This window comes from Xanthomonas sp. PPL134 (assembly GCF_040595915.1).
Taxonomy (GTDB): Bacteria; Pseudomonadota; Gammaproteobacteria; order Xanthomonadales; family Xanthomonadaceae; genus Xanthomonas_A; species Xanthomonas_A indica.
This window is the reverse complement of the sequence record NZ_JAMDLL010000011.1, coordinates 55,852-104,972: the sequence shown is the minus strand read 5'-3', so window position 1 is coordinate 104,972 and position 49,121 is coordinate 55,852. Positions and strand designations below refer to the sequence as shown.

Here is a 49,121-nt window from a genome sequence, read left to right as displayed (position 1 = left end):
TGCGCGCTCCGGGTCCGCGGATGCACCGGGGATTCGCGGAAGGGGCATCCTGCCCCTGCCGCGAACGGCGCACATCCCTGTGCGCCGCCCTTCGGGTGTTTCCCCGGTCCATCCGCCGCTGCGGAAGGGAACCCGGTAAGTCAAAAGCAAGAGCAACGGCAACGGCGGTGAAGCAACAGCAGAAGCAACAGCAACGGCGTCACTCGGGTACTCGTTTCCCCATGGCAATTGCGCCGCGGGGATCGGGAAAGCAGAAACAAGCACTGCAACAGCAACTGCAAGAACTGGAGCTTGAGCGATTCGACTGCGGCAGGCTCAGCGGAAACTGACTACATCAGACAGCTGCGACGTCGAGGCGCTGGTGCAGTGCGTAGCGCGCCCTTGTGCGTAGCGCTACTGCGCCGCGGCCTCCACCGTCTTCACCTGCATCCCGGCATGCAAGGCCTCCGGCGGATCCAGCACCACCGTGTCGCCGGCGGCCAGGCCGGACAGCACCTGGCGGTCGTCGCCCAGGGCGATACCGGTCTTCAGCGCACGCTGCTCGACCGTGTTGTCCTCCTTCACCGCGAACGCCACGTCCTGGCCGGCACGCTTGACGATCGCCGCGCCCGGTACCCGCACGCCCTGCGGCGTGTGTTGCGCCTGCGGCTGCGGTGCCTCCAGGAAGCTGACCCGCACGCCCATCTCCGGCACGATCCGCGCGTCCTTCTGCTTCAGCGCCACCCGCACCTTCACCGTGGCCTTGCCGCGGTCGGCGGAGGGGATGATCGCGATCACCTCGGCCGGGATCTTCCAGTCCGGATACGCGTTGAGCACCGCTTCCACCGGCATGCCCGGCTTGACCCGGCCGATGTAGGACTCGCCCACCTCGACCTCGATTTCCAGCGAATCCATGTCGACGATGGTGCCGATGCCGGTGCGGGTGAAGCCGCCGCCGGCCGACAGCGGCGAGACGATCTCGCCCGGCTGCGCCGCCTTGGCGGTGACCACGCCGGAGAACGGCGCGCGCACGATGGTGTTGTCGACGTTGAGATCGGAGATCGACAGCTGGTTGCCGGCCACCGCCACGTTGCGCTGCGCATTCTGCAACTGCGCACGCAGGGCATCGCGCTGCGCCACCGCCTGCTCGTACTGCGACCGCGAAACCAGTTGCTGGCCGGCAAGGGTCTGCAGCCGCTGCGCGTCGGCATCCGCCTGGCGCACCTGCGCCTGCATGTTGGCCACCAGACTGCGCGCCGCGTCCAGTTGCGAGGCCGACAGCACCCGTTGCGCGTTGGCGTCGATCGGGTCCAGCGTCGCCATCACCTGGCCTTGCTCCACGCGCATGCCTTCCTCGATGCGCACCTCGCGGACCTTGCCGGTGATCTTGGCCGACACCGTGGCCATGCGCCGCGCCACCACGTAGCCGCTGGCGTCCAGCACCGAGGCACTGCTGCTGCCGGGGGCGATCGCCACCACCGCGGCGGTGCGCACCTCCAGCGGCTTGCTGCGGCCGAACAGCAGCCAGGCGCCGGCGCCGATGGCGAGCAGCACCACCAGCAGCACCACGGCGATCCACAGTCCGCGCCGCGACGGCGGCTCGCTCGGCGGCGCCTTGCGGTCGATACGGAGTTCCTTGAGCAGGTCGGAGGAAGTACTCATCGTGTCCTTGAACGAAACGGTCGGCGCGCTGCAGTGTGCGAGTCCCGGGCCGCCGTTGGCATGGCCGGAAGTCACTTTCTGCGATGCGCTGTAGCGGGAGAACGCCGCCCCTCGGCGTGGATCGCAGCATGCGGCAATCGTGCCGGGGCTGCCAGTGACAGATGTCATTCGATGCAGTTGACGCGCCGCACTGGGCGGCGTCCCCGCCGCGGCGCAGCCTAGACACTCCCTGCCACCGGAGTGTCCCATGCCCGACCACGATGCGTTGCCGCTGGCGCAGCTCAGCGGCGTCCACAAGCGCTACGGCGCGCTGCTCGCGCTCGATGGCGTCGACCTGCAGTTGCACCGCGGCCAGCTGCTGGCGTTGCTGGGCGCCAACGGCGCCGGCAAGAGCACCGCGGTGGGCCTGCTGCTCGGGCTGCAGACGCCCGATGCCGGCAGCGTGCGCCTGTGCGGGCAGGACCCGCGCTCGCTGGCGGCACGCCGCCAGGCCGGGGCGATGCTGCAGACCGCCGGGCTGCCGGAGACGCTACGCGTGGGCGAACTGCTGCTGCAGGCGCGGGGTTACTACCCGCGCCCGCGCAGCGTCGCCGATTGCGTGGCGCTGGCCGGGTTGGAAGGACTGATGGCGCGCCGCTACGGCCAGTTGTCCGGCGGCCAGCAGCGGCGCGTGCAGTTCGCGATGGCGATCTGCGGGCGGCCGCAGGTGCTGTTCCTGGACGAGCCCAGCACCGGCCTGGACATCGAGGCGCGGCAAGGCCTGTGGCGGGCGATCCGCGAACTGGTCGCCGACGGCTGCGCGGTGCTGCTGACCACGCACTATCTGGAAGAAGCCGAGGCGCTGGCCGATCGGGTGGCGGTGCTGCAGCGCGGCACGCTGATCGCCGAGGGCAGTGTCGCCGACCTGCGGGCGCGCTTCGAGCAATGCACCATCCGCTGCCGCAGCGCGTTGCCGGCGGCGCAGGTGGCGCAGTGGCCGCAGGTGCGCCGCGCCGACACCCGCGACGGCGTGCTCGAGGTGGTCGCCGAACCGGCCGAACCGGTGGTGGCGCGGTTGCTCGCCAGCGATCCGGCGCTGACGGCGCTGGAAGTTCGCCGCGCCGGCCTCGCCGACGCCTTTCTCGCCATCACCCGTGCGGAGGCCGCATGAACCCGATCGATCTTTCCGTTGTCCCTCCGGCGGCCGCCTGGTCGTTGCGCGACCAGTTCGCGCTGCTGCTGCGCGAGATCCGCTACGAAGTGCTGCGCTGGCTGCGCACGCCGTCGTTCGCCTTGCCGACGCTGCTGTTCCCGCCGCTGTTCTACCTGCTGTTCGGCGTGCTGCTCAATCATGGGCGCCACGACGCGGCGGTGTACCTGATGGCCAGCTACAGCGTGTTCGGGGTGATGGCGCCGGCGTTGTTCGGGTTCGGTGTCGGCCTGGCGCTGGACCGCGAGCGCGGCCTGCTGGCGCTGAAGCGGGCGATGCCGGTGCCGCCGATGGCGCTGCTGCTGGCACGGACCGCGCTGGCGATGGCGTTCGCGCTGGCGATCGGGATATTGCTGCAGGTGCTGGCCGGGTTGCTCGGCGGGGTCATGCTGAGCCCGGGCCAACGACTCTGGCTGCTGCTGGTCGACGTGCTGGGCACGTTGCCGTTCTGCGCGATCGGGCTGGCGCTGGGCGCCTACGCCGGCGGCAGCGGTGCGCCGGCGCTGGTCAACCTGATCTATCTGCCGATGGCGTTCCTGTCGGGGCTGTGGATCCCGCTGCAGTTGCTGCCGGCGTGGCTGACCACGCTGGCGCCGCTGTGGCCGTCCTACCACCTGGGCCAACTGGCGCTGCGCGTGGTCGGGCAGGGCGATGGCCATGGCAGTGCCGGCCACGTCGCCGCGCTGCTGGCGGTGACGGTGGTGTTCTACGCGCTGGCGCAGCGGCGCCTGGGCCGCGGCTGATGGCACGCCGCGTCCATCCCGGCGTCGCCGCGCGGTTCCGCGCGCCGGCGCCTTCGCTAAGCTATGCGCCGCGGCGGCCGTGCCGCCCTGGGAGCCCGACGTGATCGCCTTGCTGCACGCCTCGCCCGACTCGCTGATCGCCCGCCGCATCGGCTGGAGCTCGGCCAAGCCCAGCACCCACTGGTTCGTGTGGCTGTCGCTGGTGTGGTCGATCTGGCTGTTCGTCACTCCGCTGTACGAGCCGTACTACTTCCGCAACTGGTTCCCGCCGACGCTGGCCAGCTACCTGGTGTTCCTGGCCTTGTACTACGTGGCCTACTACCGCCATCGGCGCTACCTGCCCTGGTGCGTGGCGGGCATGGCGGCGCTGGCGTTCGTGGTGCTGCCGTACAACCCCGGTGCGCAGTGCTACATCATCTATGCCTGCGCCTTCCTGGCGTTCTGCTTCGAGCCGAAGCGGGCGGTGGCGGCGATGCTGCTGGTGCTGGCCTCGTTCGCATTGGCCTGGACGCTGCGCGGCTGGTCGCCGCTGTACATGGTCAGCGCGATGGTGGTCGGCCTGTCGGTAGGACTGATGAACATCAGTTTCGAACGCCGTGCGCGCGGCGAGGCGCAACTGCGCCTGAGCCACGAGGAAGTGCGGCGCCTGGCGGCGGTGGCCGAGCGCGAGCGCATCGGCCGCGACCTGCACGACCTGCTCGGCCATACCCTGTCGCTGGTCGCGCTGAAGTCGGACCTGGCCACGCGCCTGCTCGCCCATGACGCGGCCGCGGCGCAGCGCGAGATGGAGGAGGTGGGGCAGGTCGCGCGCGAGGCGCTGGGCCAGGTGCGGCGCGCGGTCAGCGGCATCCGCGCCGCGCAACTGGCGGCGGAGATCGCCGCGGCCAAGCTGCTGCTGGAATCGTCGGGGGTGACCTTCCGCTACCAGGTCGAGGCCTTGCCGCCATGCCCGCAGCTGGAGACGGTGTTCGCGCTGGTGCTGCGCGAGGCCGCCACCAACATCCAGCGCCATGCCCGCGCCAATCACGCGCAGTTGCGGCTGTGGTGCGAGCGCGGCCAGGCCCTGCTGGAACTGCGCGACGACGGCCGCGGCGGCGCGCTGCAGCCGGGCACCGGGCTGAGCAGCATGCGCGAGCGGCTGGAGGCGGTGGGCGGCAGCCTGCGCATCGCCTCCGAGCGTGGCCTGGGCACCTGCCTGGTCGCCGCGGCGCTGTTGCCGCGGGCCGAGGCGGCCGTCGTGCCGGAGGCCGCAACGGCGGCGCGGATGCCCGCCCCGGCCGACCAGGACGCCGCGCTCGGCTGAGCGCCGGCCCGGCCCGGGCACTACAATGGGCCGACAAGGACCGGGGGGTGCCGTGATTCGTTTAGTGCTGGCGGAGGATCAGGCGATGGTGCGCGGTGCGCTGGGCGCACTGCTGGGCCTGGAAGCGGATCTGGACGTGGTCGCCAGCGCGGCCGACGGCGAGGCCGCCTGGCGCGCACTGCAGGCGCAGTCCCCCGACCTGCTGGTCACCGATATCGAGATGCCCGGCCTCAGCGGCCTGGAACTGGCCCAGCGCATCCAGCGCCAGCAGCTGCCGGTACGCGTCATCATCGTCACCACCTTCGCCCGCCCCGGCTTCCTGCGGCGCGCGCTGGACGCCGGGGTCGGCGGCTACCTGCTCAAGGACGCGCCGCCGCAGCGGCTGATCGAGGCGATCCGCCAGGTCCACCGCGGCGGCCGCGCGATCGATCCGGAGCTGGCGCTGGAAGCCTGGTCCGAGGCCGATCCGCTCAACGACCGCGAGCGCCAGGTGCTGCGCCTGGCCGGCGAGGGCGCTTCGGCCGGCGACATTGCCACGCAACTGGGGCTGTCGTCGGGCACGGTGCGCAACTACCTGTCCGAGGCGATCGGCAAGCTCGGGGTCGGCAACCGCATCGAGGCGGCGCGGCTGGCGCGGCAGAAGGGCTGGCTGTGATCCGGCACGTTGTTCGGCCTGGAACTTGCATGGCTCCCTGCGCTTGACTGCGCAGCGCAGTGCAGGGCGCGCGCGGCCTCCCACCCACCCATTGGCCGACGCCATGCCCTCCACCACGATCAACCGCTATGGCGTGCCGCTGGCCTTGCTGCTGCTGTTGGGCATCAGCGGCGGCGTGCTGGTGGGCAGCCAGCGCTTCCTCGCCGATACCGCGGCGGTGCAACGCAGCCACCGGGTGATCGCCGAGATCGACGGCCTGCAGCTCAACCTCGCCGACTGCGACGCCTCCCTGCGCGGTTTCCTGCTGCTGGAAACCCACGAACACCTGGTCGATTTCCAGCAGTGCCAGCGCGCACTGCCGCCGCGGCTGCAACAGCTGGCCACGCTGTTGCAGGACAACCCGGCCCAGCAGCAGCGGCTACAGGAGGTCCGCGCCCAGATCGAGGCACGCATGCGCGACAGCGCGCGCGCCGTGGCCCGCTTCCAGGGCAAGGCGGCGGGCACGCTCAAGCCCGACCCCGAGCGCGCGCGCCGTGGCCGCGCGCTGTCGCAGGCGATCCGCCGCAACACCGACACCATGGTGCGCAGCGAGCGCGCGGCGCTGGCCGGCAGTGCCCGCTCCACCGCCGCCAACGCCGACCTGCTGCGCCGGCTGGCAGTGGTCGGCATCCCGGCGGTGTGTGTGCTGACCCTGGTGCTGTACCTGCTGCTGCGCCGCGAGATCGGCCGCCGCAGCCAGGCCGAGCAGCGCGGCCACCAGGCCAACGCGCTGCTGGTGGGCACGGTGCAGCAGATGCAGCGCACCGAACAGGATCTGCGCACGCTCAACCGCTGCAGCCGCGGACTGCAGAGTTGCATGCAGCCGGACGAGGCGGTAGAGGTCGCACGGCAGGCGCTGGAACGCCTGCTCGGCGACGCCGGCTGCAGCGTGTACTGCACCGACGCGACGGGCGAGCAGGCGGTCTGCGTCGCACAGTGGGGCGAGGATGCGGTGTGCGCGCCGACGCTGTCGCTCAACGGCTGCGAAGGCCTGCGCAGCCGCGCCACCCAGATCCAGCGGCCTGGCGCCGCGCCGGCCTGTGCCCACGCCGCCGGCGCGGTGCGGCATGGCACCTGCGTGCCGATGGTGGTGCAGGGCGAGCCGCTGGGCCTGATCCATCTGTCCAGCCGCGACCCGGCCGTGCTCGAGCGCCTGCCGCTGGTCGAGGTGGTGGCCGAACAACTGGCGATGGCGCTGCACAACCTGCAGTTGCGCCAGCGCCTGCGCATGCAGTCGATCCGCGATCCGCTGACTGGGCTGTACAACCGCCGCTACCTGGAAGAATCGCTGCTGCGCGAGCTGGCCCGCTGCGAGCGCCGCGAGCAGCCGCTGGCGCTGATGATGCTGGACCTGGACCACTTCAAGGCGCTCAACGACCGCCTCGGCCATGCCGGCGGCGATGCCTTGCTGGCGGCGTTCGGCCAATTGCTGGCCGGGTTGGTGCGGCCGGAGGACATCGCCTGCCGCTACGGTGGCGAAGAGTTCACGGTGATCCTGCCCGGCGCCGCCGCCGACGTGGCGCAGCGCCGCGCCGAGCAGATCCGCGCCGCGGTGGCGGACCTGCGGGTGCAGCACCAGGGCCAGGCGCTGCCGCCGGTGACCGTGTCGATCGGCGTGGCCGCCTACCCGGACCACGGCCGCAGCACTGAGGACCTGCTGCGCTGCGCGGACGCGGCGCTGTACCGCGGCAAGCGCAGCGGCCGCAACCGCGTCGCCGCCGCTGGCGACGCGCCGCTGCGCGCCGTCGAGGCCTAAGCGCCTCCTCCATCGCCACGCATGCCGCGCCGCGGCATGCGTGGGCGTCGGCGGTCGGCTCAGAACGACCAGCTGAAGCTCAGCGTCCCGCTGCGCGGCTCGCCCCAGGCGCCGTAGCCGTAGATCTGCGCGTAGTAGCGCTTGTCCAGCAGGTTGTTGAGGTTGAGCTGCACCGAGAACGCCGGCGACAGGCGGTAGCGCGCGAAGGCGCTGACCAGCGCGTAGCCGCTCTGCTCGAAGCGGCCGTAGGTGGCGTCGACGTAGTAGATGCGGTTCTGCCAGTTGACGCCGCCGCCGAAGGTCAGTTCGCTCAGGCTGCGCGGGGTGTAGCTGCTGTAGAGCTTGAGCGTGGTCTGCGGCAGCTGGCTGTTGATGTCGGCACCGGCGGCATCCTTGGCGACATAGCGCGAGGCGCCGAAGGTGGCGTTCCAGCCCGGCGCCAGTTCGCCGTTCAATTCGAACTCCACGCCGCGGCTGACCGTGCCCTGCGCGGCGATGTAGGCGGTCTCGGTGGTGCCCTGCACGAATCCGCTGGTGGCCTGGGCGACGTTGTCCTGCTCGATGCGGAACACCGACAGCGCGGCGTTGAGGCGGTCGTCGAACCAGGCGCCCTTGACTCCGGCCTCGTAGCTCTTGCCGATCACCGGATCCAGGTAGGCGCCGCTGGCGGTGCGCGCGGTCTGCGGCTGGAAGATGTCGGTGTAGCTGGCATAGACCGACCAGACGTCGTCGAGCGTGTACACCAGGCCGGCATAGGGCGTGGTCTTCTCCTGGTGCAGGACGTAGCCCACCCCGCCCTCGCTGCCGTCTACCTTCCAGTCGGTGTAGCGCGCGCCCACGATCAGCTTCAGCGGATCGGCCAGCGACAGCCGTGCCGCCGCATAGCCGGCCTTCTGGGTGACGGTGCCGCGGCTGAACTCGCTGATCGGCGACCAGGCCGGCTCCGGATACGCGCCGGTCCAGCCCAGGTAGCTGGGCAGCGGCCCGGGGAAGTCGAAGGCGCCGGTGTTTACGTAGCGGCGGCGGTTGTAGCTGACCCCGGCCATCAGTTCGTGCGCGCGCCCGCCCAACTGGAACGGGCCTTCGGCGTAGGCATCCAGGCCGTCGACCTTGCGCCCGATGATGTAGTAGCCCGAGTACGGCACCACGCCGGCGCCGGTCTGCCGGTCGAAGCCGTAGATGGTGTAGTACGGGTAGAACAGCTTGTCGGTGACGTCGGTCTGGTCGTGGGTGGCGTTGAGCTTGAGCTGCCAGCCGTTGCCGAAGCCGTGTTGCAGGGTGGCGAAGGCGCGCTTGCTGGTGGTGTCCCAGAACGTCCAGTCGGCGGCCGGATTGAACCAGCGCGGGTAGTCGGTGCGGCTGCCGTCGGCATACCACAGCGGGAAGCCGCCCCAGGTGACCCCGTCGGAGTGCTTGTTCTGGTAGTCGTAGCCCACGCTCAGCTGCGTGTCCGGGGTCAGGTCGGCATCGATCACCGCATAGCCCAGCGACTTGCGCTGGCTGTAGCGCTGCACGTACGAATCGGTGTCCAGGTAGCTGCCGATCACCCGTGCGCGCACGGTGCCGCTGGCGTTGAGCGGGGTGGTGACGTCGACCGTGGAGCGGGTGCGGCCCCAGCTGCCGGCGCTGACGGTGACGCTGCCGGTCAGTTCGGCGCTGTCGGCGTGCTTGCGGATCAGGTTGACCGAGGCCGAAGGATTGCCGGCGCCGGTGAGCAGGCCGGTGGCGCCGCGCACCACCTCCACGCGGTCGTACAGGGCCAGGTCCAGCGCCGAATCGCCGTAGCTCCAGTTCTGCACCATCGTGGTCGGGATGCCGTCGAACTGGTAGTTGTCGATATAGAAACCGCGCGCGTAGAACTCGAAGCGCTCGCTGTCCGAGCGCGTGCTGGACACGCCGGTGGTGTTCTCCAGCACGTCGATGATGTCGTCCAGGCCCTGATCCTCGATGCGCTGGTGGCTGATGATGCTCACCGATTGCGGGATCTCCCGCGGCGCCAGGGTGAAGCGGGTGCCGGCACTGGTCTTGCGCACGCTGTAGCCCTCGGCGCGCTCGCCCTTGACGCTGATCTTGTCCAGGGTGGTGACGTCGCGCTCGGCATCGTCCGCGCCGTCGTCGGCGGACGCGCTCGGGGTCGCGGCGAACGCCGGCACGGCGGCCAGCAGGCAGGCCACGGCCAGGGCCGAACGGCGCGGAAAACGGCAGGTGGGGGTAACACGTGACATCGCGGACTCCAAGGCAGCAGGCAGGGCCATCGCCGGCGCGGATGCGGCGCCGGGCGACGATCGAGGGTGAGCTGGCTTGGCGTGCGGGCCCGCCCGCCGAGGTGGCGGGCTGCGGGACAACGGCGCTGGCTGGCGCGGCCGCGGCGCCGGATTCCCAGGGGGATACCCGGTGCGCGGGAAGAACAGGGGCGGACGAACGCGCCCGTCCGCCGACAAGTGTACTGGCCGCCCGCAGCCGCGACCATGTCGGCGCCGACACAAACGCTGGGCGCGGCTCGCGCATGGCGCCACCGCGCCAGCCGCTGTGCGCTCAGCTGGCCAGCGTGCGCGGCGCGTGGATGTCGTCGGGTGGACTACCCCTGCTCGCGCCGCGCGTCCGCCGCCGGGCCGCGCGCCATGCTCGAGAACACGCCATCGCGGCGCACCCAGGCATGGAACAGCGCCGCGCACAGGTGCGCCAGCACCGTGGCGAACAGCAGGTAGGCCAGCCAGCCGTGCGCGCTGCGCAGCCCGGCGTACAGCGCCGGGCTGTGCGGGACGATCGGCGGCAACTGCACGCCCGGCCACAGCACGATCGGGTAGCCGCCGGCCGAGAGCATCGACCAGCCCAGCAGCGGCATCGCCAGCATCAGCGCGTACAGCAGCCAGTGCGAGGCGTGCGCGGCCACCTGCTGCCAGCGCGGCAGGTCGGCCGGCAGCGGCGGCGGCCGGTGCCGCAGGCGGTTGCCCAGGCGCACCAGCACCAGCAGCAGGATGGCGATGCCGAGCGGGCGGTGCAGGTCCAGCAGCCAGGGCCGCTGCGACACCGAGGCGACCATGCCCACGCCGACGAACAGCATGGTCAGGATCATCGCCGCCATCAGCCAGTGCAGTACGCGCGCGAGCAGATTGAAGTGCGCGGCGCGATCGTCGCGGTTCATTGCGCACCTCCGTGCGGCGTGCCGGTGGCGTCGGGCGCCTGGCCACGGGCGATCTCGCGCTCGCGGCGGTTGAAGGACTGCGAATACACCGCCGAGCGCGCGGCCAGGATCGGGTCGCCGGAGCCGGCGATGCCGCGCGGCAGGATCAGCGGATCGTAGTTGAGGTCGCGGCACGGCCCGGTGGCCTGCGGCTCGGCATGGTCCAGCACCAGGGTGCCGGCGACCACCTGTTGGCGGTCCTGCGGCCAGGGCTGCGAGGGGTCGTCGACCGGATCGCCGGGTGCGGCCACGGTCAGCACCAGGTCCCAGCGCAGCGGGCCGCGCGCCAGCCGCGCCTGCAGGTCTTCGCTGAGGAAGTCGGCATCGGCCTTGGCGCGTTGCTCGGCCGACAGCGGTGCGAACGGGGTCTGCGGGTGCATCGACCAGCGCACCGCGTGCGTGCTGCCGTCGGCGGCGGTGAAGCGGAACGCGTTGACGCCGTTGTACTGGGTGTTGGCCCAGCTATTCGACCATGGCGCGGTCTTGGCCCATTCCTGGAACTTCTTCGCTTCCGGGTAGCGCTGCAGGAACGCCGCCATCTTCGCCGGGTCCGGCTTGCCGGTGGCCGGGTCCGGGCGCGCGGCCAGGGTCTGCGCCATGAAGCCCTCGGGGCTGGCGACCACGAAGAACGGGAAGCTGTTCATCGCCGTGCGCCACTCCTGGCCGTCGTCGCTGCGCAACTGCAGCGCCATGCTGCGCACGCGGGCGGCGCCGTCGGCGCCATGCGGGTCGCCACCGCCGATCGACAGGCGGCCCAGCACCGGCACCGAGGCCTGTGCGAACACCCGCGCCGAGGACAGCGCGCTGCCCTGGCCGTTGCCCTCGAAATAGCCGCTGACGCACACGCCCTTGCTGTGCGCGCGGCGGAAGCCCGGATGCGGCGGGCCGCCGGCTTCGATGGCGTCGGTCATGCGCTGCGCGGTCAGCCGCTGCGGGCCGCCCAGCCAGCCGGCGCTCCAGGCGAAGGCGGCGGCGAGCACCGCGGCGATCGTGGCGATGGCGGCCAGTGCCGGCCAGGGCCGCCGGCGCGGCGGCGTGGAATCGGGACGGGACATGGGGCGGCTCCTGTGGCGAAGGCGAAGGGAGGGACGCGGTCGGGCGCGCGACAGGCGCTAGCAGACACGGTCGGGCATGAACGCGGTGCAGTCGTGGCGGGCCGCGCGCGGCCGGCGGCCGCAGCGTGCCATGAGCGGCGGCGGCACGACCACGGCGGCATCATCGACCCTGCGCATAGAATCGCCGCATCTTGCGGGTAGGGAGTCGGCGATGGCCGGTGCGATCGGGTGGGTGCTGGTGGGGCTGGCGTTCCTCGCGCTGGGCGGGGATTCGATCGTGAAGGCCGCCTCCGGCCTGGCGCAGCGCTGCGGCGCCTCGCCGTTCGTGGCCGGGTTGCTGCTGGTGGCCTTCGGCACCTCGTTGCCGGAACTGGCGGTCAATGCGAGCGCCTACGCAGCCGGCGCGCAGGACCTGGCGCTGGGCAACGCGGTCGGCAGCAACCTGGCCAATCTCGGCCTGACCCTGGGCCTGGCCGCGCTGGCGGCGCCGCTGCTGCTGCGCACGCGCCTGCTGCCGCCGCTGCTGGTGCTGCTGACCCTGGCGACGCTGGCGCTGATCGGCTTCGGCCTGGATGGCGCGATCTCGCGCGCCGAAGGCGTGGCGCTGCTGCTGGCCTTCGTCGGCGTGGTCGCCTTCCTGCTGCTGCGCGCGCGCCACGAGCCGGCCGCGCGCCAGCTCGGCGTGTCCGGCTACGCGGTGACCCGGACCGGACTGGTGCTGAACCTGCTGCGCCTGCTGATCGCCCTGGTGCTGTTGAACGCCGGCGCCAATCTGGTGGTGGAGCACGCGCCGCGGCTGGGCGCGGCCTGGGGCCTGTCGCCGTTGCTGGTCGGCCTGCTGCCGGTGGCCATCGGTACCGCGCTGCCGGAAGCGGCCGCCGCGGTGGCCGCCGCGCGCCGTGGCCAGGGCGACATGGTGGTCGGCCACGTGCTGGGCTCGAGCCTGTTCAACCTGCTGGTGGTGATCGGCGGCATGGCGGCGCTGCGGCCGCTGCCGTTGCCGGCCTCGTTCGTGCGGCTGGAACTGCCGGCGGCGATCGCGCTGGCGGTGGTGCTGTACCCGATGCTGCGCGGCGACATGCGGCTGAGCCGCGGCGAGGGTGCGGTGCTGCTGGTGGCGTTCCTGGCGTGGGTGGGGCTGGAGCTGGCGTTGGTGGCGTGAGTGCCGAGAGTGGGGAATCGGGAATCGGGAATCGGGAATCGGAAAAGCCGCTCCTACGCAGACCCGCGCGCTCAGCGCTCGTCCGGCTGTTCCGGCGGCGGCAGCCCTTCCTGCTCGGCATGGTCGCTGCCCGGCACCTGCGGGCGTTGCTCCAGCATCAGCGACAGCGCCGCCTTGGCCATCATGTGCGCGCTGATCGGCGCGGTGATGAACAGGAACGCGGTGATCAGCAGCTCGCGCGGCTGCGGGTCCTGGCCCAGGAACAGGTGGTAGCCGACCGAGGCCAGCAGCACGCAGCCCACGCCCAACGTACTGGCCTTGGTCGGCGCGTGCAGGCGCTTGAAGAAGTCCGACAGCTTCACCAGCCCCAGCGCGCCGATCAGGATGAAGAAGCAGCCGACGATCAGCAGCAGCGACAGCCCCACCTGCAACACGCCGATCATTCGACGATGTCCCGGCGCAGCACGTACTTGCTCAGCACCACGGTGCTGCCGAAGCCGAGCATGGCGATGATCAGCGCGGCCTCGAAGTACACCGGCGAATCCAGGTACATGCCGAACAGCATCAGCTCGGCGATCGCGGTCACCGACAGCGTGTCCAGCGCCAGGATGCGGTCGGGCACGGTCGGCCCGCGCAGCAGCCGCCACAGCGCCAGCAGCATCGCCAGCGCCACCACGTGCATGCACACCACGATCGTGGTCTCGATGAACATGTGGCTGTTCATGGGAAGATCTCCATCAATGGCGCCTCGTAGCGCGTCTTGATCTGCCGGATCACGGTCTCGGCATCGTCCAGGTGCAGCACGTGCACCAGCAGGTACTTGCGGTCGTCCGACAGCGCCGCCGACACCGTGCCCGGGGTCAGGGTGATCATGCTGGTCAGCGCGGCGATGCCGTGGATGTTGGCGATGTCCAGCGGCACCCAGATGAAGCCGGGGTGGATGCGCTTCTCCGGGCCGAGCACCTGCAGCGCCACCACCACGTTGGAGCGCACGATGTCCCACGCCGCCACGCACAGCATCTTCGGTACCGAGCGCAGCGAGCCGATGCGGGCGAACTCGCGGTCCAGGCGCGCGGCGAACAGCGGCACCGCCACGCCCAGCACCGCCCCCAGCAGCAGCTGGCCGAGGCTGAAGCTGTCGCTCATCAGCAGCCAGAACGCGATGACGGTCAGACTCAGCGGCCAGGACGGGAACAGGCGGCGCGGCCAGGGACGGGCGGACATGTCAGGGCTCCCGCAGGATCGGCGCGGTGGCGCGCAGTTGGGTGGTGTAGTCGGCCGGGCGCAGCAGTTGCGCGGCGGCGGCTTCGCTGTAGCGCAGCAGCGGCCCGGCGGCCACGGTCATCGCCACGCCGTAGCCGAGCAGCAGCACGGTGGCGGCGGTTTCCAGCGGCCGCGCCGGCGCCTTGCGCGGCGCCGGGCGCGGCAGCTCGACGGTGCCGTCCTCGGCTGCCTCCTGGTCGCCGGGCACGCGCCAGAACAGGCGCACGCCGCCGCGGGTCAGGCCCATGATCACCATCAGGCTGCTGAGCAGCACGGCGGCCCACACCGGCGCGGTCAGCCCGCCCGGGGTCGCGCTGAGGATCGCCACCTTGGCCAGGAAGCCGGACAGCGGCGGCAGCCCGGCCACCGAGATCGCCGCGATCAGGAACAGCACGCCGGGCACGGTCTTGCCCGGCAGCGGCGCGATGATCTCCTTGCGGTCGCTGGCGCCGCCGCGGCGACGCCGGATCAGGTCGGCGATCATGAACAGTGCCGCGGCGACGAAGCTGCTGTGCGCCAGGTAGTACAGCCCGGCGCCGAGCGTGCCCGGCGCGTCCAGGGCGAAGGCCACGAACAGCGTCGCCGCCGACACGATCACCAGGTAGCCGATCAGCACCCGCAGGCGCACCGCCGCCAGCACCCCCAGCGCGGCCAGCAGCAACGTCGCCAGGCCCAGCCACAGCAGCCAGTCGCGGCCGTAGCCGTCCAGCGCCTGCGCCTGGCTACCGAGGATCAGCGTGCTCACCCGCAGCACCGCATACAGGCCGACCTTGGTCATGATCACGAACAGCGCCGCCACTGGCGCCGGCGCGCGCGCATAGGTCTCCGGCAGCCACAGGTAGAGTGGCAGCAGCGCGGCCTTGGCGCAGAACACCAGCAGCAACAGGCCGAACGCGGCCTTGATCAGCGCCACGTTCTGCGGTGGCGCCTGCGCCACGCGCTGCGACAGCTCGGCCATGTTCAGCGAGCCGAGCAGCGCGTACAGCAGGCCCAGCGCGATCAGGAACACGGTGGAGGAGGTGACGTTGAACACCACGTAGTGGAAGCCCACGCGCAGGCGCAGGCTGCGCCCGCCGCTGAGCAGCAGGCCGTAGGAGGCGATCAGCATCACCTCGAAGAACACGAACAGGTTGAACACGTCGCCGGTCAGGAACGCGCCGTTGAGGCCGACCAGCTGGAACTGGAACAGCGCATGGAAATGCGGCGCGCGGCGGTCCCAACCGGCGCAGGCGTGCAGCAGGCAGGCGCCGGCGAGCAGGGTGGTGGTCGCCAGCATCCACGCCGACAGGCGATCGGCCATCAGCACGATGCCCAGCCGCGAGGGCCAGTCGCCGAGCAGGTAGGCGTGGACCTGCCCATCGCTCACCTGCACGCACAGCGCCAGCACCGCCGCGGCCAGCGCCGCCATCGCGGTCCAGGCGACCACGCGGCGCACCTTGCGGCCATAGCGGCGGTGCTCCACGAACAGCGACAGCGCCGCGCCGAGCAAGGGGATCAGGATCGGCAGGATCAGCAGATGGGTCATGGCGCGTCCCCGTCGGCGGGATCGGGGTCCGGGCGCGCATCGACGTGGTCACTGTGGTTGTCGCCGCGGCTGCGCATCGCCAGCACGATGCTGACCGCGGTCATCGCGAAGGCGATCACGATCGCGGTCAGCACCAGCGCCTGCGGCAGCGGATCGGCGTGCTCGGCCAGGGTCGGGGCGATGCCGTCGCGCAGTACCGGCGCCTTGCCCTGCACCAGCCGGCCGCCGGCGAAGATCAGCAGGTTGGTGGCGTAGGACAGCACGGTCATGCCCAGGATCACGTCGAAGCTGCGCGCGCGCAGCAGCAGGTACACGCCGACCGCCGTCAGCACTCCGATCGCGCTCGCCAGTGCCAGTTCCATCAGGGCATCTCCCCGGTGATGGCCGACCGCCGCGTCGGATCGATCTGCCCGCGCTGCGAATCGCGGGTGCGCGAAGGCTTGATCGTGCCCATCATCGACAGGGTCAGCATGGTGCCGCCGAACACCACCAGGTACACGCCGGTATCGAAGATCAGCGCGCTGGCCAGCGGCACGCTGCCGATCAGCGGCACGTCCAGGTCGAGATGGCCGCTGGTCAGGAACGGCACGCCGAACAGCATCGAGGCCATGCCGCCGAGCGTGGCCAGCAGCAGGCCCAGGCCGATGCAGCGGATGTAGTCGAAGCCGAAGCGCGACTCCACCGAGGCCGCGCCCTGGATCACGTACTGCATCAGCAGCGGCACCGCCAGCACCAGCCCGGCGATGAAGCCGCCGCCGGGCGCGTTGTGGCCGCGCAGGAACAGGAAGATCGACACGGTCATGGTCAGCGGGAACATCAGCTGCGCCAGGTCGGCCGGTACCGGCAGTTTGATCGGCGGCCCGGGCATGACCTTCTCCGGCGCCATCCGCGCGCGCCGCAGCAGCGCGTGCACCACCAGCGCGGCGATGCCGAACACGGTGATCTCACCGAAGGTATCGAAGCCGCGGAAGTCCACCAGGATCACGTTGACCACGTTGCGGCCATAGGCCTCCGGCAGCGCGCGCTGCAGCAGTTCGTCGGCCATGGTCGTCGCCGGCCGGGTCATCACCGAATACGCCAACAGCGCCATGCCGCCGCCGGCGGCGATCGCCAGGGCCGCATCGCGCCAACGCCGCCAGCGCCGGGGCTCCGGTGGCGAGGCCTTGGGCAGGTAGTTCATGCCCAGCAGCATCAGCACCAGGGTGACCATCTCCACCAGCAACTGGGTCAGCGCCAGGTCCGGCGCCGACAGGAACACGAACACCAGGCTCACGCCCAGCCCGCTGCCACCCAGCACCAGCACCGCCAGCAGCCGTTGCCGATACAGGAACAGCGTGGACAGCGCGCAACTGAGGATCAGCAGCCACAGGCCCCAGCCCAGCAGCGGCATCCCCTGCGGCGCCGGCCACTGCTGCCACAGCGGCGCCGCGCGTAGCAGCGGCGCGGCGGCCACCACCACCGCGGCCAGCACCAGCCAGCGCAGGCTGCGCTGCAGGCTGCCGTTGGCGAGCACGCGGGTGAAGCGCGCAGCCAGACCGAACAGGGTCTGCACGTGCCAGTGGAACACGCGCTTGCCCAGCGAGCGGCGCACTTCGGTATACAGCGCGGTCAGCCGGCGCAGGCCGAAATACAGCGCCACGCCGCCGACCACGCCGGCGATGCTCATCGCCAGCGGCGCGTTCCAGCCGTGCCACACCGCCAGGCTGTAGTCGGGCAGGGCATCGCCGAGGATCGCGCCGGCGGCGGCGCGCAGCACCGGCGCCACGGTCAGCGCCGGCACGATGCCGACCGCCACGCACACCAGCACCAGGATCTCCACCGGAATCTTCATCCAGCGCGGTGGCTCGTGCGGCATCGTGTCCAGGTCGCGCGGGCCGCGGCCGAAGAAGGTCTCGTAGACGAAGCGCAGGCTGTAGGCCACGCCGAACACGCCGGCCAGCAGTGCCGAAGTTGCCGTGAACACGCGCATCGCCGCCGGGCCGTCGGCGCCCAGCGCCTCGGCGAAGAACATCTCCTTGGACAGGAAGCCGTTGAGCAGCGGGATGCCGGCCATCGACAGCGAGGCGGTGATCGCCAGCGCGCTGGTGATCGGCATCCAGCGGCGCAGGTTGCCGAGCCGGCGCATGTCGCGGGTGTGGGTCTCGTGGTCGATGATGCCGGCGGCCATGAACAGCGAGGCCTTGAACACCGCGTGGTTGAGGATGTGGAACACGCCGGCCACCACCGCCATCGGCGTGGACAGCCCGAACAGCATGGTGATCAGGCCCAGGTGCGAGATCGTCGAATACGCCAGCAGGCCCTTGAGATCGTGCTGGAAGATCGCGAACCAGGCGCCGGTGAGCAGGGTGATCGCGCCGATGCCGCTGACCGTGTAGAAGAACAGGTCGCTGCCGGCCAGCGCCGGATGCAGCCGCGCCAGCAGGAACACGCCGGCCTTCACCATCGTCGCCGAGTGCAGGTACGCCGACACCGGGGTGGGCGCGGCCATCGCGTGCGGCAACCAGAAGTGGAACGGGAACTGCGCGCTCTTGGTGAAGATGCCGAGCAGGATCAGCCCCAGCGCCCACGGATACAGCGCACTGGCGCGGATCACGTCGCCGGCGGCGAGCACCGCGTCGAGTTGGTAGCTGCCGACGATGCGCCCGAGCAGCAGCACGCCGCCCAGCAACGCCAGGCCGCCGCCGCCGGTGATCACCAGCGCCATGCGCGCGCCGTCGCGCGCGTCCTGGCGGTGCGACCAGAAGCCGATCAGCAGGAACGAACTGATGCTGGTGAGTTCCCAGAACACCATCAGCAGCAACAGATTGCCGGCGATCACCATGCCCAGCATCGCGCCCATGAACAGCAGCAGGCAGCCATAGAAGCGCGCCGCGTTCTCGCGCGCGCTCAGGTAATAGTGCGCGTACATCACCACCAGCGCGCCGATCGCCAGGACCAGGCCGGCGAACATCCAGGCCAGCCCGTCCAGGCGCAGCGAGAACTGCAGGCCGATCTGCGGCAGCCAGGCGTGGTCGGCGCGAACGATGCCGCCTTCGAGCACCGTGGGCGTCAGCGCGCCGAGCACCGCCAGTCCCGCCAACGGCGCCAGCGCCGCGGCCCAGGCCAGGGTGGCGCGCGAGCGGTGGCGCAGGGCAACCACGGCCACTGCCATCAGAAACGGCAAGGCCAGCAGGAGGTCGAGGGCTGGGATCATGCAGGGAATACGAGATTCGCGAGCAGGAGCCCGAGTGTAACAGGCGCATCACGGCGGTGGCCGGCGCGGGAACGGAAGGCGTGCACGGGCATGTCGACAGCGTAGCTGCGGGCAAGTGACGCGCTTGCGAGTGCGCGTGACGTGGGTAATGTCGCAGGTCGGCGCTGCACGCGTGCGCCTGGCATGTGGCGCGTGCGTGCCAGGTTGGGGTGCGTTCTGCAGTACAGCGGCGTCGCCTTCGATGCGGGCGACGCTGCGCGCGGCACGGGCCAGGTCGGCGGTCGGCATGGCGATCGGCGGCGGCTGCACATGTCTGCGCCGCGCCTTGCCGTCGCCACCGGCCGTAGCGTGCCGATCGGTGCGCGGTCCGGACGCAAATGGCGGGACACGCACTATCCTGTGTCGATGACCGATTCGCCTGCCGCCGCATCCGCTTCCTCTTCGTTCCTTGCGTCGCCGCGCATTGCGCTGGTGTTCGGCGGCAGCGGCCAGATCGGCGAGCGTCTGCTGCATCGCCTGCTGGCCGCCGGCTGGGAGGTGCATGCCTATTCCCGCCAGGCGCGCGCGGCGCAGCCGGGCCTGCACTGGCATGCCGGCGAACTCAGCGCGCTGCAGGCGCCGCCGGTGGCCGCCGAGGTGGTGTTCAGTTGCGGGCCGCTGGACGCCTTCGCCGACTGGTACCGGCGCGCGCCGGTCGCGGCCGCGCGCGTGGTCGCCTTCGGCTCCACCAGCCTGGAGGTCAAGCGCGACTCGCTGGATGCGGCCGAGCGCGACGTCGCCCGGCGCCTGCGCGAGGCCGAAGCCATCGTGTTCGCGGTCGCGGCCGAGCGCGGTGCGGCGGCGACCGTGCTGCGGCCGACCCTGGTCTATGGCGCCGGCCGCGACCGCACCCTCAGCGCGATCGCGGCGCTGGCGCGGCGCACGGGTTGGTTCGTGCTGCCACGCAGCGCCAGCGGCCTGCGCCAGCCGGTGCACGTGCAGGATCTGGCCGACGCGGCGCTGGCGGTGCTGGCGCATCCGGCCACGCACGGGCGCAGCTATGCCCTTGGTGGCGGCGAGACGCTCAGCTATCGCGAGATGGTGCGGCGGGTCCTGGCCGTCCTAAGGCCACCGGCGCGGCTGCTGTCGCTGCCGCACGCGCTGTTCGCACTGGCGCTGACGCTGGCCCACGCCTGCGGCCGCCTGCAGGGCATGAACCGCGCCGCGTTGCAGCGCATGCGCGAGGACCTGGCGTTCGATCTGCAACCGGCGCGGCAGGATTTCGGCTATGCGCCGCGCGCCTTCGCGCCGGATGCGGCGATGCTGGGGGTGGAGACCGGGGACACGGCGCAGCAGGGTTGACGCAGCGTCGCGCCGCGCAGCCGTCAGCCCGATGCGGACGGGCGTCCTCGCCTACTTGACGGTGTCGGGCAGCGTTCTCGGCCGCGCTCAGTAGCGCCAGTGCATGCGCCGGTATAGCTTGGCCAGCACCCACGCCGGGCCGATCAGCAGGTAGGTCAGGTCGGTAAGGAAGCTGGGACGATGGCCTTCCAGCGCGTGGCCGATGAACTGCGCGATCCAGGCCACCACGAACACGCCGATCGCCAGCCACAACAGCCCCTGCAGCCCCAGGTGCGCTTCCAGCAGCCGGCACAGGCAGCCGCAGAAGAAGAACGCCGCCAGCATGCCGTAGCCCAACGGGCGTGACAGGCGGTTGTAGTACATCCACGCCGCGAACATGCCCAGCGCCGCCCACAGCCCGCTCTGGAACCAGGTGCCGCCCACCGGGATGCACCACAGCAGCGCCACCACCGACCACAGGATCGCCGGTACCGTGACCACATGGATGCGCTGGTTGGCGACATTGCGGTGATCGTCGGAATAACTGGCGAAATAACGGTCGATCGGGCGCGCGTAGGCGGTGGTATCCATCTTCCCTCCCAGGAACCGGCCCAGCATAGCGCCATCGCTGGCGCGATGCGGAGACACCGGGCCGCGAAAGGCGAGGACCGCGGCGACGGGATCGTCTGCGGTGATCCGGCGGAGCGGACAGCCATTGCCTGCTGCACGGACGCCCTTCCCGTTTGCCGGTTGGACCCGACTCCGCAACGTTCCCCGCCCGCGCAGCCCGCATGCAGGCTGCCCGGCCAGCGGAGCGACCTTTCGAGGGGCTCTAGAATCTCTGGGACGTATCCCGTAGGAGCGGCTTCAGCCGCGACGGGTTTGAGCGGGAACGTGCCCGTCGCGGCTGAAGCCGCTCCTACAGGGGGACCTTGCAGGCGGCTTGATCGTGCCCGAAGCAGGTATGGAAGGTGCTTTTCCGTTTCGACGAACGACGTCCGAGATGCGTCGGACGCCGCCTGGCCGGTCATCGCCGGCAAGCGGTGGCGTCGCCGATCAGGGCCGATCGCGCTGTCGGCACGATCGCCCCACACCGTTTGGCGGCTCAGGCGCGCGCCACGCTCCTGTTGGCGTCCTGCTGCTGCTCGCGCTGCACCGACTCGTGCTGCTGCGCGGACTGGCGGGCCAACTGCGCGCTGGTCTGCTCCAGCGGCGGTGCCGGCTGCTGCAGGTCCACCACCGCACGGAAGCCCGGCGTGGTCCCGGCGACGAAGGCCTTGTCGTTCGCCACGCTGACCTCCTTCAGCTTGTCGGGACTGTCGATCCCGGCCTGCTTGGCCTGCAGGGTGAGGTTGGCCACCGCCTCGTTCGACAGCTTGGCATGCGGCGGATTGGCCTTCTCGGCACCGCGATCGGCCTCCGTGCGCATCCTGTCGTACAGCGGCGTATCCGGATGCCCCGGCTCGCCGAGCTGCGGGCCTTTCGCCGGCTTGGCCTGGGCCTGCTCGGCCGCCGCCAGCCCGGCCCGGGTGTCGCGGCCGACGATGCCGTCCTGGGTGAGGCCGCGCTGTTTCTGGAAGGCAACGACCGCCTCGCGGGTATGCTCGCCAAAGCGCCCATCCTCGGCCAACACTCTACCCTGTGCGTCGCGCACGCCCATGCGGTTGAGCTGGCGCTGCAACGCTTCGACGTCATTGCCGCGCTCGCCCTGCTTGAGCAGGCCATCGGCCATGGCCGCACTCTTGGCGCCGTGGGTTTCTGCAGGTGCGGCGGATGCCTGCCGTGCAGGAACGTCGCCATTGCCATGCAATGGTGCGCGAACCTGGAACTCCGGCTTGGGGGTCAACGCGCCCACGATGCGGGTGCCGCCGCCATCCCAGTAGCCGCCTGGGCGAATCGTGACCTCCGCCGGCCCGGTCCTGCCTTGCGAGCCGATGAACTGGATGTTTCCCGCCTCGTCGTACCCCTTGAAGATGCCGATGTGTTGCCCCTTCGACGAAGAAAACAGCAGCAGATCGCCCTGGTGCAACGAGCCGTTGGGTTTGCGTGCTTCCGCCGCGGAGGTGACATCGAAATGCTCGCGCGCATACGACGTGACCTGCGAGCCATTGAAGAGCTTGGCGGTGGTGAATCCTGCGGCGTTCTCGCCCGGCACGTCGTAGCCGGCGTTCTTGAGTCCGCGCCACACGAAGGCCGAACAATCCACGCCAAGGCGACCGTCGCCATCGCCATCGCGCTCCAGGCGGCTGCTGTCGCGCCCGGGCCTGGGGTGGTCCGGACGACCGTATTCGTAGTGCCGGCCCTCGTTGAAGAAGTGCTGGTACGCCTCGTTGTAGACCGTCTCGCTGGGTCTGCCGGATGCAGCAGGAGCCGGGGTGGGGCTCGATGCAGCGGGCGCAGCCGCGGGCTGCGGCTGCGCCGCGGCTTGTGCCGCAGTCCGAGCGGGTGTCTGTACCGTGACCTCGCCTGCTCGCCAACCCTCGAAGCGCCTGATGCCGTCGGCCAGCGCTTCGCGTTCGCGCTCGCTCATCTGCGCGACAGTTTTATTGCGCAGGTCCACGCCTTGGCGGTCGCCTTCCGCGAAGATGGTGGCGGCCTGTTCGCGATGATGCGTGGTGCCGCTGTAATCGGTTTTCGAGTAGCGCGGCAGCATCTGTTCGACGGTGTCGTTGCCGAAGCGTCGCTCCAGTAGCTGGATCTTGGCAGCGCGACCTGCCTCGTAGCTTTCGAAAACGGCATTGCCCCACTGGTCGAGACCCACGACGCCGCGATAGGTGCTCTGCGCTGACTGCAATGCCTCTTCGCGTGTACGCTGGCTGTTGGCTGTTTTGTCTGCGCTGCCAGCGAACTCGAACTTGAGGTTGCCGGGGTTGTTGTTGCGCCACGAAACCGATCCACCTGATCGGCTGGCGGTACTTCCATCGTCCATCTCTACCGTGCGCGTGGTGTTGACGCTGCTGACGAGTCGAGTGATCTTGGGGTCCGACATACCTTGCTCTCCTTGCGAGTGGACAAGCACGCGTGCTTGTGGGGACGGTCGCTACATTCCGTTTGAAAACACGTCCAGCGCGCTGGCGCTGACCCAGCCTTGCGCGCAGTTGCCGGCATAGCGACCCGGCGCAGCGACATGGCAGGCATCGCCGCTTGCGGGGGAGGCCCACTGGATCGGGCGGTCCCCGTACTTCTGGCATAACGAATTGCCCTTGCATTGCGCCACGCTGTCCGCCGGAGTCGCGACGACGTAGTAGTACATGGGGTTTTGGCCGGCGCGGGCGATGCCCTGGACACAGACGAGTTGCCCTTGCGAGAAAGTGGCCCGCGGTGTGGCATGGCTCCCCGTGGTCGGCACGACATTCAGTGCGGGCGTGCCCTTGGCGTCGGCAACGCCTGCGAAGAATCCCTGCGCGCCACAGTCTGGGGTCAGTTCGACGTCGTAGTAATCGCCCGCGTCCAGATTGCCCGCCGTACAGTTCCGTGCCGTCTTGCGGCCTTCGCACTGCACGCCGCTCGACAGCAGCAGTTGCTGTGCTGCGTCGTTCGACGTGGCGTCTGCGCCTGGGGCTGCGGCGGGAGGCGCTTGCTTGGCAGGCGCGGGGCTGGTTGCGGCCACGGCGGCAGGGGCAGCGGATTGGCCGTTGCTGCACGCGCTCAGCGCGAGGAGCAACACCGAAACGGCTGGCCACGCAACGCGATTGCCGAGCCGGCGGGAAGGACGGGACGAGCGCATCTTTACCTCACGTGCGAGCAGGTCGCGGAAATGTAGCGCGGGCGGGATACAGCTTGGTGAAGGGAAAAGGGCTGAAGAAACGCCCGTGCCGTGCGGCCAGCGCGCGTTGGTTACAGGGTCTGATCGTCCACTTTCACCAGTGTCCAGCACGGCTTCTGCGCGAACTGGTAGACCTGCTGGTCGCCGGTATCGGGGGTGCGGACCATAACCTGCCGACCCTCGCCGTTCTGCGTCACCACGACCTCGCGCCCGCCCCTGCGGGCCGCGTCCAGGTTCGGGATCACCGGCCATTCGACTTCGGCCAGCGGCACGTTGCGGGTGACTGGCGCCGGCTCCGGCTGCGCGTCCGGATCGATGTGGATCATCGTCAATGGATCGGCAGTGGCCTTTTCCTGGACCGCGATATCGGCGCTGAAGCGCTTGAGGAAGGTATCGAACTCGGCATCCTGGCAGCGTGGGGCGGCCGCGGCTGCAGGGGCCGACGGAGCCGCTGGCGTCGTTGCAGGGGCGGAGCCGGCAGAGTGCGCCTTGCAGGCGACCAGGGCGGCTGCCAGGGTCAGTGAAGTCAGAATGGGGCGTGCAGTAGCCAACGGATCCTCCTGATCAGGTCGGACGCACGAGCGCTCGCGCGCGTGCCGAGTCTAGTTGGCCAGGATTATCGGGCGGTGAAGCAGGGGGGATAGCAGCGGGGCAGCAAGGTGGCCGCTTCAGCGACCACCCTTGCGCGCCGGCACACCGGCGCATGTCAGCCCCCACTCAGTCGATCGAAATCCCCGCCAGCCGCTGCAGCGCCTCGGCATACTTGGCGCGGGTGCGGTCGATCACGTCCTGCGGCAGGCGCGGGCCGGGCGCGGTCTTGCCCCAGTCCAGCGTCTCCAGGTAGTCGCGCACGAACTGCTTGTCGTAGCTCGGCGGGCTGGTTCCGACCTCGTATTGGTCGGCTGGCCAGTAGCGCGAGGAGTCCGGGGTCAGCATCTCGTCCATGATGTACAGGCGGCCGTCGGCGTCGGTGCCGAACTCGAACTTGGTGTCGGCCAGCAGGATGCCGCGCTCGGCGGCGAAGTCAGCGGCGAAGCGGTAGATGCGCAGGGTGGCGTCGCGCACGCGCTCGGCCAGTTCGGCGCCCACGGTCTTGACCATGGCGTCGAAGTCGATGTTCTCGTCGTGGTCGCCGACGGCGGCCTTGGTCGACGGGGTGAAGATCGGTTCGGCCAGCTTCTCGGCCTGGCGCAGGCCGTCGGGCAGCTCGATGCCGCTGACCTTGCCGGTGCGCTGGTAGTCCTTCCAGCCGCTGCCGATCAGGTAGCCGCGGGCGATGGCTTCCACCGGCACCGGCTTGAGCTTGCGGGTCACCACTGCGCGCTTGGCGTACAGCGCGGTGTCCACGCCCTCGGGCAGCACTGCGGCCACGTCGATGCCGGTGAGGTGGTTGGGCATGAGGTGTTCGGTCTTCTTGAACCAGAAGTTGGAGACCTGGCACAGCATCTCGCCCTTGCCGGGGATCGGGTCCGGCAGCACCACGTCGAAGGCGGAGAGGCGGTCGGTGGCCACCATCAGCAGGTAGTCGCCGGGCGGCGCGTCGGCCGGCAGGCGCTCGCGGGGGAGATCGAACACGTCGCGGACTTTGCCGCGGTGGCGCAAGGGCAGGCCGGGCAGATCGGATTGCAACAGCGTGGTGGACACAGGCACTCCTACGGACTTCGCAATGGCGACCGTCCCGGGACCCGGCGGGCCCGCGGCGGACGGCGGGCCGCGTAGTGTACGGCCGGAATGCCCCGCTGTGCCGTAAAATGGACGGCCCTGACGCCGCGCCCGCCCTTGCCCCATGCCCTGGTACGGAAAACTGCTCGGCGCCATCGCCGGGGCCCTGCTGCTGCGGCCCACGCCGGTGCTGGGCGCGCTGATCGGGCTGCTGATCGGGCATGCCTTCGACGCTGACTGGTTCAAGCTGTCCCAGCGCGAGGATCCGTACCGGGAGCTGGGCCTGACCCGTGACGCCACCGACGCCGAGATCGAACTGGCCTACCGCCGGCTGATGTCCCAGTACCACCCCGACAAGGTCGCCAGCGCCAGCCCCGAGTTGCGTGCCCGCGCCGAGAAGAAGGCCAGCCAGCTCAACACCGCCTACGACCGTATCCGCACCCTGCGCAAGCGCTGAGACCCCGCCATGTCCGACTGCATCATCTCCCCGTCCATCCTGTCCGCCGATTTCGCCCGCCTCGGCGAGGAAGTGGATACCGTGCTGCGTGCCGGCGCCGACTGGATCCATTTCGACGTGATGGACAACCATTACGTGCCGAACCTGACCATCGGCCCGATGGTCTGCCATGCGTTGCGCAAGCACGGCGTCACCGCGCCGATCGACGTGCACCTGATGGTGGAACCGGTGGACCGGCTGATCCCGGATTTCGCCGAGGCCGGCGCCAGCATCATCAGCTTCCACCCCGAGGCCAGCCGCCACGTGCACCGCAGCATCCAGCTGATCAAGTCGCACGGCTGCAAGGCCGGCCTGGTGCTCAACCCGGCCACCCCGGTGGACATCCTCGACTGGGTGCTGGACGACCTGGACCTGGTGCTGGTGATGTCGGTCAACCCGGGCTTCGGCGGCCAGGCCTTCATTCCCTCGGCGCTGGACAAGCTGCGCGCGATCCGCGCCCGCATCGACGCCAGCGGCAAGCCGATCCGGCTGGAGATCGATGGCGGCGTCAAGCCGGACAACATCGCCGCGATCGCCGCCGCCGGCGCCGACACCTTCGTCGCCGGCTCGGCCATCTTCAACGCACCGGACTACGCCGAGGTGATCAAGCAGATGCGCGCCGCGGTGGCGGGGCGCTGAGATGGCGGTGCTGCACATCCGCCCGGCGGTGGCCGACGATGCGGCGCTGATCCTGCGCCTGATCCGCGACCTGGCGCGCTACGAGCGCGCCGAGGACGCGGTGCAGACCGACGAGGCCGGCCTGCGCGCCAGCCTGTTCGGCGCCGACGCCCGCGCGCAGGCACTGATCTGCGAGGCCGACGGCCAGCCGATCGGCTACGCCGTGTACTTCTACAACTACTCCACCTGGCTGGGCCGCAACGGCCTGTACCTGGAAGACCTGTACGTGGACCCGGCGCACCGCGGCGTCGGCGCCGGCAAGGCGCTGCTGCAGCATCTGGCGCGGCAGGCGGTGGCCGAGGGCTGCGGCCGCTTCGAATGGTCGGTGCTGGACTGGAACCAGCCGGCGATCGATTTCTACGAAGCGGTCGGCGCCCGCGCGCAGGACGAGTGGACCGTCTACCGGCTGCAGGGCGAGGCGCTGGCCAGGTTCGCCGCCGGTTGAGCGGCGCCGGGCGGCCAAAAGAAAAGAACCGCACCGTCGCCGGTGCGGCCCCTGGGAGATAAATCGGAGGCTGATCCTGCCTCCATCCGTCTTCCTTGCTATGGCCTTCCATGTTCCGGACGCACGGTGACGTGCGTATGACAACGGCCGCGCCGGGATTCACGCATCGCCCATGCCGCGCCCGTTAGCGTGGGCGCCTCACCCCGGGATGGTTGGCATGGCTGCAGCGCACTGGCGTTTGATCCTCAACGGCAAGTCGGCCGGCGACGAGACGCTGCGCGAGGCGGTCATGGACATGCGTGCACGCGGCGTGGCGCTGCAGGTGCGGGTCACCTGGGAGCAGGGCGATGCCGAGCGCTACGTGGCCGAGGCGGTGGCCGATGGCGCCGCCTGCATCGTCGCCGCCGGTGGCGACGGCACCCTGAGCGAAGTTGCCAGCGCGCTGGCGCATCGCCAGGAGCCGGCCGCGGCATTGCCGGCCCTGGGCCTGGTGGCCCTGGGCACGGCCAACGATTTCGCCACGGCCACCGGCATCCCGTTGCCGCCGCTGGAGGCGCTGGAACTGATCGCCCGCACCACGGCGCAGCCGATCGATCTGCTGCGCATCGAGGCCGAGCATGGCCCGCACTGGTGCGCCAATGTCGCCAGTGGCGGCTTCGGTACCCAGGTCACGGTGGAGACCGACGAAGGCCTGAAGAAGATGCTGGGCGGGCTGGCCTACCTGGTCACGGGCATGAGCCGGCTGGGCCGGATCGATCCGATCCGGGCCCGTTTCGAGGGGCCGGAGTTTTCCTGGGAAGGCGATTTCATCGCGCTCGGCCTGGGCAACGGCCGCCAGGCCGGTGGCGGCCAGGTGCTGTGCCCGGACGCGCTGCTCGACGATGGCCTGCTCGACCTGACCCTGGTGCCGGAACTGACCGGCGAAGTCGCCGCGACCCTGGGCACCCTGGTCACGTCCGGCAAACAGGCCGCGCTGGAGCGGGTGGCGGTGCGCGCGCGCCTGCCGTGGCTGCGGATCGAAGCGGCGCAACCGCTGACCCTGAACCTGGATGGCGAACCGGAAACCTCGCGCCATTTCCGCATCGACTGCGTGCCCGGCCGCCTGCGCATGCACCTGCCGCCGGCGTCGCCGCTGCTGCAGGCGCGCGGGCGCTAGCGAACCCCGCAGCGCACGCCTTCCACCTGCGATCGTGTCGCTCGCGTGTTGCTCTCGTAGGAGCGGCTTCAGCCGCGACCGGCATTCCCGGTAACGCCCGTCGCGGCTGAGGCCGCTCCTACGGAGATGTACCCAGGCAATGGATCCCCTGTGGGAGGGACTTCAGTCCCGACGCGACATCCTCACCGACCACCTCCGCGCCGCGATCGATTGGTGGCGTCTGCAACCGTTGCCAGTCGCCGCAGTTGCGGTAAAGTAGCCGCCGTGTCCAGCCTGACGACCCCGCGTTCCTTCACTTCCGCTCGCCGTGCGTGGCGATGGTGGCCTGCAGCCGTCGTCCGCCCTGTCACCGAGTCCCGGAAGGAAAGCCGTCTTGATTACCCGCGAGCAGTTCCAGCGCTACGCCGCTGAAGGTCACACCCGCATCCCCGTCGTCCGCGAAGTGCTGTCCGACCTGGACACGCCGCTGTCGGTCTATCTCAAGCTCGCCGACGCCCCGCACACCTATCTGTTCGAATCGGTCGAAGGCGGCGAACGCTTCGGTCGCTACTCGATCATCGGCCTGCCGGTGCGCCGCGTGTACACCTTCCGCGGCCATACCCTGGACGTGCGCGACCATGGCGAGCTGATCGAGCGCCGCGAGGTCGCCGATCCCTTTGCCGAAGTGGAGGCGCTGCGCGCGCAGCATGTCGTGCCCAAGCTCGCAGGCGTGCCCGGCTTCACCGGCGGCCTGGTCGGCTGGTTCGGCTTCGAATGCATCGGCTATATCGAGCCGCGGTTGGCCGGTGGTGTCGCACGCGACGAGCTCGATACCCCGGACATCCTGCTGATGCTGTCCGAGGAAGTGGCGGTCTTCGACAACCTCAAGGGCCGCCTGTACCTGATCGTGCATGCCGACCCGGCCGAGGCCGACGCCTGGGAGCGCGCGCAGGCGCGCCTCGATGCGCTCACCACCACGCTGCGCCAGCCCGGCGCCGGCTACCCCGCGCCGCTGGCGCGCGACGTGCTGGACGAGAGCGACTTCGTCTCCGGCTTCACCCGCGAGGGCTTCATCGCCGCGGTGGAGAAATCCAAGGACTACATCCGCGCCGGCGACATCTTCCAGGTGGTGCTGAGCCAGCGCCTGAGCGTGCCGTTCACCGCACGCCCAGTGGACGTGTACCGCGCGCTGCGTGCGCTGAATCCGTCGCCGTACATGTATTTCCTCGACGTCGGCGACACCCAGGTGGTCGGCTCTTCGCCGGAGATCCTGGTGCGGCTGGAGAACGGCCAGGTCACCGTGCGTCCGATCGCCGGCACCCGGCCGCGCGGCAAGACCCCGGAAGAGGACCAGGCGCTGGAAGCGGAGTTGCTCGCCGATCCGAAGGAACGCGCCGAACACCTGATGCTGATCGACCTGGGCCGCAACGATGCCGGCCGGGTCTCGCAGGCCGGCAGCGTCGCCGTCGGCGAGCGCTTCGTGATCGAGCGCTACAGCCACGTCATGCACATCGTCAGCGAGGTCACCGGGACCCTGCTGCCCGGGCTCAGCTACGCCGACGTGCTGCGCGCCACCTTCCCCGCCGGCACCGTCAGCGGCGCGCCGAAGATCCGCGCGCTGGAAGTCATCCGCGAGCTGGAGCCGATCAAGCGCAACGTCTACGCCGGCAGCATCGGCTACCTCGGCTGGCACGGCGACGCCGATACCGCCATCGCCATCCGCACCGCGGTGATCAAGCACGGCCGCCTGCATGTGCAGGCCGGCGCCGGCATCGTCTACGACTCCGACCCGCAGACCGAATGGGACGAGACGATGAACAAGGGCCGCGCGCTGTTCCGCGCGGTCGCCGAAGCGGCGAAGGGGCTGTGAGCGCCGCCGCGCCGCGGATCGGCTTCCGCAACGACTACAGCGAAGGCGCGCATCCGCGCCTGCTCGCCGCCCTGGCTGCGGCCAGCGCCGAGCAGAATGCCGGCTATGGGTTGGACCGGCACAGCGCGCGCGCCGCCGAGCTGATCCGTGCCGAGATCGGCTGCGCCGACGCCGACGTGCACCTGCTGGTCGGCGGCACCCAGACCAACCTCACCGCGATCGCCGCGTTCCTGCGTCCGCACCAGGCGGTGATCGCTGCGGCCTGCGGCCATATCGCCACCCACGAGACCGGCGCGATCGAGGCCACCGGGCACAAGGTGCTCACCGTGGACGCGGCCGACGGCCGGCTCACGCCGGAGCGGATCGCGCCGCTGCTGGCCGAGCACGGCAACGAGCACCTGGTGCAGCCGCGGCTGGTCTACGTGTCCAACACCACCGAGGTCGGCACGCTGTACCGCAAGCACGAACTGCAGGCGCTGCGCGCGTTCTGCGACGCGCACGGCCTGCTGTTGTTCCTGGACGGCGCGCGCATCGGCAGCGCGCTCACCGCCGAGGGCAACGATCTACGCATGGCCGACATCGCCGCGCTGACCGATGCGTTCTACATCGGCGGCACCAAGAACGGTGCCTTGCTCGGTGAGGCGCTGGTGATCCTCGACCCGGCCTTGAAAGCGGATTTCCGCTACCTGCTCAAGCAGCGCGGCGCGCTGCTGGCCAAGGGCATGGTGCTGGGCACCCAGTTCGCCGCGCTGTTCGAGGACGGCCTGTTCTACGAACTGGCCACGCACGCCAACCGCATGGCCGCACGGCTGCGCGACGGGCTCGCCGCGGCCGGCGCGCAGTTCGCCTCGGACTCGCCGACCAATCAGCTGTTCGTGATCCTGCCGGCCGCCGCGGTCGACCTGCTGGCGCAGCGCTACGACTTCGAGCGCTGGCAACGGCTGGGCGACGGTCGCTGGGTGATCCGCTTCGTGACCTCGTGGGCCACGCAGGACGCGGCGGTCGATACGTTGATCGCGGATTTCGCTGCGCTGACCCGGTCCGGCACGCAGCGTGCGGCCGGCTGACATTCCGCCAGGGAGAGGAAGATGAACATTCGCACGTTTGGTGCCTGGGCCCTTGCCGCGGTGCTGGCCTTGCCGGCCGTCGCCAGCGCGCAGGTCAACAGCCTGCCGTCGCAGCCGCACTTGTTGGTGAAGGGTGAGGCCGAGCGCGAGGTGATTCCTGATCGGTTCAACATCAAATTGACGTTGGAAGCCGTCGATGTCGCGCCAGAAGCGGCGCGTGCGCGGGTACAGGAGGATGCGACCAGTGTCCTAGCCGCCTTCAAGCAACACCATGCCCTGAGCAACAGCGTACAGGCGTCCACCTTGTCGATCGCGCCGGAACGGCGCTACGAGAACGACCGCCAGGTGTTCAAGGGAACCAAGGTGCAACGCACCTTGTCCGCCGACTTTTCCACACTCGACGATGTGCGCCAGTTCCTGGCCGGGTTGAAGACCAGCCAGTCTCTGCAGGTCTCTGCGATCACTCCCGCCTACAGCAAGGAAGCGGAGGTGCGCGCCGAACTCAAGCGCCAGGCAGTTGAGCAGACGCGCGTCTCGGCGCAAGAACTGGCACGCGCTTACGGGGTAGCGCTGGGTGGGCTGTACACGATTTCCACGGTCGCCCCCAACTTCGCCTATGGAATTCAGGCAGGCACCTGGCAAGGAGGCCGAAGCCAGGTTGGTGACGGCTACGGATACAGCTTGGACGCCATCCAGGTGACGGGCAACCGCGCGGCCGCGGCGCCGTTGGCCGAATCCCTCGAAGCCGGCACCCTCACCCTTTCCGAAAACGTCTATGCGGTCTTCCTGATCGCGCAATGAGTCCTTCGCCATGCTGCTGATGCTGGATAACTACGACAGCTTTACCTACAACCTCGTGCAGTACCTGCAGGCGCTCGGTGCCGAGGTCAAGGTGGTGCGCAACGACGCGCTCAGCGTGGACGAGATCGAGCGCCTGGCGCCCGAGCGCATCGTCATCTCGCCGGGGCCGTGCACGCCGAACGAGGCGGGGGTGTCGCTGCAGCTGATCGAGCGGCTGGGGCAGCGCACGCCGATCCTGGGTGTGTGCCTGGGCCACCAGAGCATCGGCCAGGTCTACGGCGGGCAGGTGGTGCGCGCCGGCACCATCATGCACGGCAAGACCTCGCGCATCCGCCACGAAGGCCGCGGCGTGTTCGCCGGCCTGCCGGACCGCTACGAGGCCACCCGCTACCACTCGCTGGTGGTGGAGAAGACCACGCTGCCCGACTGCCTGGAAGTGACCGCCTGGACCGAACACGACGACGGCACGGTGGAGGAGATCATGGGTCTGCGCCATCGCCAGTTCCCGGTCGAGGGTGTGCAGTTCCACCCCGAGTCCATCCTCACCGAGCACGGCCACGCCTTGCTGAAGAACTTCCTGGAGCGCTGAGCGCGCCGCGACGGCGCCACCCGCCTTCCGTCACTGCCGGAGCCTGCCGATGCACGATCGCACCGACGCCTTCCACTTCTACGAACCGGCCCACGGCCACGGCCTGCCGCACGATCCGTTCAACGCCATCGTCGGGCCGCGGCCGATCGGCTGGATCGGCTCGCGCGGCGCCGATGGCGTCGCCAACCTGGCGCCCTACAGCTTCTTCAACGCCTTCAACTACGTCCCGCCGATCGTCGGCTTCGCCAGCATCGGCTGGAAGGACAGCGTGCGCAACATCGAGGCCACGGGCGAGTTCACCTGGAACCTGGCCACGCGGCCGCTGGCCGAGGCGATGAACGCCAGTTCCGCCGCTGTGGCGCCGGAGGTCGACGAGTTCGCCCTGGCTGGCCTGACCGCCGCGCCGTCGCGCCTGATCGGCGCGCCGCGGGTGGCGGCCAGCCCGGTGAGCTTCGAGTGCCGGCTCAGCCAGCTGCTGCCGCTGCAGAGCGCGCGCGGCGAGCCGATCCAGACCTGGCTGGTGCTCGGCGAGGTGGTCGGCGTGCACATCGCCGAGCACGCCCTGCAGGACGGCATCTACGACCCGGCCGCGGTCGCCACCCTGCTGCGCGCCGGCGGCCCGGCCGACTACTTCGAGGTGCTGGCGCAAGGGCGCCTGCGCATGCCGCGGCCGACGCAGGCGCGCTGACCCGCGCTGCCTCCTTCCTTACACGCCTAACCGACCGTCTTCGCCATGACCATCACCCCCCAGCAAGCCCTGCAGCGCACCATCGAGCACCGCGAGATCTTCCACGACGAGATGGTCGGGCTGATGCGGCAGATCATGCGCGGGGAGGTGTCGCCGATGATGACCGCGGCCATCCTCACCGGCTTGCGGGTCAAGAAGGAGACGGTCGGCGAGATCGCCGGCGCGGCGGTGGTGATGCGCGAGTTCTCGCGCACCGTACCGGTCGCCGACCGCACCCACATGGTCGACATCGTCGGCACCGGCGGCGACGGCTCGCACACCTTCAACATCTCCACCTGCGCGATGTTCGTGGCCGCCGCAGCCGGCGCCAAGGTCGCCAAGCACGGCAACCGCAGCGTCTCCTCCAAGTCCGGCAGCGCCGATGCGCTGGAGGCGCTGGGCGCGGCGATCGAACTGCAGCCCGAGCAGGTGGCGCAGGCGTTGGCGGCCACCGGCATCGGCTTCATGTTCGCGCCCGTGCACCATCCGGCGATGAAGGTGGTGGCGCCGGTGCGGCGCGAGATGGGCGTGCGCACCATCTTCAACATCCTCGGCCCGCTGACCAACCCGGCCGGCGCGCCGAACATCCTGATGGGCGTGTTCCACCCCGACCTGGTCGGCATCCAGGCGCGCGTGCTGCAGGAACTGGGCGCCGAGCGCGCGCTGGTGGTGTGGGGCCGCGACGACATGGACGAGCTCTCGCTCGGCGCCGGCACCCTGGTCGGCGAGCTGCGCGACGGCCAGGTCCGCGAGTACGAGGTGCATCCGGAGGATTTCGGCATCGCCATGTCGGCCAGCCGCAACCTCAAGGTCGCCGACGCCGCCGAATCGATGGCGATGCTGCGCGCCGTGCTCGACAACGTGCCGGGCCCGGCCCTGGACATCGTCGCCTTCAATGCCGGCGCGGCGCTGTACGTGGCCGGCCTGGCCGACGACATCGGCGCCGGCATCGCCCTGGCGCGCGCGGCCATCGCCGATGGGCGCGCGCGGGCCAAGCTGGAGGCGTACGTGGCCTGCACGCGCGGCCTCGCCGGGCTGGACTGAGCGCCTGCGCCAGCGCCCGATCCCGGTTCTCACCCCCGACACCCCGCATCGCCGATAATCCGGCCATCCCCCAGGATCCCCACCGCATGAGCAGCGACATTCTCCGCACCATCCTCGCGCGCAAGGCCGACGAGATCGCCGCGCGCCGCGCGCGCGTGCCGCTGGCCGAGCTGGTCGCCCGCGCCGAGGCCATGCCGCCCACCCGCGGGTTCGCCCGCGCGCTGCAGGCCGCCATCGCCAACGGCGACCCGGCGGTGATCGCCGAGGTCAAGAAGGCCAGCCCATCCAAGGGCGTGATCCGGCCGGACTTCCATCCGGCCGACATCGCGGTCAGCTACGAATTCGGCGGCGCCGCCTGCCTGTCGGTGCTGACCGACGAGGACTTCTTCCAGGGCCACGACCGCTATCTGCAGCAGGCGCGCGACGCCTGCACGCTGCCGGTGCTGCGCAAGGACTTCACCATCGATCCGTACCAGGTGTACGAGGCGCGCACGCTCGGCGCCGACTGCATCCTGCTGATCGTGGCCGCGCTGGACGACCTGCAACTGGCCGAGCTGTCGTCGCTGGCGCTGCAACTGGGCATGGACGTGCTGGTGGAAGTGCACGACATCGACGAACTGGAGCGCGCGTTGCAGGTGCCGGCGCCGCTGATCGGCATCAACAACCGCAACCTGCGCACCTTCGAGGTGTCGCTGCAGACCACCTTGTCGATGCAGGACGCAGTGCCGCGCGACCGCCTGCTGGTCACCGAAAGCGGCATCCTTGGCCCCGACGACGTGGCGCTGATGCGCGGCGCCGGCGTGCACGCGTTCCTGGTCGGCGAGGCGTTCATGCGCGCCGAGGAGCCGGGCGAGGCGCTGCGGCAGCTGTTCTTCGCGGCATGAGCGGGCAGGCGCCGAGTCCGTACCCGTTGCCGCGCGCCGATGCGCCGCTGGTGGTGTTCGATTTCGACCACACCCTGTACGACGGCGACTCCGGCAGCCACCTGTTCGCCTGGCTGATCAAGCGCAATCCGCTGCGCCTGGCCGCCGCGGTGCTGGCCACGCCGTTGCTGGGACCGCTGGTGGCGATGCTGCCGACCCGGCGCACCGGCATCTCCGGCTACGTCTGGATCGCCAGTTTCGGCCTGCGCCGCGCCCGCGAGTTCAATCGCATCATCGACCAGTACGTGCTGCAGCATCAGGCGCAGATCCGCCAGCGGCTGCTGCCGCAGGCGCTGGAGGTGTTCGCCCGGCACCGGGCCGCCGGCGATCGGGTTGTGGTCGCCACCGGCGCGCCGCCGGAACTCGCCCGCGCCATCCTCGGCTTCGTCGCGCACCAGGACGTGCCGGTGGTCGGCAGCCTGATCGGCCCGCGCCTGGGCGCGGTCACCGCCACGCGCCACTGCCACAACGAGGAAAAGATGCGCATGCTGCGCGAGCTGGGCTACGGCGAGATCGCCATGGCCTATTCCGACAGCACCGCCGATCTGCCGCTGCTGCAGGCCGCGGCCACGCCGGTGGTGGTCAATCCCAAGCACAGTGCGGTGGCGGTGTTCCGCCGGCTGCTGCCGTCCGGCACGCCGATCCTCAACTGGGGTTGCCGCGACCGCGGTGGCGAGGGCGCCGGCCGCTGACCGCGGCTGCCGTCGGGCGCCGCGACCGCGCAGCGCTCGTCACGGCCAACGTCGTCCGCATGGCCCTGCGTGCACTCGCTGCGGCGATCAGCCGCCGGACCTGGCGTAAGCGCTGTCGCTGCCCACCAAGGCATGGTGCAGCGGCGCGACCCACTGGCCACGGTCGATGTCGTAGGCGCCGAAGCTGCCTTCGAACTCCCAGTAGGCCCAGGCGAAATGGCGCTTCTCCGCAGCGTTGACCACAGCCACCGTCCAGGCCAGGCGATCGGCCGGCGGCGCCTGCTCGTAGGCGCCGAACTCGCCCAGCAGTACCTGCCGATGGTGCGCCGTGGCCCAGGCCGCGATGCGGTCGAACTCGCCGTACAGCTTGGTCCGGTCGGCCGCGCTGCCCCAGGCCACGCCGGTGTGGTCGCGGATGTCCGCAGGCGCCCACGGCGCACCCTGGTGAGTGAAGCGGAACGGGTTGTAGTAGTGCACGGTGACCAGCAGGTGCGCATCGTCGTCGGGCAGGCGCAGGCTGTCGAGCGCGGTGAAGGAATTGCTGCTGGCCGGGCCCACCACCACCGTGCGGGTCGGGTTGTCGCGGCGGATGATCTGCAGCGCATCGCGCAGCAGGTCGTTCCACGCCGCGCTGGTCATCTGGCCATTGGGCTCGTTGAGGATCTCGAACAGCACCGACGCCGGTGCGTGGCGGTAGCGCGTGGCGACCTGGCTCCAGAACGCCAGCAGCTTGGTCCGGCACACCGCCGCATCGGCGGCGCAGGGGTGGAAGTCGTGTTCGTCCAGGATCACGTTCAGGCCCGCGGCGGTGGCCTGGTCGACCACCGTGTCCAGTGTCTTCAGCCAGGTCGGGTCGAGCCGGTTGGCGGCGTCCATGTGCGCGAAGGCCTGCAGGTTGACCCGGACCGTGCGGAAGCCGCCGTCGCGGATCGCGCGGTACAGCGGCGGACGGAAGCGCGCCTTCGCCGGGTCGTTCCACAGCGGGTCGTAGCCGAGGATGTTGACCCCGCGCCCGAGCCGGGCGAAGGCGCCGTCGGCCTGCGCGCGCGGCGCCGGCAGCGCCAGACACAACAGGGCCAGGAGCAACGGGATGGCACGCATGGCGGTCTCGCGGGGCAGGGGAGTGGTGAGACGCACAGCCATCGGCGGCGGCATCCCGGCCGCGATCATCGCGCGGCCCGCCCAGGGAAAAGCGAACGCGGCCTGACCGCCTGATGCGTGGCCAGCGCCGCGTCAGGTGCCGCCGAAGCCGCTCCTGCGAATCCCCAATCCCGACTCCCGGGCGTCAGCCCAGCCAGCGATACAGCGCCCCGCCCACCTGATACAGGCTGATGCCCAGCACCAGCAGGCCGACCGCCACCAGCACCCAGCGCTCGCGCACGCGCTTGACCAACAGCGCCGCCAGCGGCGCGGCGAGCATGCCGCCGACCAGCAGGCCGAGCACGATGTCCAGGTGCTGCAGGCCCATCGTCAGCAGGAAGGTCAGCGAGATCGACAGCGTCACCAGGAACTCGGCGGCGTTGACCGTGCCGATGGTGGTGCGGGCCTGGCCGCCGCGGGCGAGCAGGGTCGAGGTCGCCACCGGTCCCCAGCCGCCGCCGCCGCTGGCGTCCAGCAGGCCGGCGACGAAGCCCAGCAGCGGCACCCGCTGCACCTCGCGGCGCGGCAGCGCACGGCCGGCCGCGCGCAGCAGGATCAGCACCGCCAGGGCGAGCAGGTACAGATAGACGAAGGGGCGGATCAGCTCGCCCGGCAGCTGCGTCAGCACATAGGCGCCGGCGATGCCGCCGACCATGCCGGGCAGCGCCAGGCGCAGGAACAGGCGCTTGTCGACGTTGCCTAGGGCCAGATGCGACAGCCCGGAGGCGCCGGTAGTGAAGACCTCGGCGCTGTGCACGCTGGCGCTGACCACCGCCGGCGGCAGGCCCAGGCTCAGCAGCACCGAGGAGGAGACCAGGCCGAAGGCCATGCCCAGCGCGCCGTCCACCAGTTGCGCGGCCAGGCCGACCAGCACGAACCAGTAGAAGGTCTCGCTCAGCAGCATCGCGCCGGGCCTAGCGACCCATGGCGGTCAGCGCGCGCCGTACAGCACCACGGTCTTGCCGCGGGCATGCAGGATGCCGTCGACCTGCAGCTTCTTCAGCACCCGGCCGGCCATCTCGCGCGAGCAGCCGACCAGCCGCGCCAGCTCCTGCCGCGACACGCGCAACTGCATGCCCTGTGGGTGGCTCATCGCCTCCGGCTCCTGGGCCAGGTCGTGCAGGGTGCGCACGATACGGTCGGTCACGTCCAGGAACGCCAGGCGGCTGGCCTTGCGCGAGGTGTCCAGCAGGCGCTTGGACAGCTGCACGCCGATCGCGTACAGCACCCGCGGCGCATCGGACGACAGCGAGCCCAGGAACAGCTGGTGCAGGCGCTCGTAGCTGATCTCGGCCAGTTCGCAGGGCGTGCGGGTGCGCAGGATCACCTCGCGCTGGTCGGATTCGATGAACAGGCCCATCTCGCCGACGAACTCGCCGCTGCCGAAGTAGCCCAGCACCAACTCGCGGTCGTCATCTTCCTCGGCGATGATGCTGACCGAGCCGCTGACGACGTAGTAGAGGGTGCCGGCCGGATCACCTGGCCTGAACACGTCCGTCCGCGCCGGATAGCGGCGACGGTGGCTGTGGGCCAGGAAGCGGTCAATGGTGGCGGTGTCCAACGTCAGAGGACTTGGAGCGATGCGCACAGGTGCTGCAGTCGATGTGTTTCCGGGGCTCATGGCGGCTTCGCTACTGCGTAATTCCTGAAGCTTAACGGGACGCGTTCGCGGCGGCAAACAAGAGACGGACGCCACGTTTCGCAGCCGGGCCATTTGGCTCATAATTGAGTGTCTTTCCCCCCACTTCCAGAGGATCCACGCCGTGGTCAAGCCGTTGCCTCGCCTGAGGCTGCAAGGTTTCAACAACCTCACCAAGGCGTTGAGCTTCAACATCTACGACGTCTGCTACGCGATTTCCGAAGAGGAGCGCCAGCGCTACATCGAGTACATCGACGAGCAGTACGACGCCGATCGCCTGACCCAGATCCTCACCGATGTGGCCGAGATCATCGGCGCCAACATCCTCAACATCGCGCGCCAGGACTACGATCCGCAGGGCGCTTCGGTGACGATCCTGATCTCCGAAGAGCCGGTCATCGACAAGAAGGCGGCGGGCAAGGAGATCATTTCCGACGCCGTGGTCGCGCACATGGACAAGAGCCACATCACCGTCCATACCTACCCGGAAACCCATCCGCAGCACGGTATCGCCACGTTCCGCGCCGACATCGACGTCGCCACCTGCGGCGTGATTTCGCCGCTGAAGGCCCTCAATTACCTGATCGAGAGCCTGGAATCGGACATCGTGATCATGGACTACCGCGTGCGCGGCTTCACCCGCGACGTGAAGGGCAAGAAGCACTACATCGACCACAAGATCAACTCGATCCAGAACTTCCTGGCCAAGAACGTCAAGTCGCGCTACGAGATGTTCGACGTCAACGTCTATCAGGAGAACATCTTCCATACCAAGATGCACCTGAAGGACTTCGACCTGGACCAGTACCTGTTCGAGGAAAAGGCCAAGAACCTCTCGTTCAAGGAGCGCATGCGCATCGAGGCGCTGCTCAAGCGCGAGATCGAGGAGCTGTTCCACGGGCGCAACCTGTCCGAGTAAGCGACCGCGACATTGGCGGGACGGCCCGCCCGCAGCCTGCGCTGCGACCCCTGCCGACGGCGGCCCGATGTGCAGACATCGGGCCGTTTTCATTTGGATTTGTCTACGGAGAAAGACAATGCCCTGGATCTACCTGTTGCTCGCCGGCCTGTTCGAGATCGGCTTCGCCCTCGGCCTCAAGTACAGCGAAGGCTTCACCCGGCCCTGGCCGACCGTGGCGACCCTGGCCGGTGCCGGCCTCAGCCTGTGGCTGCTGACCCAGGCGCTCAAGCACATCCCGCTCGGCACCGCCTATGCGATCTGGACCGGCATCGGGGCGCTGGGCACGGCCGTGCTCGGCGTGGTCCTGTTCGGCGACAGCGCCTCGCCGGCGCGGCTGGCCTGCATCGGCCTGATCGTGGTCGGGGTGATCGGCCTGAAGCTCGTCGGCCACTGAGCGCGGCGCGCGAGCGCGGGACTCAGGCGGCGATGCGGCGCCGGGTCAGGACCCGGCCGATCAGCATCCGGTGCGCGACCACCGCCAGCAGCGCGGCGATCGACAGCGCGATCATCGCGCGGGTGAACACGCTGCCGAGATTGCCGGCGTGCTGCAGCTGGTCCAGGCGCCCGAAGCGCGAGGGATCGGCATTGGCGTAGGCGATCTCGACGGTGGCGCCGTCCAGCAGCAGCGGCGCGGCTTCGGCGCCGCTGGCTTCGAAGGCGCCGCTGTGCAGGCGGCCCTTGCTCTCGAACACGTAATGGAAGCGGTAGCGCACCAGCGGCTGGGTCTGCATGCCGAAGGCGCCGTCGGCGATCACCGGCACGGTGGCGACCGAGTGGTCGCGCAGGATCGCGCTGGCCTGGCGATAGTCGCCGAGCAGGTGATGCAGCAGGGCGCCGCCGCCGAGCGCGAACAGGCTCGCGAACAGCAGGCGCGACAACCAGCGGGTGCGGGGCGACGGTAGATGGAGCGAAGATGCGGGCATGGCGATCGGCAGGCGGAGCGCACGCGTGCGTGACTCGGCGCGGGTACTTCGGAGAGCGGACGGCACGAGGGACGTACCACGGCTCGAACGGCGGGCGCCGACGTGGAATCAGTCAGCTTTCGTTCACTTTAACGCGATCGAGCCGGTAATGCCAGCAGGGGTGGCGCCAGCCCGACCGGCGGGCGGCTACAGCCGATAGGCGACGGCCTTCATCAGTCGCGAGGCGGCGGCCATGACCGTGGGGATCGGCGGCGGCAGGCGCCGTGCGCCGGCCTGTTCGGCGTGCTCGGCGTGGCGGGCCTCGTCGGCCTTCATCACGTTCAGTATGTCGCGGCTGCGCAGGTCGGCCGGCGGCAGGGTCTGCAGATGTTCGTCCAGGTGCGCCTCGACCTGGCGCTCGGTCTCGACCACGAAGCCCAGGTTCCAGCCATCGCCGCGCAGCCCGGCCAGGGTGCCGATCGCGTAGCTGCCGGCGTACCACAGCGGATTGAACAGGCTGGGGCGGCTGTCGAGCTCGCGCAGCCGCGCCGCGCACCAGGCCAGGTGGTCGGTCTCCTCCTGCGCCGCCTCCAGCAGGTGCGCGCGGGTAGCCGGATCGCGCGCGACCGCGGCCTGGCCGAAGTACAGGCCCTGGGCGCAGACCTCGCCGACGTGGTTGATGCGCATCAGGCCGGCGGCGTGGCGGCGCTCGTCCGGCGCCAGCACCACGTCGGCGGTGGCCGCGGCGGGGTAGGGGCGCTGCGCCGGCGGATCGCCGAACACGGTCTCCAGCGCGCGCTGGGCCTCGACCAGGGCGCGATCGAGCGGGGAATGCTGGCGGCTGGCGATCATGGGGAAAGCCCGAAGCGGTGGGGCCCTCGATTTTGGCCCCCGGCCGGCGCACTGCCAAGCGTGCCGCCGGACCCGCGGCCGCCGGTCAGGGGTGGACTTGCGCGCCGCGGCCGGGCCACGTAGAATTTCGCCTCTTGCGTTTTTGCAATTCACAACGCGTGGCAAAGTTCCGGCCGTTCGCTGCAGGAATCCGCCCGACCAACCGAGTCTTATAATGAGCACCTTCACTGCTAAGTCCGAGACCGTCCAGCGCGACTGGTATCTCGTCGACGCCGCCGGCAAAACGCTGGGCCGGCTTTCCACCGAACTGGCCCGCCGCCTGCGCGGCAAGCACAAGCCGGTCTACACCCCGCACGTCGATACCGGCGATTACCTGGTGGTGATCAACGCCGAGAAGATCGTCGTCACCGGCAACAAGCTCAAGGACAAGAAGTACCACCGCTTCACCGGCTACATCGGCAACCTGAAGACCGAGAGCCTGGAGCAGGCGCTGGAGCGCCACCCGGAGCGCGTGATCGAAATCGCGGTCAAGGGCATGCTGCCCAAGGGCCCGCTGGGCCGCGCGATGTACCGCAAGCTCAAGGTCTATTCCGGTGCGGAGCATCCGCACGCCGCTCAGCAGCCGCAGGTTCTGGATATCTAATCATGGCGATTTCGCAAAACTACGGCACTGGCCGCCGCAAGTCCTCCACTGCCCGCGTGTTCCTGCGCAAGGGCACCGGCAACATCTCCGTCAACGGCCGTCCGCTGGACGAGTTCTTTGGCCGCGAGACCGCGCGCATGATCGTGCGCCAGCCGCTGGAGCTGACCAAGAACACCGAGAGCTTCGACATCGTCGTCACCGCCACCGGCGGCGGCACCACCGGCCAAGCCGGTGCGATCCGCCTGGGCATCGCCCGTGCGCTGGTCGAGTACGACGAAACCCTGAAGAGCGAGCTGCGCAAGGCCGGCTTCATGACCCGCGACGCCCGCGAAGTCGAGCGTAAGAAGGTCGGTCTGCACAAGGCCCGCCGCGCCACCCAGTTCTCCAAGCGCTGATTCATCGCGCCTGGCGTGGGCTCCTTCGGGAGCCTGCTGGGACCACGCAAAAGCCCGGCTTCGGCCGGGCTTTTGTCGTTCTGGGTCCGCGGGCTTGGGCTGGAGGCACGTGTGTGCCGTCGCCGGTTTGGCGCGCTGGATTTGCGCATGGCATTCGGGTGATTGCCCGTCTGGCCCGAAGACCCGGTGTCGCCGCAAGAGGCTCATGCCTGCGGAGTCGCATGTCTGCAGGGTCAGGGGCGCGTGCGTCCCGTCGGCATGGGTCGAATGAGTTCGTTCTCTCGTCAGCGCCCGCTTCGGTGGATCGAATTCCATCTGGTGGAGTAGCCCCCTTGGAGTCCAAGGGGCGCGCCGACAGGCGCGGGGATGTGGAGGCGGAAGGCCGGGGCCCGCACCTTGCGCAGCAAGGTGTGGGGCGCAGGCGCTGCGCGCCTGCGCGAACCCGCAGCCAAACACACAAAAAAGGCCGATCTTACGATCGGCCTTTTTTGTGTGTTTGGCTGCCCCGGATGGATTCGAACCACCGAATGCCTGAGTCAGAGTCAGGTGCCTTACCGCTTGGCGACGGGGCAATGTGGACTGCAAGTATCGCACGCCTTGGGCGTACACACCATGGTGGCTATGGGTGGACTCGAACCACCGACCCCAGCATTATGAGTGCTGTGCTCTAACCGGCTGAGCTACATAGCCCTGGTGAACCGCCAATTCTTATGGAGAAGCGGCCGGCTGTCAACGGGTTTCTGCGCTGCTTGTGGCCCGGCCGCAGCCATGGCAGAGTCGGAGCCAGTAGATTTTTCAGGAGTCCGCATCGTGATCGATCCGGACGGCTATCGACCGAACGTAGGCATCGTGCTGATGCGGCCGGATGGTCAGGTGTTCTGGGCACGCCGTGTGCGCCGGGACGGCTGGCAGTTCCCGCAGGGCGGCATGAACACCGACGAGACCCCGGTGGAGGCCATGTACCGCGAGTTGCGCGAAGAAACCGGGCTGTTGCCCGAGCATGTGGAAGTGCTCGGCGCCACCCCCGGTTGGCTGCGCTATCGCCTGCCCAGCCGGGCCATCCGCCGCAACGAACGCCAGGTCTGCATCGGCCAGAAGCAGGTGTGGTTCCTGCTGCGGATGCAGTGCGACGAGAGCCAGCTGAACCTGGAACTGACCGAGACGCCGGAGTTCGACCACTGGCGCTGGGTCGATTTCTGGTACCCGGTGGAGCACGTGGTGCTGTTCAAGCGCGGGGTTTACGCGCGGGCGCTGCGCCACCTGGCGCCGCTGGCGCAGACCATCGCCGGCGCCGGCATCCGCGCCATGCCGACCCTGGCCCAGGAGGCCTGGCTACCGGGCAATACCGCCGGCCACGAGCGCCCGCGCAAGCGTCCGCGCAAGCGCGGCGGGCCCTGGGCGGCCCGAATTAATAACGATTAACGGGCGGAATTGACAGCCATTCTCACTTTGGTTTGAATGGCGGCAGGCGCAGTCCGCGCCGTCCGCCGCCAAGCCTGCCGTGTACGTCTGCATCTGCAATGGGGTCACCGATCGCCAGATCCGCGAAGCCGCCGAAGCCGGCTGCCGCAGCGTGTCCGAACTGACCATGCGCACGGGCTGCGGTGCCACCTGCGGCTCCTGCCTGGACATGGCCGGCGAGGTGCTGGAGCGCGCGCTGAGCCGCGAACTGCCGTTGCCGGTGCTGGGCGGCCTGGCCCGCGCCGCCTGAGACCATCCGCCGCGCTGCGGCGCGGGATGATCACGATTCGCGTTCCTTCACGTCGCGGCGCGATTCGCTAGAGTCTGCGCTTTCCGGATTTACGCGAGCGACATCATGAAGGGCGACAGCAAAGTCATCGAGTTCCTCAACAAGGTCCTCTACAACGAGCTGACCGCGATCAACCAGTACTTCCTGCACGCCAAGATGCTGAAGAACTGGGGCCTGAAGGAACTGGCCGAGCACGAGTATAAGGAATCCATCGACGAGATGAAGCACGCCGACAAGCTGGCGGACCGCATCCTGTTCCTCGAGGGGCTTCCCAACTTCCAGGCGCTGGGCAAGCTGCGCATCGGCGAGAACCCCAAGGAAATCCTCGAGTGCGACCTGGCGCTGGAGCGCGAAGGCACCGTCACCCTGCGCGACGGCATTGCCTACGCCGAGTCGATCCAGGACTACGTCAGCCGCCAATTGTTGGCCGACATCCTGGAATCGGAAGAAGAGCACATCGACTGGCTGGAAACCCAGCTCGACCTGATCGAGCGCATCGGCGAGCCGAACTACCTGCTGACCAAGCTCGACGACTGAATCGTCGGCGCATGACGCCGCGGCGCTGGCCTGTGTCCGCGCCGCGTTGGAGAGTGTGCGGGCTCTGCACTCCGGGACGTGGATCGGCTCAGCCACGCACGTGCAGCAGCGGCTTCAGTCGCGACGCGTGGATGATGGCGGAAGGTCGCCGATGATCCCGAGCAGCAACACATGCCGTTCCTGCGCGAGTCCATGGTGACGGCATCGCATCCGCATCGCGCGGCGTCGCCCTTTTGTTGGAGCGGCTTCCGCCGCGACGCGTCGCGGGCCGAAAGTCGCCGCTGATCCCGAACAGCGGCACATGCCGCTCCTGCGCGCATCCATGTGGCCGACATGGCATCGGCAGCGCACGACCTCCGCTTTCTTTGGGAGCGGCTTCCGCCGCGACGCATTGATGGTGATCGGTCGCAGCTGAAGCTGCTCCTGCATGCACCCAGCCGGCGGCGACTGCGGCCGCATCGCGCGCGGCGAGAGTTTCCTGTGCGGATCAACCGCAACACCTCGCATCTGACTCTCGCGACGTCCCCTGCACGATCGCAGGCGGAGCATGCGACACGGCGAAGGTCATGGCGGTGCATCGCGACGCCCATGCACGCACCGCGCGCCTTTACTGTAGGAGCGGCTTCAGCCGCGACGGGCGTTACCGGCAACGCCTGTCGCGGCTGAAGCCGCTCCTGCGAGAAAAGCAGCAGGCGGTGCGTCTGCGTCTTCGACGCTCGGTGGCAGGTCTGGGCGGGCGATCGTGCCGCCTGCAGGCGCGGGGCGACGCCACACCCGCGCGATGCCGCGTTACGGCGCGGCGGGTTCGGCGGCATCGTGGACGCTGGCGCGGTAGCCGCTCAGTGCCAGGCGCGCGCGCGCGAACTCGGCGATCACCAGGGCGACCGCGACCACGGGCCGATCCAGCGTGCCGGTGCGCACGCCCGACTCGATGCGCAGTGCCGCCGCCGACAGCGCCAGTGCGCCGAGGTTGGCGGCCGAGGACTTCAGCGTGTGCGCGGCCTCGCGCAGCGCGTCGCTCTGCGCGGTCGCGGCGGCCTGCTCCAGGCGCTGGATCAGCAGCGGCGCATCGGCCAGGAACAATTCGACGATCTGCGCCACGCTGGCCGAGCCGACGACCTCGCGCAGCTCGTCGAGCACCGCGATGTCCAGCACCGGCGCCGGCACCGCCGATGGCGGCTCAAGCTCGTCTGTCTCCGGCGAGGCGAGCGGCGGCGGCGCGGCAGCGCCGCGCGATGGCACATGCTGTTCCAGCGCAGGCGCTGCCGGAGGGAGGTCGCGGGTGGCGTGATCGGGCGATGGCATCGGGGCGGTCGACGTTGCGGTGGGGCTGGACGCGATGGCAGCGTCCGCCGGGTGCATGTCGGCGTGGCGGGTGTCCTGCGCTTCGACGTGCATCGCGTCGGCGAGCGCATCCGCTGGTCCGCCGGGGACGGCCGCGTCCGTCGCTGGGGCTGCATCCGCCTCGGACGCGACTGTCTCGCGCGCCGGCATGGCCGCCGGCTGCGTCGGCAGCCAGCGCTGCAGGCAGGCCTGCAGCCGCGTGCGGTCGATCGGCTTGGACAGGTAATCGTCCATGCCGGCCTCGAGGCAGCGCTGGCGGTCGCCGGCCATCGCGTTGGCGGTCATCGCCACGATCGGTAGGCGCGGGCGTGCCGCCTCGGTCTCGCGCTGGCGCCACTGGCGGGTGGCGGCGTAGCCGTCCAGCACCGGCATCTGGCAGTCCATCAGCACCAGGTCGTACGGCTGCCGCGCCAACTGCGCCAGCGCGGCGGCGCCGTCCTCGACGCTGTCGGCGTGGTGGCCGAGCGACTCCAGCAGGCGCCGCGCCACCATCAGGTTGACCGGATTGTCCTCGACCAGCAGCAGCCGGTAGCCGCTGTGCGCTGGCGGCGCATCGGCCTCCGCCGCAGCGGTCGCCGTGGCCGCGGCGCGGATTGGCGTGGGGCTGCCCTTGGCGTCCTGCACGAAGGCGTCGTGGTAGAACGTATCCGCGGCGTCGTCGCTGGCGGCGTTGGTCTCGCTGGCCAGGCTCGGTGTCGCCGGCGTCAGCGCCAGCATGCTGCGCAGGTCGATATCGGCGGCCTGCCGCGACAGCAGCGCGCCGTGCGCGCGGATCTCTTCGGGAATGTCGGCCTCGCCGTACAGCCAGATCAGCCGCGTGGTCTGCGGCGCCGGCAGCCGCGCCACGGCACGCTGCAGGGCGCGCGCGCTCTGCCGCAGGCCGTCCAGGTCGCCGATCACCAGATCGTAGGCCGGGCGCGCACCGCTGCCGTTGCCGCGCAGCCGCTCCAGCGCCTCCTGGGTCGAATCGACCTTGCTGACCTGCACGCCCCAGTTCGGCAGCAGCACGCTCAGGCGCTGCTGCAGGCGTGCGTCGGCGCCGACCAGCAGCGCGTGCAGCCGCGGCAGGCCGCCCGGGTTCCGCGACAGGTCGCCGATAACCTTCAGCAGCGGGATCTCGAACCAGAACGTGGCGCCCTGGCCTTGCCGCGACGCCACGCCGATGCGCCCGCCCATCAGTTCGACGATGCGCTTGCAGATGGTCAGGCCCAGCCCGGTGCCGCCGTACAGGCGGGTGGTGGAGGCATCGGCCTGGGTGAAGGCCTGGAACAGGTGCTCCTGGCGCTCGGCGCTGATGCCGATGCCGGTGTCGCGGACCTCGAAGCGCAGCAGGTGCTGCGCCGGGGTCTCGCCGAGCCGGCGCACGCCCAGATCGATGCCGCCGCGCGCGGTGAACTTGACCGCGTTACCGAGCAGGTTGCTCAGCACCTGGCGCAGGCGCACCGGATCGCCGCGCACCGGCAGGCGCACCGCCGGGTCCAGTTGCAGCGCCATGCGCAGGCCCTTGGCCTCGGCCGCGCGCTGCATCAGCTCCAGCACGCCGTCGAGCAGTTCGCGCAGGTTGAAGGTGGTGATCTCCAGCTCCAGCCGGTTCGCTTCCAGCTTGGAGTAATCCAGGATGTCGTCGACGATGCGCAGCAACTGCAGCGACGAAGTGTTGGCCGCGCGCAGCATCTCGCGCTGGTCCAGGCCGAGCGGGCCGCGCCCGATCAGCTCCAGCATCGGGATGATGCCGTTGAGCGGGGTGCGGATCTCGTGGCTCATCGTCGCCAGGAACTCGCCCTTGGCCAGCACCGCGGCTTCGGCGGCCTGCTTGGCCTGCAGCAGTTCCTGTTCCAGCCGTTCGCGCGCGTGCACGTCGTGCTGCAGCGCGTTGCGTTCGGACTCGGCCAGCGCGGCGCGCGCCAGTGCCGCATCCAGCCGTTCGATCTGCTGCCGCGCGCGGCAGCCGGCGGCGGTGGCCAGCGCCGCGGCGGCGGCCATGCACAGCGGCGCCAGCCAGTGCCATGGCGCCGGCAACGGCAGTGCCAGCGGCGGCAGCGCCAGCAGGGTGCCGGCGACGGCGAGCGCCGCGGCGAAGGCCGCCGGCCGCGGAACCGGCCGGCGTCGACGGGCAGTCATGGCTACAGCACCGCGTTCTGGAAGTCGAAGTTCAGCTGGTCGCCGACCGACTGCACCAGGTTGCCCTGGATGAAGTCGACCCCGCCCATCCACATCGCGGCCGCCGCCTGCGCCTGCTCGATCTGCTGGCCGATGATCAGCAGGCCGGCGCGGTGCGCCAGGTCGATGGTGGCGCGCAGCTGGTCGCGCAGATCCGGATCGGCATGCGCACCGGCGAAGCGCGCCGACAGGCGCAGATAGCCCAGCGGCAGGTGCGCGAGCAGGGCTTCGGCTTCGGCGCCCGGCTCGAACTGGCTGATGCAGAACTGCACGCCCAGCGGCATCAGCCGCGCGCAGAACTGCTGCAGCGTGGCGGTATGGACCAGCGCATCGTCCAGGCGCAGGTCGATCACCAGCGAGGTGCCGGTGACGCCGCGGCGGCCGATGGTGTCGATCAGCCATTCGGCGAAGGCGGTGCGCGCCAGCGTGCGCGAGGATTGCGACACGAACAGGCGCAGCGGCGGGGTGGCGTGCTGGTACAGATGCAGCAGGCCCAGCGCGTGGTCCAGCACCTGCTGGTCGAGGTCGGCGATGCGGCCGCCGGCCTCGGCGGCCGGCAGCACCTGGCCGGCCGAGAGCAGGCTGCCGTCGCGCTGGCGCAGGCGCAGCAGCACCTGGTACTGGGCAATGTCGCCGCCGGCGACGGCGACGATCGGCTGGTAGGCCGGTTCCAGTTGCCCTTCCAGCATGGCGATGCGTTGCAGGTCCTCGTCCGCGCGCGGCGGCACGTAGGCGGCGATGCCCTGCGGCTGCAGCCGTGCCTGCAGGGCGGTGCGTTCCACCGCCTCCAGCGCGCTGCCGGCGTCCTCGAAGCCATGGCCGAAGTCGGCATAGCCGATCGCGCAGCGCAGGTGCAGCGCCTCGTCCTCGCGCAG

The 49,121-nt window shown here is 70.1% G+C and carries 48 protein-coding genes and 2 tRNA genes (1 of these 50 running past the window's edge); 26 read left to right on the top strand and 24 right to left on the bottom strand.

Annotation, left to right across the window (positions count from 1 at the left end):
* Positions 1–393: 393 nt before the first annotated feature.
* The gene (locus tag M3U25_RS17225) at positions 394–1,641 is read right to left on the bottom strand and encodes an efflux RND transporter periplasmic adaptor subunit (RefSeq protein ID WP_355502585.1); all 1,248 of its coding nucleotides are present in this window, start codon (positions 1,639–1,641) and stop codon (positions 394–396) included.
* 247 nt (positions 1,642–1,888) lie between these two features.
* Between M3U25_RS17225 and M3U25_RS17220 the strand changes: the two genes are divergently transcribed.
* The 5 genes from M3U25_RS17220 (at position 1,889) to M3U25_RS17200 (ending at position 7,326) form a co-directional block, all read left to right on the top strand.
* A complete protein-coding gene (locus M3U25_RS17220; RefSeq protein WP_355502588.1) occupies positions 1,889–2,791 on the top strand; it encodes an ABC transporter ATP-binding protein in 903 nt (300 codons plus the stop codon).
* On the top strand, positions 2,788–3,573 hold the full coding sequence (locus tag M3U25_RS17215; RefSeq protein WP_355502591.1) for an ABC transporter permease: 786 nt from the start codon (positions 2,788–2,790) through the stop codon (positions 3,571–3,573). The genes M3U25_RS17220 and M3U25_RS17215 overlap by 4 nt, the downstream gene beginning before the upstream one ends.
* 100 nt (positions 3,574–3,673) lie before the next feature.
* Positions 3,674–4,876, top strand: coding sequence for a sensor histidine kinase (locus tag M3U25_RS17210; RefSeq protein ID WP_355502594.1), 1,203 nt, complete (start codon positions 3,674–3,676; stop codon positions 4,874–4,876).
* A 52-nt stretch (positions 4,877–4,928) separates the two neighbouring features.
* Complete coding sequence (locus tag M3U25_RS17205; RefSeq protein ID WP_242160176.1) at positions 4,929–5,531, top strand: response regulator transcription factor; 603 nt, start codon at positions 4,929–4,931, stop codon at positions 5,529–5,531.
* 103 nt (positions 5,532–5,634) lie between these two features.
* Complete coding sequence (locus tag M3U25_RS17200; RefSeq protein WP_355502597.1) at positions 5,635–7,326, top strand: diguanylate cyclase; 1,692 nt, start codon at positions 5,635–5,637, stop codon at positions 7,324–7,326.
* 59 nt (positions 7,327–7,385) lie between these two features.
* Here the strand turns inward: M3U25_RS17200 and fhuE are convergent, their stop codons facing one another.
* From fhuE to M3U25_RS17185, 3 genes are all read right to left on the bottom strand, one after another.
* Positions 7,386–9,551, bottom strand: a complete 2,166-nt coding sequence (gene fhuE / locus M3U25_RS17195) for a ferric-rhodotorulic acid/ferric-coprogen receptor FhuE (RefSeq protein ID WP_242160178.1) — start codon at positions 9,549–9,551, stop codon at positions 7,386–7,388.
* A 353-nt stretch (positions 9,552–9,904) separates the two neighbouring features.
* Entirely contained in the window at positions 9,905–10,471 is a 567-nt protein-coding gene (locus M3U25_RS17190; RefSeq protein WP_355502601.1) for a cytochrome b, read from the bottom strand.
* Positions 10,468–11,565 carry a catalase family peroxidase gene (locus M3U25_RS17185; protein WP_355502604.1) on the bottom strand — a complete coding sequence of 366 codons (1,098 nt, stop codon included), beginning with the start codon at positions 11,563–11,565 and terminating at the stop codon, positions 10,468–10,470. The genes M3U25_RS17190 and M3U25_RS17185 overlap by 4 nt, the downstream gene beginning before the upstream one ends.
* 211 nt (positions 11,566–11,776) lie before the next feature.
* Here M3U25_RS17185 and M3U25_RS17180 point away from each other — a divergent pair, with 211 nt between their 5' ends.
* Positions 11,777–12,727, top strand: a complete 951-nt coding sequence (locus tag M3U25_RS17180) for a calcium/sodium antiporter (protein WP_355502607.1) — start codon at positions 11,777–11,779, stop codon at positions 12,725–12,727.
* Positions 12,728–12,798: 71 nt separating this feature from the next.
* On the opposite strand, the gene M3U25_RS17175 is transcribed toward M3U25_RS17180, so the two are convergent.
* Genes M3U25_RS17175 through M3U25_RS17150 form a run of 6 tightly spaced genes read right to left on the bottom strand, consistent with a single transcriptional unit; the run spans position 12,799 to position 18,708 of the window.
* A complete protein-coding gene (locus M3U25_RS17175; RefSeq protein ID WP_355502610.1) occupies positions 12,799–13,170 on the bottom strand; it encodes a Na+/H+ antiporter subunit G in 372 nt (123 codons plus the stop codon).
* Entirely contained in the window at positions 13,167–13,451 is a 285-nt protein-coding gene (locus M3U25_RS17170) for a K+/H+ antiporter subunit F (protein ID WP_019797516.1), read from the bottom strand. Before M3U25_RS17170 ends, M3U25_RS17175 begins: the two co-directional genes overlap by 4 nt.
* Positions 13,448–13,951 (bottom strand): Na+/H+ antiporter subunit E, encoded by a 504-nt coding sequence (locus M3U25_RS17165; RefSeq protein ID WP_355502613.1) that lies wholly within the window; start codon positions 13,949–13,951, stop codon positions 13,448–13,450. The genes M3U25_RS17170 and M3U25_RS17165 overlap by 4 nt, the downstream gene beginning before the upstream one ends.
* A 1-nt stretch (position 13,952) precedes the next feature.
* The gene (locus M3U25_RS17160) at positions 13,953–15,515 is read right to left on the bottom strand and encodes a monovalent cation/H+ antiporter subunit D (protein WP_355502616.1); all 1,563 of its coding nucleotides are present in this window, start codon (positions 15,513–15,515) and stop codon (positions 13,953–13,955) included.
* Positions 15,512–15,877 carry a Na+/H+ antiporter subunit C gene (locus M3U25_RS17155; protein ID WP_355502619.1) on the bottom strand — a complete coding sequence of 122 codons (366 nt, stop codon included), beginning with the start codon at positions 15,875–15,877 and terminating at the stop codon, positions 15,512–15,514. The genes M3U25_RS17160 and M3U25_RS17155 overlap by 4 nt, the downstream gene beginning before the upstream one ends.
* Complete coding sequence (locus M3U25_RS17150; RefSeq protein WP_355502622.1) at positions 15,877–18,708, bottom strand: monovalent cation/H+ antiporter subunit A; 2,832 nt, start codon at positions 18,706–18,708, stop codon at positions 15,877–15,879. Before M3U25_RS17150 ends, M3U25_RS17155 begins: the two co-directional genes overlap by 1 nt.
* A gap of 405 nt (positions 18,709–19,113) precedes the next feature.
* Here M3U25_RS17150 and M3U25_RS17145 point away from each other — a divergent pair, with 405 nt between their 5' ends.
* A complete protein-coding gene (locus M3U25_RS17145; protein ID WP_355502624.1) occupies positions 19,114–20,049 on the top strand; it encodes an NAD-dependent epimerase/dehydratase family protein in 936 nt (311 codons plus the stop codon).
* Between the two features lie 87 nt (positions 20,050–20,136).
* Here M3U25_RS17145 and M3U25_RS17140 read toward each other — a convergent pair whose 3' ends face one another.
* The 5 genes from M3U25_RS17140 to M3U25_RS17120 form a co-directional block, all read right to left on the bottom strand.
* Entirely contained in the window at positions 20,137–20,619 is a 483-nt protein-coding gene (locus M3U25_RS17140; RefSeq protein WP_355502627.1) for an Mpo1-like protein, read from the bottom strand.
* A gap of 514 nt (positions 20,620–21,133) precedes the next feature.
* A complete protein-coding gene (locus M3U25_RS17135) occupies positions 21,134–23,017 on the bottom strand; it encodes a peptidoglycan-binding protein (protein ID WP_355502630.1) in 1,884 nt (627 codons plus the stop codon).
* Positions 23,018–23,068: 51 nt separating this feature from the next.
* Complete coding sequence (locus M3U25_RS17130) at positions 23,069–23,755, bottom strand: hypothetical protein (protein ID WP_355502633.1); 687 nt, start codon at positions 23,753–23,755, stop codon at positions 23,069–23,071.
* Between the two features lie 110 nt (positions 23,756–23,865).
* A complete protein-coding gene (locus M3U25_RS17125; RefSeq protein ID WP_355502635.1) occupies positions 23,866–24,345 on the bottom strand; it encodes a hypothetical protein in 480 nt (159 codons plus the stop codon).
* Positions 24,346–24,511: 166 nt separating this feature from the next.
* Positions 24,512–25,438, bottom strand: coding sequence for a phosphoribosylaminoimidazolesuccinocarboxamide synthase (locus tag M3U25_RS17120; protein ID WP_242160191.1), 927 nt, complete (start codon positions 25,436–25,438; stop codon positions 24,512–24,514).
* Between the two features lie 142 nt (positions 25,439–25,580).
* Between M3U25_RS17120 and M3U25_RS17115 the strand changes: the two genes are divergently transcribed.
* The 12 genes from M3U25_RS17115 to M3U25_RS17060 all read left to right on the top strand — a co-directional run bounded on the left by M3U25_RS17115 (position 25,581) and on the right by M3U25_RS17060 (position 35,923).
* A complete protein-coding gene (locus tag M3U25_RS17115; RefSeq protein ID WP_010341396.1) occupies positions 25,581–25,913 on the top strand; it encodes a DnaJ domain-containing protein in 333 nt (110 codons plus the stop codon).
* A gap of 9 nt (positions 25,914–25,922) precedes the next feature.
* Positions 25,923–26,591, top strand: coding sequence for a ribulose-phosphate 3-epimerase (gene rpe, locus M3U25_RS17110; protein WP_242160192.1), 669 nt, complete (start codon positions 25,923–25,925; stop codon positions 26,589–26,591).
* Between the two features lies 1 nt (position 26,592).
* Positions 26,593–27,075, top strand: coding sequence for a GNAT family N-acetyltransferase (locus M3U25_RS17105; RefSeq protein ID WP_242084721.1), 483 nt, complete (start codon positions 26,593–26,595; stop codon positions 27,073–27,075).
* A 217-nt stretch (positions 27,076–27,292) separates the two neighbouring features.
* Entirely contained in the window at positions 27,293–28,231 is a 939-nt protein-coding gene (gene yegS, locus M3U25_RS17100; RefSeq protein WP_355502639.1) for a lipid kinase YegS, read from the top strand.
* A 373-nt stretch (positions 28,232–28,604) separates the two neighbouring features.
* Positions 28,605–30,080 (top strand): anthranilate synthase component I, encoded by a 1,476-nt coding sequence (gene trpE / locus M3U25_RS17095; protein ID WP_242084719.1) that lies wholly within the window; start codon positions 28,605–28,607, stop codon positions 30,078–30,080.
* Complete coding sequence (locus M3U25_RS17090) at positions 30,077–31,147, top strand: aminotransferase class I/II-fold pyridoxal phosphate-dependent enzyme (RefSeq protein ID WP_355502643.1); 1,071 nt, start codon at positions 30,077–30,079, stop codon at positions 31,145–31,147. The genes trpE and M3U25_RS17090 overlap by 4 nt, the downstream gene beginning before the upstream one ends.
* A 21-nt stretch (positions 31,148–31,168) precedes the next feature.
* Positions 31,169–31,948 carry an SIMPL domain-containing protein gene (locus tag M3U25_RS17085; protein WP_242160195.1) on the top strand — a complete coding sequence of 260 codons (780 nt, stop codon included), beginning with the start codon at positions 31,169–31,171 and terminating at the stop codon, positions 31,946–31,948.
* A gap of 10 nt (positions 31,949–31,958) precedes the next feature.
* Positions 31,959–32,537, top strand: coding sequence for an aminodeoxychorismate/anthranilate synthase component II (locus M3U25_RS17080; protein WP_017913955.1), 579 nt, complete (start codon positions 31,959–31,961; stop codon positions 32,535–32,537).
* A gap of 49 nt (positions 32,538–32,586) precedes the next feature.
* Positions 32,587–33,225: a flavin reductase family protein gene (locus M3U25_RS17075; protein WP_355502647.1), complete on the top strand. Its 639-nt coding sequence runs from the start codon at positions 32,587–32,589 to the stop codon at positions 33,223–33,225.
* A gap of 45 nt (positions 33,226–33,270) precedes the next feature.
* Complete coding sequence (trpD, locus tag M3U25_RS17070) at positions 33,271–34,308, top strand: anthranilate phosphoribosyltransferase (RefSeq protein ID WP_242160197.1); 1,038 nt, start codon at positions 33,271–33,273, stop codon at positions 34,306–34,308.
* A gap of 86 nt (positions 34,309–34,394) precedes the next feature.
* Entirely contained in the window at positions 34,395–35,192 is a 798-nt protein-coding gene (gene trpC / locus M3U25_RS17065) for an indole-3-glycerol phosphate synthase TrpC (RefSeq protein WP_242160198.1), read from the top strand.
* Positions 35,189–35,923 carry a haloacid dehalogenase-like hydrolase gene (locus M3U25_RS17060; protein WP_160946126.1) on the top strand — a complete coding sequence of 245 codons (735 nt, stop codon included), beginning with the start codon at positions 35,189–35,191 and terminating at the stop codon, positions 35,921–35,923. Before trpC ends, M3U25_RS17060 begins: the two co-directional genes overlap by 4 nt.
* Before the next feature lie 87 nt (positions 35,924–36,010).
* On the opposite strand, the gene M3U25_RS17055 is transcribed toward M3U25_RS17060, so the two are convergent.
* The 3 genes from M3U25_RS17055 to crp form a co-directional block, all read right to left on the bottom strand.
* Complete coding sequence (locus M3U25_RS17055) at positions 36,011–37,066, bottom strand: glycoside hydrolase family 5 protein (RefSeq protein WP_355502653.1); 1,056 nt, start codon at positions 37,064–37,066, stop codon at positions 36,011–36,013.
* Between the two features lie 142 nt (positions 37,067–37,208).
* Positions 37,209–37,967, bottom strand: coding sequence for a sulfite exporter TauE/SafE family protein (locus M3U25_RS17050; RefSeq protein WP_160946128.1), 759 nt, complete (start codon positions 37,965–37,967; stop codon positions 37,209–37,211).
* 27 nt (positions 37,968–37,994) lie between these two features.
* Positions 37,995–38,684, bottom strand: a complete 690-nt coding sequence (gene crp / locus M3U25_RS17045) for a cAMP-activated global transcriptional regulator CRP (RefSeq protein WP_010341415.1) — start codon at positions 38,682–38,684, stop codon at positions 37,995–37,997.
* A gap of 142 nt (positions 38,685–38,826) precedes the next feature.
* Between crp and speD the strand changes: the two genes are divergently transcribed.
* Entirely contained in the window at positions 38,827–39,621 is a 795-nt protein-coding gene (gene speD, locus M3U25_RS17040) for an adenosylmethionine decarboxylase (protein ID WP_017910332.1), read from the top strand.
* 118 nt (positions 39,622–39,739) lie between these two features.
* Positions 39,740–40,057, top strand: coding sequence for a multidrug efflux SMR transporter (locus M3U25_RS17035; protein WP_160946129.1), 318 nt, complete (start codon positions 39,740–39,742; stop codon positions 40,055–40,057).
* A gap of 22 nt (positions 40,058–40,079) precedes the next feature.
* On the opposite strand, the gene M3U25_RS17030 is transcribed toward M3U25_RS17035, so the two are convergent.
* Complete coding sequence (locus M3U25_RS17030) at positions 40,080–40,586, bottom strand: hypothetical protein (protein WP_237473071.1); 507 nt, start codon at positions 40,584–40,586, stop codon at positions 40,080–40,082.
* 186 nt (positions 40,587–40,772) lie between these two features.
* Positions 40,773–41,417: a 2-polyprenyl-3-methyl-6-methoxy-1,4-benzoquinone monooxygenase gene (gene coq7 / locus M3U25_RS17025; RefSeq protein WP_160946130.1), complete on the bottom strand. Its 645-nt coding sequence runs from the start codon at positions 41,415–41,417 to the stop codon at positions 40,773–40,775.
* Between the two features lie 214 nt (positions 41,418–41,631).
* On the opposite strand from coq7, the gene rplM reads away from it, so the two are divergent.
* Positions 41,632–42,060, top strand: a complete 429-nt coding sequence (gene rplM / locus M3U25_RS17020) for a 50S ribosomal protein L13 (protein WP_010341420.1) — start codon at positions 41,632–41,634, stop codon at positions 42,058–42,060.
* Between the two features lie 2 nt (positions 42,061–42,062).
* Positions 42,063–42,455 carry a 30S ribosomal protein S9 gene (gene rpsI / locus M3U25_RS17015; RefSeq protein ID WP_019797755.1) on the top strand — a complete coding sequence of 131 codons (393 nt, stop codon included), beginning with the start codon at positions 42,063–42,065 and terminating at the stop codon, positions 42,453–42,455.
* Between the two features lie 497 nt (positions 42,456–42,952).
* Here the strand turns inward: rpsI and M3U25_RS17010 are convergent.
* Positions 42,953–43,027: transfer RNA gene (locus tag M3U25_RS17010), tRNA-Gln, on the bottom strand.
* A 41-nt stretch (positions 43,028–43,068) separates the two neighbouring features.
* Positions 43,069–43,145, bottom strand: a tRNA-Met gene (locus M3U25_RS17005).
* 120 nt (positions 43,146–43,265) lie between these two features.
* Between M3U25_RS17005 and M3U25_RS17000 the strand changes: the two genes are divergently transcribed.
* From M3U25_RS17000 to bfr, 3 genes are all read left to right on the top strand, one after another.
* Complete coding sequence (locus M3U25_RS17000) at positions 43,266–43,877, top strand: RNA pyrophosphohydrolase (RefSeq protein ID WP_010341422.1); 612 nt, start codon at positions 43,266–43,268, stop codon at positions 43,875–43,877.
* Between the two features lie 79 nt (positions 43,878–43,956).
* The gene (locus M3U25_RS16995; protein ID WP_160946132.1) at positions 43,957–44,166 is read left to right on the top strand and encodes a (2Fe-2S)-binding protein; all 210 of its coding nucleotides are present in this window, start codon (positions 43,957–43,959) and stop codon (positions 44,164–44,166) included.
* 105 nt (positions 44,167–44,271) lie between these two features.
* Positions 44,272–44,742, top strand: a complete 471-nt coding sequence (gene bfr, locus M3U25_RS16990) for a bacterioferritin (RefSeq protein ID WP_160946133.1) — start codon at positions 44,272–44,274, stop codon at positions 44,740–44,742.
* Positions 44,743–45,531: 789 nt separating this feature from the next.
* On the opposite strand, the gene M3U25_RS16985 is transcribed toward bfr, so the two are convergent.
* Both M3U25_RS16985 and M3U25_RS16980 read right to left on the bottom strand, forming a co-directional pair.
* Positions 45,532–48,207 carry an ATP-binding protein gene (locus M3U25_RS16985; RefSeq protein ID WP_355502665.1) on the bottom strand — a complete coding sequence of 892 codons (2,676 nt, stop codon included), beginning with the start codon at positions 48,205–48,207 and terminating at the stop codon, positions 45,532–45,534.
* A gap of 2 nt (positions 48,208–48,209) precedes the next feature.
* Positions 48,210–49,121: the 3' portion of an EAL domain-containing protein gene (locus M3U25_RS16980; protein ID WP_355502668.1), read on the bottom strand. Its footprint extends 1,008 nt past the window's final position; the window shows 912 of its 1,920 coding nt (coding positions 1,009–1,920); its start codon lies beyond the right edge, outside the window; it ends in the stop codon at positions 48,210–48,212.

Coding starts and splice junctions, on each gene's coding strand:
- trpD (WP_242160197.1), top strand. CDS start 33,271: ATGACCATCACCCCCCAGCAAGCCCTGCAGCGCACCATCGAGCACCGC.
- M3U25_RS17190 (WP_355502601.1), bottom strand. CDS start 10,471: ATGAACCGCGACGATCGCGCCGCGCACTTCAATCTGCTCGCGCGCGTA.
- yegS (WP_355502639.1), top strand. CDS start 27,293: ATGGCTGCAGCGCACTGGCGTTTGATCCTCAACGGCAAGTCGGCCGGC.
- M3U25_RS17155 (WP_355502619.1), bottom strand. CDS start 15,877: ATGGAACTGGCACTGGCGAGCGCGATCGGAGTGCTGACGGCGGTCGGC.
- M3U25_RS17030 (WP_237473071.1), bottom strand. CDS start 40,586: ATGCCCGCATCTTCGCTCCATCTACCGTCGCCCCGCACCCGCTGGTTG.
- rpsI (WP_019797755.1), top strand. CDS start 42,063: ATGGCGATTTCGCAAAACTACGGCACTGGCCGCCGCAAGTCCTCCACT.
- M3U25_RS17050 (WP_160946128.1), bottom strand. CDS start 37,967: ATGCTGCTGAGCGAGACCTTCTACTGGTTCGTGCTGGTCGGCCTGGCC.
- M3U25_RS17135 (WP_355502630.1), bottom strand. CDS start 23,017: ATGTCGGACCCCAAGATCACTCGACTCGTCAGCAGCGTCAACACCACG.
- coq7 (WP_160946130.1), bottom strand. CDS start 41,417: ATGATCGCCAGCCGCCAGCATTCCCCGCTCGATCGCGCCCTGGTCGAG.
- M3U25_RS17200 (WP_355502597.1), top strand. CDS start 5,635: ATGCCCTCCACCACGATCAACCGCTATGGCGTGCCGCTGGCCTTGCTG.
- M3U25_RS17160 (WP_355502616.1), bottom strand. CDS start 15,515: ATGACCCATCTGCTGATCCTGCCGATCCTGATCCCCTTGCTCGGCGCG.
- M3U25_RS17150 (WP_355502622.1), bottom strand. CDS start 18,708: ATGATCCCAGCCCTCGACCTCCTGCTGGCCTTGCCGTTTCTGATGGCA.
- M3U25_RS17220 (WP_355502588.1), top strand. CDS start 1,889: ATGCCCGACCACGATGCGTTGCCGCTGGCGCAGCTCAGCGGCGTCCAC.
- M3U25_RS17105 (WP_242084721.1), top strand. CDS start 26,593: ATGGCGGTGCTGCACATCCGCCCGGCGGTGGCCGACGATGCGGCGCTG.
- trpC (WP_242160198.1), top strand. CDS start 34,395: ATGAGCAGCGACATTCTCCGCACCATCCTCGCGCGCAAGGCCGACGAG.
- M3U25_RS17180 (WP_355502607.1), top strand. CDS start 11,777: ATGGCCGGTGCGATCGGGTGGGTGCTGGTGGGGCTGGCGTTCCTCGCG.
- M3U25_RS17080 (WP_017913955.1), top strand. CDS start 31,959: ATGCTGCTGATGCTGGATAACTACGACAGCTTTACCTACAACCTCGTG.
- M3U25_RS17145 (WP_355502624.1), top strand. CDS start 19,114: ATGACCGATTCGCCTGCCGCCGCATCCGCTTCCTCTTCGTTCCTTGCG.
- rpe (WP_242160192.1), top strand. CDS start 25,923: ATGTCCGACTGCATCATCTCCCCGTCCATCCTGTCCGCCGATTTCGCC.
- M3U25_RS17130 (WP_355502633.1), bottom strand. CDS start 23,755: ATGCGCTCGTCCCGTCCTTCCCGCCGGCTCGGCAATCGCGTTGCGTGG.
- M3U25_RS17115 (WP_010341396.1), top strand. CDS start 25,581: ATGCCCTGGTACGGAAAACTGCTCGGCGCCATCGCCGGGGCCCTGCTG.
- M3U25_RS17185 (WP_355502604.1), bottom strand. CDS start 11,565: ATGTCCCGTCCCGATTCCACGCCGCCGCGCCGGCGGCCCTGGCCGGCA.
- M3U25_RS17035 (WP_160946129.1), top strand. CDS start 39,740: ATGCCCTGGATCTACCTGTTGCTCGCCGGCCTGTTCGAGATCGGCTTC.
- M3U25_RS17085 (WP_242160195.1), top strand. CDS start 31,169: ATGAACATTCGCACGTTTGGTGCCTGGGCCCTTGCCGCGGTGCTGGCC.
- M3U25_RS17075 (WP_355502647.1), top strand. CDS start 32,587: ATGCACGATCGCACCGACGCCTTCCACTTCTACGAACCGGCCCACGGC.
- M3U25_RS17215 (WP_355502591.1), top strand. CDS start 2,788: ATGAACCCGATCGATCTTTCCGTTGTCCCTCCGGCGGCCGCCTGGTCG.
- M3U25_RS17225 (WP_355502585.1), bottom strand. CDS start 1,641: ATGAGTACTTCCTCCGACCTGCTCAAGGAACTCCGTATCGACCGCAAG.
- M3U25_RS16985 (WP_355502665.1), bottom strand. CDS start 48,207: ATGACTGCCCGTCGACGCCGGCCGGTTCCGCGGCCGGCGGCCTTCGCC.
- rplM (WP_010341420.1), top strand. CDS start 41,632: ATGAGCACCTTCACTGCTAAGTCCGAGACCGTCCAGCGCGACTGGTAT.
- M3U25_RS17060 (WP_160946126.1), top strand. CDS start 35,189: ATGAGCGGGCAGGCGCCGAGTCCGTACCCGTTGCCGCGCGCCGATGCG.
- crp (WP_010341415.1), bottom strand. CDS start 38,684: ATGAGCCCCGGAAACACATCGACTGCAGCACCTGTGCGCATCGCTCCA.
- M3U25_RS17140 (WP_355502627.1), bottom strand. CDS start 20,619: ATGGATACCACCGCCTACGCGCGCCCGATCGACCGTTATTTCGCCAGT.
- M3U25_RS17165 (WP_355502613.1), bottom strand. CDS start 13,951: ATGTCCGCCCGTCCCTGGCCGCGCCGCCTGTTCCCGTCCTGGCCGCTG.
- bfr (WP_160946133.1), top strand. CDS start 44,272: ATGAAGGGCGACAGCAAAGTCATCGAGTTCCTCAACAAGGTCCTCTAC.
- fhuE (WP_242160178.1), bottom strand. CDS start 9,551: ATGTCACGTGTTACCCCCACCTGCCGTTTTCCGCGCCGTTCGGCCCTG.
- M3U25_RS17055 (WP_355502653.1), bottom strand. CDS start 37,066: ATGGCTGTGCGTCTCACCACTCCCCTGCCCCGCGAGACCGCCATGCGT.
- M3U25_RS17170 (WP_019797516.1), bottom strand. CDS start 13,451: ATGAACAGCCACATGTTCATCGAGACCACGATCGTGGTGTGCATGCAC.
- M3U25_RS17175 (WP_355502610.1), bottom strand. CDS start 13,170: ATGATCGGCGTGTTGCAGGTGGGGCTGTCGCTGCTGCTGATCGTCGGC.